Source organism: Saccharothrix tamanrassetensis, from assembly GCF_014203665.1.
GTDB lineage: Bacteria > Actinomycetota > Actinomycetes > Mycobacteriales > Pseudonocardiaceae > Actinosynnema > Actinosynnema tamanrassetense.
Genome location: NZ_JACHJN010000003.1, coordinates 1 through 55,075 on the forward strand (window position 1 = coordinate 1; position 55,075 = coordinate 55,075).

Annotated in this window: 60 protein-coding genes; 41 read left to right on the forward strand and 19 right to left on the reverse strand. The window is 70.8% G+C overall.

All coding sequences use genetic code 11. The features are described from left to right. Nucleotides 1-450: 450 nt before the first annotated feature. Nucleotides 451-858 (reverse strand): hypothetical protein, encoded by a 408-nt coding sequence (locus FHS29_RS09080; RefSeq protein WP_184690123.1) that lies wholly within the window; start codon nucleotides 856-858, stop codon nucleotides 451-453. Between the two features lie 248 nt (nucleotides 859-1,106). Here FHS29_RS09080 and rpmE point away from each other — a divergent pair, with 248 nt between their 5' ends. The 15 genes from rpmE to atpD all read left to right on the forward strand — a co-directional run bounded on the left by rpmE (nucleotide 1,107) and on the right by atpD (nucleotide 15,652). Beyond that, entirely contained in the window at nucleotides 1,107-1,322 is a 216-nt protein-coding gene (rpmE, locus tag FHS29_RS09085) for a 50S ribosomal protein L31 (RefSeq protein ID WP_184690124.1), read from the forward strand. A gap of 92 nt (nucleotides 1,323-1,414) precedes the next feature. Next, the gene (gene prfA / locus FHS29_RS09090) at nucleotides 1,415-2,470 is read left to right on the forward strand and encodes a peptide chain release factor 1 (RefSeq protein WP_184690125.1); all 1,056 of its coding nucleotides are present in this window, start codon (nucleotides 1,415-1,417) and stop codon (nucleotides 2,468-2,470) included. Nucleotides 2,471-2,489: 19 nt separating this feature from the next. Further along, entirely contained in the window at nucleotides 2,490-3,689 is a 1,200-nt protein-coding gene (locus tag FHS29_RS09095; RefSeq protein WP_184690126.1) for an acyl-CoA thioester hydrolase/BAAT C-terminal domain-containing protein, read from the forward strand. 10 nt (nucleotides 3,690-3,699) lie between these two features. Continuing rightward, complete coding sequence (lpdA, locus tag FHS29_RS09100) at nucleotides 3,700-5,085, forward strand: dihydrolipoyl dehydrogenase (protein WP_184690127.1); 1,386 nt, start codon at nucleotides 3,700-3,702, stop codon at nucleotides 5,083-5,085. Nucleotides 5,086-5,101: 16 nt separating this feature from the next. Then, a complete protein-coding gene (gene prmC / locus FHS29_RS09105) occupies nucleotides 5,102-5,959 on the forward strand; it encodes a peptide chain release factor N(5)-glutamine methyltransferase (RefSeq protein ID WP_184690128.1) in 858 nt (285 codons plus the stop codon). A 463-nt stretch (nucleotides 5,960-6,422) separates the two neighbouring features. Further along, nucleotides 6,423-7,073, forward strand: coding sequence for an L-threonylcarbamoyladenylate synthase (locus tag FHS29_RS09110; RefSeq protein WP_184690129.1), 651 nt, complete (start codon nucleotides 6,423-6,425; stop codon nucleotides 7,071-7,073). Nucleotides 7,074-7,143: 70 nt separating this feature from the next. Then, entirely contained in the window at nucleotides 7,144-8,325 is a 1,182-nt protein-coding gene (locus FHS29_RS09115; protein ID WP_184690130.1) for a glycosyltransferase family 4 protein, read from the forward strand. Between the two features lie 173 nt (nucleotides 8,326-8,498). Next, entirely contained in the window at nucleotides 8,499-8,936 is a 438-nt protein-coding gene (locus tag FHS29_RS09120; protein WP_184690131.1) for a Cg1360 family ATP-synthase-associated protein, read from the forward strand. A gap of 152 nt (nucleotides 8,937-9,088) precedes the next feature. Further along, nucleotides 9,089-9,868, forward strand: coding sequence for a F0F1 ATP synthase subunit A (gene atpB, locus FHS29_RS09125; RefSeq protein ID WP_184690132.1), 780 nt, complete (start codon nucleotides 9,089-9,091; stop codon nucleotides 9,866-9,868). Nucleotides 9,869-9,929: 61 nt separating this feature from the next. Next, nucleotides 9,930-10,175 carry an ATP synthase subunit C-like protein gene (locus FHS29_RS09130; protein ID WP_184690133.1) on the forward strand — a complete coding sequence of 82 codons (246 nt, stop codon included), beginning with the start codon at nucleotides 9,930-9,932 and terminating at the stop codon, nucleotides 10,173-10,175. Between the two features lie 26 nt (nucleotides 10,176-10,201). Further along, nucleotides 10,202-10,750 (forward strand): F0F1 ATP synthase subunit B, encoded by a 549-nt coding sequence (locus FHS29_RS09135; RefSeq protein WP_184690134.1) that lies wholly within the window; start codon nucleotides 10,202-10,204, stop codon nucleotides 10,748-10,750. 10 nt (nucleotides 10,751-10,760) lie between these two features. Then, the gene (locus FHS29_RS09140) at nucleotides 10,761-11,597 is read left to right on the forward strand and encodes a F0F1 ATP synthase subunit delta (RefSeq protein WP_184690135.1); all 837 of its coding nucleotides are present in this window, start codon (nucleotides 10,761-10,763) and stop codon (nucleotides 11,595-11,597) included. Nucleotides 11,598-11,657: 60 nt separating this feature from the next. Next, nucleotides 11,658-13,304, forward strand: coding sequence for a F0F1 ATP synthase subunit alpha (gene atpA, locus FHS29_RS09145; protein ID WP_184690136.1), 1,647 nt, complete (start codon nucleotides 11,658-11,660; stop codon nucleotides 13,302-13,304). Nucleotides 13,305-13,311: 7 nt separating this feature from the next. Further along, on the forward strand, nucleotides 13,312-14,223 hold the full coding sequence (locus FHS29_RS09150; protein WP_184690137.1) for a F0F1 ATP synthase subunit gamma: 912 nt from the start codon (nucleotides 13,312-13,314) through the stop codon (nucleotides 14,221-14,223). Further along, nucleotides 14,216-15,652, forward strand: a complete 1,437-nt coding sequence (gene atpD / locus FHS29_RS09155; RefSeq protein WP_221455723.1) for a F0F1 ATP synthase subunit beta — start codon at nucleotides 14,216-14,218, stop codon at nucleotides 15,650-15,652. Before FHS29_RS09150 ends, atpD begins: the two co-directional genes overlap by 8 nt. 187 nt (nucleotides 15,653-15,839) lie before the next feature. Here the strand turns inward: atpD and FHS29_RS09160 are convergent, their stop codons facing one another. Beyond that, a complete protein-coding gene (locus FHS29_RS09160; RefSeq protein WP_184690139.1) occupies nucleotides 15,840-16,598 on the reverse strand; it encodes an IclR family transcriptional regulator in 759 nt (252 codons plus the stop codon). Nucleotides 16,599-16,733: 135 nt separating this feature from the next. On the opposite strand from FHS29_RS09160, the gene FHS29_RS09165 reads away from it, so the two are divergent. The 6 genes from FHS29_RS09165 (at nucleotide 16,734) to FHS29_RS09190 (ending at nucleotide 20,341) form a co-directional block, all read left to right on the forward strand. Beyond that, nucleotides 16,734-16,907, forward strand: a complete 174-nt coding sequence (locus tag FHS29_RS09165) for a hypothetical protein (protein WP_184690140.1) — start codon at nucleotides 16,734-16,736, stop codon at nucleotides 16,905-16,907. A gap of 376 nt (nucleotides 16,908-17,283) precedes the next feature. Beyond that, on the forward strand, nucleotides 17,284-17,649 hold the full coding sequence (locus FHS29_RS09170) for a F0F1 ATP synthase subunit epsilon (protein WP_184690141.1): 366 nt from the start codon (nucleotides 17,284-17,286) through the stop codon (nucleotides 17,647-17,649). 22 nt (nucleotides 17,650-17,671) lie between these two features. After that, nucleotides 17,672-18,106 (forward strand): DUF2550 domain-containing protein, encoded by a 435-nt coding sequence (locus FHS29_RS09175; RefSeq protein WP_184690142.1) that lies wholly within the window; start codon nucleotides 17,672-17,674, stop codon nucleotides 18,104-18,106. 319 nt (nucleotides 18,107-18,425) lie between these two features. After that, complete coding sequence (locus FHS29_RS09180) at nucleotides 18,426-19,334, forward strand: ATP-binding cassette domain-containing protein (RefSeq protein WP_184690143.1); 909 nt, start codon at nucleotides 18,426-18,428, stop codon at nucleotides 19,332-19,334. A gap of 33 nt (nucleotides 19,335-19,367) precedes the next feature. After that, nucleotides 19,368-20,120, forward strand: a complete 753-nt coding sequence (locus FHS29_RS09185; protein WP_221455725.1) for an ABC transporter permease — start codon at nucleotides 19,368-19,370, stop codon at nucleotides 20,118-20,120. Nucleotides 20,121-20,143: 23 nt separating this feature from the next. Further along, nucleotides 20,144-20,341, forward strand: a complete 198-nt coding sequence (locus FHS29_RS09190; protein ID WP_184690145.1) for a hypothetical protein — start codon at nucleotides 20,144-20,146, stop codon at nucleotides 20,339-20,341. 9 nt (nucleotides 20,342-20,350) lie between these two features. Here FHS29_RS09190 and FHS29_RS09195 read toward each other — a convergent pair whose 3' ends face one another. Continuing rightward, nucleotides 20,351-20,923 carry a cob(I)yrinic acid a,c-diamide adenosyltransferase gene (locus FHS29_RS09195; protein ID WP_184690146.1) on the reverse strand — a complete coding sequence of 191 codons (573 nt, stop codon included), beginning with the start codon at nucleotides 20,921-20,923 and terminating at the stop codon, nucleotides 20,351-20,353. A gap of 87 nt (nucleotides 20,924-21,010) precedes the next feature. Here FHS29_RS09195 and murA point away from each other — a divergent pair, with 87 nt between their 5' ends. The 3 genes from murA (at nucleotide 21,011) to FHS29_RS09210 (ending at nucleotide 23,113) form a co-directional block, all read left to right on the forward strand. Then, nucleotides 21,011-22,270, forward strand: coding sequence for a UDP-N-acetylglucosamine 1-carboxyvinyltransferase (murA, locus tag FHS29_RS09200; RefSeq protein WP_184690147.1), 1,260 nt, complete (start codon nucleotides 21,011-21,013; stop codon nucleotides 22,268-22,270). A 157-nt stretch (nucleotides 22,271-22,427) separates the two neighbouring features. Next, entirely contained in the window at nucleotides 22,428-22,907 is a 480-nt protein-coding gene (locus tag FHS29_RS09205) for a DUF2975 domain-containing protein (protein ID WP_184690148.1), read from the forward strand. Next, a complete protein-coding gene (locus tag FHS29_RS09210) occupies nucleotides 22,907-23,113 on the forward strand; it encodes a helix-turn-helix domain-containing protein (protein ID WP_184690149.1) in 207 nt (68 codons plus the stop codon). The genes FHS29_RS09205 and FHS29_RS09210 overlap by 1 nt, the downstream gene beginning before the upstream one ends. Nucleotides 23,114-23,197: 84 nt before the next feature. Here the strand turns inward: FHS29_RS09210 and FHS29_RS09215 are convergent, their stop codons facing one another. Then, nucleotides 23,198-23,791 (reverse strand): DinB family protein, encoded by a 594-nt coding sequence (locus FHS29_RS09215; RefSeq protein WP_184690150.1) that lies wholly within the window; start codon nucleotides 23,789-23,791, stop codon nucleotides 23,198-23,200. 36 nt (nucleotides 23,792-23,827) lie between these two features. After that, nucleotides 23,828-24,124 carry a hypothetical protein gene (locus FHS29_RS09220; protein WP_184690151.1) on the reverse strand — a complete coding sequence of 99 codons (297 nt, stop codon included), beginning with the start codon at nucleotides 24,122-24,124 and terminating at the stop codon, nucleotides 23,828-23,830. Nucleotides 24,125-24,216: 92 nt separating this feature from the next. On the opposite strand from FHS29_RS09220, the gene FHS29_RS09225 reads away from it, so the two are divergent. Further along, nucleotides 24,217-26,208, forward strand: coding sequence for an ethylmalonyl-CoA mutase (locus FHS29_RS09225; RefSeq protein ID WP_184690152.1), 1,992 nt, complete (start codon nucleotides 24,217-24,219; stop codon nucleotides 26,206-26,208). On the opposite strand, the gene FHS29_RS09230 is transcribed toward FHS29_RS09225, so the two are convergent. Next, nucleotides 26,177-26,722, reverse strand: a complete 546-nt coding sequence (locus FHS29_RS09230; RefSeq protein ID WP_184690153.1) for a cysteine hydrolase family protein — start codon at nucleotides 26,720-26,722, stop codon at nucleotides 26,177-26,179. The two genes, FHS29_RS09225 and FHS29_RS09230, sit on opposite strands and share 32 nt — an antisense overlap. Nucleotides 26,723-26,794: 72 nt before the next feature. Here FHS29_RS09230 and FHS29_RS09235 point away from each other — a divergent pair, with 72 nt between their 5' ends. Then, complete coding sequence (locus FHS29_RS09235; RefSeq protein WP_184690154.1) at nucleotides 26,795-27,745, forward strand: GlxA family transcriptional regulator; 951 nt, start codon at nucleotides 26,795-26,797, stop codon at nucleotides 27,743-27,745. Here FHS29_RS09235 and FHS29_RS09240 read toward each other — a convergent pair. Next, a complete protein-coding gene (locus tag FHS29_RS09240; protein ID WP_184690155.1) occupies nucleotides 27,732-28,604 on the reverse strand; it encodes a hypothetical protein in 873 nt (290 codons plus the stop codon). The two genes, FHS29_RS09235 and FHS29_RS09240, sit on opposite strands and share 14 nt — an antisense overlap. 56 nt (nucleotides 28,605-28,660) lie before the next feature. Here FHS29_RS09240 and FHS29_RS09245 point away from each other — a divergent pair, with 56 nt between their 5' ends. Beyond that, nucleotides 28,661-29,434, forward strand: a complete 774-nt coding sequence (locus FHS29_RS09245; protein WP_184690156.1) for an enoyl-CoA hydratase-related protein — start codon at nucleotides 28,661-28,663, stop codon at nucleotides 29,432-29,434. A gap of 130 nt (nucleotides 29,435-29,564) precedes the next feature. Here FHS29_RS09245 and FHS29_RS09250 read toward each other — a convergent pair whose 3' ends face one another. The 3 genes from FHS29_RS09250 to FHS29_RS09260 are packed head-to-tail and all read right to left on the reverse strand — an operon-like array spanning nucleotide 29,565 to nucleotide 31,986. Then, complete coding sequence (locus tag FHS29_RS09250) at nucleotides 29,565-30,080, reverse strand: GNAT family N-acetyltransferase (RefSeq protein ID WP_184690157.1); 516 nt, start codon at nucleotides 30,078-30,080, stop codon at nucleotides 29,565-29,567. Then, nucleotides 30,077-30,613: an NUDIX domain-containing protein gene (locus FHS29_RS09255; RefSeq protein WP_184690158.1), complete on the reverse strand. Its 537-nt coding sequence runs from the start codon at nucleotides 30,611-30,613 to the stop codon at nucleotides 30,077-30,079. Before FHS29_RS09255 ends, FHS29_RS09250 begins: the two co-directional genes overlap by 4 nt. A gap of 2 nt (nucleotides 30,614-30,615) precedes the next feature. Then, nucleotides 30,616-31,986, reverse strand: a complete 1,371-nt coding sequence (locus FHS29_RS09260; RefSeq protein WP_312864837.1) for an amino acid permease — start codon at nucleotides 31,984-31,986, stop codon at nucleotides 30,616-30,618. 56 nt (nucleotides 31,987-32,042) lie between these two features. On the opposite strand from FHS29_RS09260, the gene nucS reads away from it, so the two are divergent. Next, nucleotides 32,043-32,702, forward strand: coding sequence for an endonuclease NucS (gene nucS, locus FHS29_RS09265; protein ID WP_184690160.1), 660 nt, complete (start codon nucleotides 32,043-32,045; stop codon nucleotides 32,700-32,702). Here nucS and FHS29_RS09270 read toward each other — a convergent pair. From FHS29_RS09270 to FHS29_RS09280, 3 genes are all read right to left on the reverse strand, one after another. Next, nucleotides 32,699-32,971, reverse strand: coding sequence for a hypothetical protein (locus tag FHS29_RS09270; protein ID WP_184690161.1), 273 nt, complete (start codon nucleotides 32,969-32,971; stop codon nucleotides 32,699-32,701). The genes nucS and FHS29_RS09270 overlap by 4 nt on opposite strands. Nucleotides 32,972-32,984: 13 nt before the next feature. Then, on the reverse strand, nucleotides 32,985-34,646 hold the full coding sequence (locus FHS29_RS09275; RefSeq protein WP_184690162.1) for a hypothetical protein: 1,662 nt from the start codon (nucleotides 34,644-34,646) through the stop codon (nucleotides 32,985-32,987). 446 nt (nucleotides 34,647-35,092) lie between these two features. Continuing rightward, entirely contained in the window at nucleotides 35,093-35,947 is an 855-nt protein-coding gene (locus tag FHS29_RS09280) for a hypothetical protein (protein ID WP_184690163.1), read from the reverse strand. 142 nt (nucleotides 35,948-36,089) lie between these two features. Here FHS29_RS09280 and FHS29_RS09285 point away from each other — a divergent pair, with 142 nt between their 5' ends. The 10 genes from FHS29_RS09285 (at nucleotide 36,090) to FHS29_RS09330 (ending at nucleotide 46,566) form a co-directional block, all read left to right on the forward strand. Then, nucleotides 36,090-36,491: a hypothetical protein gene (locus FHS29_RS09285; protein ID WP_184690164.1), complete on the forward strand. Its 402-nt coding sequence runs from the start codon at nucleotides 36,090-36,092 to the stop codon at nucleotides 36,489-36,491. Nucleotides 36,492-36,798: 307 nt separating this feature from the next. Further along, complete coding sequence (locus tag FHS29_RS09290; protein WP_184690165.1) at nucleotides 36,799-38,484, forward strand: sodium:solute symporter family protein; 1,686 nt, start codon at nucleotides 36,799-36,801, stop codon at nucleotides 38,482-38,484. An 11-nt stretch (nucleotides 38,485-38,495) separates the two neighbouring features. After that, the gene (locus FHS29_RS09295; RefSeq protein ID WP_184690166.1) at nucleotides 38,496-38,744 is read left to right on the forward strand and encodes a hypothetical protein; all 249 of its coding nucleotides are present in this window, start codon (nucleotides 38,496-38,498) and stop codon (nucleotides 38,742-38,744) included. 291 nt (nucleotides 38,745-39,035) lie between these two features. Further along, on the forward strand, nucleotides 39,036-40,031 hold the full coding sequence (locus FHS29_RS09300) for a DUF3558 domain-containing protein (protein WP_184690167.1): 996 nt from the start codon (nucleotides 39,036-39,038) through the stop codon (nucleotides 40,029-40,031). Nucleotides 40,032-40,099: 68 nt separating this feature from the next. Beyond that, nucleotides 40,100-41,605 carry an aldehyde dehydrogenase family protein gene (locus FHS29_RS09305; protein WP_184690168.1) on the forward strand — a complete coding sequence of 502 codons (1,506 nt, stop codon included), beginning with the start codon at nucleotides 40,100-40,102 and terminating at the stop codon, nucleotides 41,603-41,605. A 56-nt stretch (nucleotides 41,606-41,661) separates the two neighbouring features. Further along, the gene (dhaK, locus tag FHS29_RS09310) at nucleotides 41,662-42,663 is read left to right on the forward strand and encodes a dihydroxyacetone kinase subunit DhaK (RefSeq protein WP_184690827.1); all 1,002 of its coding nucleotides are present in this window, start codon (nucleotides 41,662-41,664) and stop codon (nucleotides 42,661-42,663) included. Continuing rightward, nucleotides 42,663-43,292 (forward strand): dihydroxyacetone kinase subunit DhaL, encoded by a 630-nt coding sequence (gene dhaL, locus FHS29_RS09315; RefSeq protein ID WP_184690169.1) that lies wholly within the window; start codon nucleotides 42,663-42,665, stop codon nucleotides 43,290-43,292. The genes dhaK and dhaL overlap by 1 nt, the downstream gene beginning before the upstream one ends. Continuing rightward, nucleotides 43,289-43,996, forward strand: a complete 708-nt coding sequence (gene dhaM, locus FHS29_RS09320) for a dihydroxyacetone kinase phosphoryl donor subunit DhaM (RefSeq protein ID WP_184690170.1) — start codon at nucleotides 43,289-43,291, stop codon at nucleotides 43,994-43,996. The genes dhaL and dhaM overlap by 4 nt, the downstream gene beginning before the upstream one ends. A 136-nt stretch (nucleotides 43,997-44,132) precedes the next feature. After that, nucleotides 44,133-45,908: a 3-hydroxyacyl-CoA dehydrogenase family protein gene (locus FHS29_RS09325; protein ID WP_184690171.1), complete on the forward strand. Its 1,776-nt coding sequence runs from the start codon at nucleotides 44,133-44,135 to the stop codon at nucleotides 45,906-45,908. A gap of 82 nt (nucleotides 45,909-45,990) precedes the next feature. Further along, complete coding sequence (locus FHS29_RS09330; RefSeq protein WP_184690172.1) at nucleotides 45,991-46,566, forward strand: DUF3558 family protein; 576 nt, start codon at nucleotides 45,991-45,993, stop codon at nucleotides 46,564-46,566. A 35-nt stretch (nucleotides 46,567-46,601) separates the two neighbouring features. Here the strand turns inward: FHS29_RS09330 and FHS29_RS09335 are convergent, their stop codons facing one another. Together FHS29_RS09335 and FHS29_RS09340 are read right to left on the reverse strand one after the other, a co-directional pair. Then, nucleotides 46,602-46,817, reverse strand: a complete 216-nt coding sequence (locus FHS29_RS09335) for an FmdB family zinc ribbon protein (protein ID WP_184690173.1) — start codon at nucleotides 46,815-46,817, stop codon at nucleotides 46,602-46,604. A 4-nt stretch (nucleotides 46,818-46,821) separates the two neighbouring features. Continuing rightward, on the reverse strand, nucleotides 46,822-47,181 hold the full coding sequence (locus tag FHS29_RS09340; protein WP_184690174.1) for a hypothetical protein: 360 nt from the start codon (nucleotides 47,179-47,181) through the stop codon (nucleotides 46,822-46,824). A 51-nt stretch (nucleotides 47,182-47,232) separates the two neighbouring features. On the opposite strand from FHS29_RS09340, the gene FHS29_RS09345 reads away from it, so the two are divergent. Continuing rightward, a complete protein-coding gene (locus tag FHS29_RS09345; protein WP_184690175.1) occupies nucleotides 47,233-47,526 on the forward strand; it encodes an Rv1322 family protein in 294 nt (97 codons plus the stop codon). Here FHS29_RS09345 and FHS29_RS09350 read toward each other — a convergent pair. Then, nucleotides 47,488-49,530, reverse strand: coding sequence for an NACHT domain-containing protein (locus FHS29_RS09350; RefSeq protein WP_184690176.1), 2,043 nt, complete (start codon nucleotides 49,528-49,530; stop codon nucleotides 47,488-47,490). The genes FHS29_RS09345 and FHS29_RS09350 overlap by 39 nt on opposite strands. Nucleotides 49,531-50,052: 522 nt before the next feature. Here FHS29_RS09350 and FHS29_RS09355 point away from each other — a divergent pair. Then, nucleotides 50,053-50,802, forward strand: coding sequence for an alpha/beta hydrolase (locus FHS29_RS09355; protein ID WP_312864838.1), 750 nt, complete (start codon nucleotides 50,053-50,055; stop codon nucleotides 50,800-50,802). Here the strand turns inward: FHS29_RS09355 and FHS29_RS09360 are convergent. Then, a complete protein-coding gene (locus tag FHS29_RS09360) occupies nucleotides 50,778-51,308 on the reverse strand; it encodes a GNAT family N-acetyltransferase (RefSeq protein ID WP_184690177.1) in 531 nt (176 codons plus the stop codon). The two genes, FHS29_RS09355 and FHS29_RS09360, sit on opposite strands and share 25 nt — an antisense overlap. 38 nt (nucleotides 51,309-51,346) lie before the next feature. Here FHS29_RS09360 and FHS29_RS09365 point away from each other — a divergent pair, with 38 nt between their 5' ends. Beyond that, nucleotides 51,347-52,057, forward strand: a complete 711-nt coding sequence (locus FHS29_RS09365) for an alpha/beta fold hydrolase (protein ID WP_184690178.1) — start codon at nucleotides 51,347-51,349, stop codon at nucleotides 52,055-52,057. 126 nt (nucleotides 52,058-52,183) lie between these two features. On the opposite strand, the gene FHS29_RS09370 is transcribed toward FHS29_RS09365, so the two are convergent. Together FHS29_RS09370 and ccrA are read right to left on the reverse strand one after the other, a co-directional pair. Further along, nucleotides 52,184-53,614 (reverse strand): chromosome segregation protein, encoded by a 1,431-nt coding sequence (locus FHS29_RS09370; protein WP_184690179.1) that lies wholly within the window; start codon nucleotides 53,612-53,614, stop codon nucleotides 52,184-52,186. 68 nt (nucleotides 53,615-53,682) lie between these two features. Next, complete coding sequence (ccrA, locus tag FHS29_RS09375) at nucleotides 53,683-55,014, reverse strand: crotonyl-CoA carboxylase/reductase (RefSeq protein ID WP_184690180.1); 1,332 nt, start codon at nucleotides 55,012-55,014, stop codon at nucleotides 53,683-53,685. Nucleotides 55,015-55,075: the final 61 nt, after the last annotated feature.

A 55,075-nucleotide genomic window follows, 5' to 3' on the forward strand; every position in this document is an offset into this window, starting at 1 on the left:
GCGCTTGTCTTGGGGGTGCAAGCACGCTTTTCGCTTGCACCCCCAAGACAAGGGTGGTTGTCTTTTGACCAGGCCGTACGGGGATGACACACAGCCACGCCCGCAAAGCTCGAAGAGCTTTGCCCTCATCCTTGGCGGTCTGCCCGTCCGGCGAGGACTCTTTCCTTTTTTAGCGCGAGCGGTCGGCGACTTGGACTTCGATCGCTTTAGTTCTCAGACTAAAAACCAAAAGCGACGCTCGCCGCTTGGCAGACCTCCGGGGAGGAAAAGCGGAAGGGCGTCGTGTTCTCCCCGCATGGCCTGTCAAAGACGACCACCCTTGTCCAGGGAGGTCAAGCGAAAAGCGTGCTTGACCTCCCTGGACAAGCGCGGTAGCCCTCCGGGCAGGCCATACGGGGAGAACACGAGGCGACGGGTCTGTGCGGCGCGCACGAAGGGGATCTGATCGGGTCAGCAGTTGCTTGTCGGGGCTGCGCCCTGTTTGGCCAACGCGGCGGTTCGTCGTCGTTCGACCACGTACTGGGTTAACAAGAGCACCACTACCGGCATCCCGACCAGTACGACACCGACAACGGGCAAGCGCAGGCCGTCGATGGCGATGCCGGTCACCAGCCAAGCCGCGAGGTACACCCACCGGAGCCAAGCGCGTTGCCACTCGTGCCGCCACTGGACCATCCCGCTCGCCGCGAAGCCGACCGCTGCCGCCGCGCCGAACAAGGGGCTGGGCAGGGCGATGTCGTGAGGAGCGCCGACGAGCAGGCCCGCGAGCCCGGTCAGGCCCAGCACGGCGCTGCCGAACAGGAACGGCACGGCCAGCCACGTGGTCAACCGCAGCGGGCGTCCGGAGGCACACAACACGGTGCTATTTTCCCGATCGACGGCCCCGTGGCGCTGCTCTGAGTAGTCCAGCGGTTACCTCGTGCGCCAAATGGTCGACCACGGTCGGCAAGCGGTAGTGAGCCCGGCCACGGGAACATCGCAGGTCCGGAAGGCGTTGTCACCAGTGCTGACGGCATCTGGCAGACTGTCAGGTCGAGTCCGGCTCCGGTTCACCTCCGCAGATCAACCGCGAGGACCCGGCGGCCACCGAAGAGAGGGACAAGACGTTGAAGACCGGCATCCACCCCGAGTACGTGTCGACCGAGGTCACCTGCGGCTGTGGGAACACCTTCACCACCCGCAGCACCAAGTCCTCCGGTTCCATCCACGTCGAGGTCTGCTCGAACTGCCACCCGTTCTACACCGGCAAGCAGAAGATCCTCGACACCGGTGGCCGGGTCGCGCGCTTCGAGGCCCGCTACGGCAAGCGCAAGGGCAAGTAGCTGCACCGACGGCGTCCACCCGGTCCACCCGGGTGGACGCCGTTGTCGTCTCCCGAGAACTTTCTTGAAAGACCGAGACCGGAGCGCCGACCGTGACCCTGGAAGCACTGCTCGCTGAGCACGCCGAGCTGGAGGCCAAGCTCGCCGACCCCTCGGTGCACGCCGACCAGGCAGGCGCCCGGAAGCTCGGCAAGCGCTACGCCGAGCTGACCCCGATCGTCCGCACCGCCCGCGAGCTGGAAGAAGCGCGCAACGACCTGCAGGCCGCGAGGGAGCTCGCCGCCGAGGACCACGCGTTCCAGACCGAGGCCGAGGAACTCGCCGAGCGCATCCCGAAGATCGAGGAGCGGCTCACCGAACTCCTGCTGCCCCGCGACCCGCACGACTCCGCCGACGTGGTCCTGGAGATCAAGTCCGGTGAAGGCGGCGAGGAGTCCGCGCTGTTCGCGGGCGACCTGCTGCGGATGTACCTGCGGTACGCCGAGCGCCACGGCTGGAAGGCGGAGGTGCTCGACGGCACCGACTCCGACCTGGGCGGCTACAAGGACGTCACGGTCGCCATCAAGGCGAAGGCCTTCTCCCCGGACGGCGTGTGGTCGCGGCTGAAGTACGAGGGCGGCGTGCACCGCGTGCAGCGCGTCCCGGTGACCGAGTCCCAGGGCCGCATCCACACCAGCGCCGCCGGCGTGCTCGTCTTCCCGGAGACCGAGGACGTCGAGACCGAGATCGACGAGAACGACCTGCGCGTGGACGTGTTCCGCTCGTCCGGCAAGGGCGGCCAGAGCGTCAACACCACCGACAGTGCGGTCCGCATCACGCACCTGCCGACCGGCATCGTCGTGTCGTGCCAGAACGAGCGCAGCCAGCTCCAGAACAAGGCCCGCGCGATGCAGGTCCTCCAGGCCCGCCTGCAGGCGCTGGCCGAGGAGAAGGCGCAGCAGGAGGCGTCCGACGCCCGCCGCACCCAGATCCGCACCGTGGACCGCTCGGAGCGGGTCCGGACGTACAACTTCCCGGAATCCCGCATCTCCGATCACCGTGTCGGGTACAAAGCGCATAACCTGGATCAAGTGCTGGACGGCGACCTGGACGCGGTGCTCGACGCGCTCGCGGCCGCCGACCGCGCGGAACGACTTGCCGGCGGGTGACTGACGGGGGGCGCGCACGATGGCGGAAATCCTGGTGAACCCGCAGCGCGCCCCGCTCGACACCACGCTGGACGTCCTGGTCGTCGGCCTGGAACCGGACACCGAGGTCACCGTCCGGGCCACCACCGGCGACCGCGCCGCACAAGCCGTCTTCCGCTCCGACAGCCGGGGCGTGGTCGACCTGACCAGGCACGCCCCCGTCGCGGGCAGCTACGCGTGCGTGGACCCGATGGGCCTGTTCTGGTCCATGACCCCGACCGGCGAGCAGCCCGGCCGGACCTTCATCGAGGCCACCGGCGCCGGCAAGGTCGAGATCGAGCGCCTCACCGTCCCCGAGCACGTCGAGCGCACCGAGGTCCCGCACCTCTCGGCCGTCCTGTTCGAACCGGACGGCGGCGACACCCACCCCGGCGTGATCGTCCTGGGCGGCTCCGAAGGCGGGCGGCACGAACTCGACGCCGCCCTGCTGGCCGGCCACGGCTTCGCCACGCTCGCACTGGCCTACTTCGGCGCCGAGAACGTCCCGGACGACCTGGTCGACATCCCGCTCGAACACGTCGGCAAGGCGGTCGACTTCCTCAAGGAGCGGGCCGGCGAGGTGGGCCTGCTCGGCGGCTCACGAGGCGGTGAACTGGCGCTGTTGGCCGCTGCCTCGTTCCCCGAGGTGCGGGCGGTGGTGAGCGTCGTGGGCAGCGGCGTGGTCACGCAGTGCATCGGCCCCGGCAAGCGGCTCCTCCAGAAGCTCGACCTGGAAGCCGCCTCCTGGACGTGGCAGGGCCGTCCCGTCCCGTACCTGCCCTACGCGATCCCGGACGAGCTGCGCCGCAGGATCGTCGACGGTGAACCCGTGCCCCTGCGCCTCGCGTTCGACCTGTCCGACGGCATCCCGGAGGACACCGAGATCCCGGTGGAGCGGATCGTCGGCGGTGTGTTGCTCCTCTCATCCGGCCGTGACGGCGGGTGGCCGAGCACCGAGCTGAGCGAGGTCGCGGAACGCCGCCTGACCGCGCACGACCACCCGTTCCGGCACGAGCACGTGGTGTACCCGGAGGCAGGGCACCTGATCGCCGGCCCGCCGCACCGCCCCACGACCGACCTGGTCGTCCCCGGTCCCGGCGTCCGGTTCGCCATGGGCGGCACCCCGGCGGCCACGGCCGCGGCGCGCGCGGACGCGTGGCGTCGCGTCGTCGAGTTCTTGTCGGACCAACTGGGCACCTAATGTGTCGTTCATGAGCGCACACTTTGACGTCGTGGTCCTCGGTGCGGGGCCAGGCGGGTACGTCGCAGCGATCCGCGCGGCCCAGCTCGGGCTGAAGACGGCGGTCATCGAGGAGCGTTACTGGGGCGGGGTGTGCCTGAACGTGGGCTGCATCCCGTCGAAGGCGCTGCTGCGCAACGCCGAGCTGGTCCACCTGTTCACGCACGAGCAGAAGACCTACGGCATCCAGGTCGACGGCGCGGTGAAGTTCGACTACGGCGTGGCCTTCGAGCGCAGCCGCAAGGTGGCGGACGGGCGCGTCAAGGGCGTGCACTTCCTGATGAAGAAGAACGGCATCACGGAGTACAACGGCCAGGGGACCTTCGTCGACGCCAACACCATCCAGGTGGGTGACGAGCGGGTCACGTTCGAGCACGCCATCATCGCCGCCGGCGCGACCACCCGCCTGCTGCCCGGCACGAAGCTCTCCGAGCGCGTGGTGACCTACGAGGAGCAGATCCTCTCCTCCGACCTCCCGGAGAGCATGGTCATCGCCGGTGCCGGCGCGATCGGCGTCGAGTTCGCCTACGTGCTGCACAACTACGGCGTCAAGGTCACGATCGTGGAGTTCCTCGACCGGATGGTGCCGCTGGAGGACGTGGAGGTCTCCACGGAACTCGCGAAGCGCTACAAGCGCCTGGGCATCGACGTCCGGACCGGAACGCGCGTGGAGTCCATCGACGACACCGGCGCGAAGGTCCGCGTCACCGTCTCCAAGGACGGCAAGGAAGAGGTCCTGGAAGCCGACAAGGTCATGCAGGCCATCGGTTTCCAGCCGCGCGTCGAGGGCTACGGCCTGGAGAACACCGGCGTGCGGCTCACCGAGCGCAAGGCGATCGCGGTGGACGGCCGCGGCCGCACCAACGTGCCCAACATCTACGCGATCGGTGACGTGACCGCGAAGCTGATGCTGGCGCACGCGGCCGAGTCCATGGGGATCATCGCCGCGGAGACCATCGCCGGCGCGGAGACCATGGAACTCGACTTCGCGATGATCCCGCGCGCGACGTTCTGCCAGCCGCAGATCGCGAGCTTCGGCTACACGGAGGCGCAGGCCCGCGAGAAGGGCTACGACGTCCAGGTGGCCAAGTTCCCCTTCACCGCCAACGGCAAGGCCCACGGCATCGCCGACCCGACCGGCTTCGTGAAGCTGATCAGCGACAAGAAGCACGGCGAGCTCCTCGGCGGCCACCTCATCGGCCCCGACGTGACGGAACTGCTGCCCGAACTCACCCTCGCCCAGCAGTGGGACCTCACCGTCCACGAGGTGGCCCGCAACGTCCACGCGCACCCGACGTTGAGCGAAGCGGTCAAGGAAGCCGTCCACGGCCTGGCCGGCCACATGATCAACTTCTAGGCTCTAGGCTCTCCCCATGACCCGACACCCGCTGCGGCTGGCCGTGCTGGAAGCCGAACGACTGCTGGCCGCAGCGGGCGTCGACAGCCCCAGGGCCGACGCGGAACAACTCGCCGCGCACGTTTTGGGCGTGGAGCGCTCGCGCCTGCCCCTGATCCCGCTCGTGGACCCGCCGGTCCTCGAAGCCCTGCACCAGTTGGTGCGCAAGCGGATGACGCGCGTACCGCTGCAACACATCACCGGCTGGGCGCACCTCGGCGGCATCGACCTGGACGTGGGCCCGGGCGTCTTCATCCCCCGTCCGGAAACCGAACTGCTGCTGGAGTGGGCACTGTCCACAGTGGGCGGGAAGCCCCTGGTGGTCGACCTCTGCACAGGCACCGGCGCGCTGGCCCTGGCGGTAGCCCACAGGATCCCCGACGCAGTGGTGCACGCGGTGGAACGCGACCCGGTGGCCCTTTCCTGGGCCCGCCGCAACGCCGACGCCCGGACCGCGGCCGGCGACACCCCGATCCACCTGCACTCGGGCGACGTCACGGTTCCGGGCCTACTGTCCGATCTGGACGGATCGGTGGACCTGGTCCTCTGCAACCCGCCCTACGTCCCGGAGGGCACCCCGGTACAACCCGAGGTAGCCGACCACGACCCGCACGCAGCGGTCTTCGGCGGCAAGGACGGCCTCGACGTGATCCGCCACGTGGTAACCCTCGCCGCCCGCCTGCTGAAACCAGGCGGCCACGTGGCGATCGAGCACGACGACACCCACGGCGACTCGGTACCCGCCCTCCTCGCCGCCCGCCGAGTCCTGACGGACGTCAAAGACCACCCCGACCTGGCAGGCCGCCCCCGCTTCGCCACAGCCCGCCGAACCTGACCACACCCCTCCGCCTCGCCGCCCAACACCCCCGCGCTCTTCTACGGGCTGCCGCGCCCCGCGCACACCTCTGCCTCTGCGTGTCATCCCCGTATGGCCTGCCCGCAGGGAACCGCATGTGTCAAGGGCAGATCGGTCGCGCGACCACCGCACCCGCTTCACGATCTGCCCTTGACGCATGTGGTTGTCTTTGACCTGGCCATACGGGGATGACACGCAGACCCCCACCTCACCGCACCTCAAAGCTCGAAGAGCTTTGCAAGGGATCCTTGGCGGTCTGCCCGTCCGGCGAGGACGCTTTTACGCCCGTAGACCCCAAGCCACTGAATCCACCCGAGGCCACACTCCGCAGGCGTCCCCCTCGAAGTGAACGCCCCCAAAAACCACTCCCAACACCCTCCAACACCCTCACACCTGTGACCTCCACCGCTCCCCGCCAACCACCTGTGCCAGGATCCACACCGTGAGCACGCTCTACGACTGCAGCGTCCAGTCCGACCGCGCAGCCGGCCTAGCCGCCGCTGCCGGAGCGGTGCGGTCCGGGCGGCTGGTCGTCCTGCCGACCGACACCGTCTACGGCATCGGCTGCGACGCCTTCGACGCCAAAGCCGTCCGCTACCTCCTCGAAGCCAAGGGCCGAGGCCCGGACATGCCGGTCCCCGTCCTGGTCGGCTCCTGGACCACCATCGACGGCCTGGTCATCTCCGTCCCCCGCCAAGCCCGAGCCCTGATCGAGGCGTTCTGGCCGGGCGGCCTCTCCCTGGTGCTGCACCACGCCCCGAGCCTCGCCTGGGACCTCGGGCACACCCGGGGCACGTGCATGCTCCGCATGCCCCTGCACCCCGTCGCCCTGGAACTCCTCCGGGACGTCGGCCCGATGGCCGTCTCCAGCGCCAACAAGTCCGGCTTCCCCCCGGCGGGCACCGCCCAGGAGGCCTGGGACCAACTCGGCGAGGACGTGGGCGTCTACCTCGACGGCGGCCCGGCCGAGGAGAACATCGCGTCCACCATCGTCGACCTCACCGGCCCCGATCCGGTGGTCCTGCGGGAAGGCGCGGTCCCGCTCGCCGACGTGCGCGAGGTGCTCGGGATCGAAGTCGAGGTCGCCCGCTAGTGGATCTTCACGATCGGAGTAGCGTGGTGCCCGCAGTGTCCGAAACCCCACCCCCGAGGGGCTAGCTCCAGTGGGCCCGTTGCCCGACACCTCGAACGTCCTCCCCGTCCGGGAGTACCTGCTCGTCGCGCTGACCGCCGCCGTCGTCACGTTCCTGCTGGTCGGTCTGGTCCGCGTGCTCGCGTTCCGGATCGGTGCGGTGGCCTACCCGCGCAAGCGGGACGTGCACGTCGAGCCCATGCCGCGGATGGGTGGGCTCGCCATGTACGGCGGCGTGCTCGGCGGGATGCTGCTCGCACACCAGCTGCCGGTGCTGCGCGCCGCGTTCGACTTCTCCGACGACCCGTGGGCGGTCATCGTCGGCGGTGGGGTGATCGTCCTCGTCGGCGTCCTGGACGACCGGTTCGAGCTGGACTCCCTGACGAAACTCGCCGGGCAGGTCACGTCGGCGGGCATCCTGGTGCTGTTCGGGCTCCAGTGGCTGCTGTTCTGGGTGCCGTGGGGCGACGACGGCAAGGACACCGGTTCGCTGCTCGTCCTCGACCAGAACCAGGGCGCGCTGCTGACCGTGCTGCTCGCGGTCACCATGGTCAACGCGATGAACTTCGTGGACGGCCTGGACGGGCTGGCCGCCGGCATCGGGCTGATCGCCGCCGTCGCGACGTGCGCGTTCTGCATCGGTGTGCTGGCCAAGAACGGCGGCGACGTGGGCTCCTACCCGCCCGCGCTGATCGCCGCCACGCTGGCCGGCGCGTGCCTGGGGTTCCTGCCGCACAACTTCAACCCCGCCCGCATCTTCATGGGCGACTCCGGGTCGATGCTGATCGGCCTGATGCTGGCCGCCGCCGTCACCTCCGCCTCCGGCAAGCTGAACTACCGCTTCATCGAGGGCTCCGGCACCGCCATCCAGACCACCGACCTGCTCGGCCTGCTGTCCCCGCTGCTGGTGGTCGCGGCGGTGCTGTTCGTGCCGATGCTCGACCTGCTGATGGCCGTGGTGCGGCGCACCCGGCGCGGCGAGAGCCCGTTCTCCGCGGACAAGATGCACCTGCACCACCGCCTGCTGGAGATCGGCCACTCCCAGCGCCGCGCGGTGCTGCTGATCTACCTGTGGGCCGGGGTGCTGGCGTTCGGCACGGTGGCGCTGACCCTGTTCGACGCGGCCGTGGTCGGCTGGTGCCTGGCCATCGGGCTGCTGCTCGCGCTGGTCGTCTCGGCCATCCCCAAGCTCCGCGAGGCTGGGCGCTCCTGACCACCCGGTCTCCGCGAGGCCGGGCGCTCCAGCTCCAGCCCCGCCCCCGACCTCCGCGAGGCTGGGCGCTCCCGACCCCCCGACCTCCGCGAGGTGGGGTGCTCCCGACCCCCCGACCGTCGGGTGACGCAAGACCCCCTTTTACACTGGTAGTGACAGTGGGAAGGGGTGACATGAGCCAGGAGTGGACTCACGAGAAAGTCGTCCAGCGGCTCGCGGGCGAGATGTTCCGCGGTCTGATCTGGGCGGCGCTCGCGACCGTCGCCGTCGGTGCGGTGGTCTGGACCGTGCTGGCCGGCGTGCCCGGCCTGGTCGCGGCGCTGATCGGCGGCGGGCTCGCCATCGTGTGCTCGCTGATCACGCTCTGGCTGATGCACCGCACGGCCGCGCTGCCGGTGCAGTTCATCATGATCGCCGCGTTCGGCGGCTTCCTCGGCAAGCTCATCCTGCTCGTCGTGGTGATGGTGCTGCTGCGCAAGTTCCCCGTGCTGCACGTGAACGCGCTCGCGCTGACCATGGCCGCGACCATCGTGGTGGCCACCTTCATGGAGGTCCGCGCTTCCAAGCGCAGTCGCAGTCAAGTGATCATCCCCACCCCGAGCAACACCTGATCTACCGGCTGGTACGGTGCGCGCAGACGGGACGCCCCTGCTAGGTGGGGGTGCCTCTCGCGGGCGCGTGCGGTGCGTAAGGTACGTTTGTCCCGATCGTGACGATTCCCCCGGCGGAGTGAACGCCGGCCGGGAGAACCGGAAGGAACACAGTGACCACGTTGGTGCTGGCCTCGGGTGGCGAGTTCGTCGCACCCGGTGTGAAGGACTTCTTCCCCCCGGCGATCTTCGGGTCCGTCGACAAGCCCATGGTCCTGCTGGTGCTGTCGGTGCTCATCATCGGGACCTTCTTCATCGCGGCTACCCGCAGGCTGAAGCTCGTCCCGGGCAAGTTCCAGTTCGCCGCCGAGTCGGTCTACGACCTGGGCCGCAACTCCATCGCGCGTGAGCAGATCGGCGGCAAGGACTTCAAGCCCTTCGTGCCGCTCATCCTCACCGTCTTCACGTTCGTCCTGGTGAACAACCTGTTCGGGCTCATCCCGTTCATCCAGTTCCCGACGCTGGCCCACATCGGATTCCCGCTGGCCGTCTCGGTGCTGGTCATCTACCCGGTCTACCACTACGTCGGGTTCAAGCGCCACGGTTTCGTCGGCTACCTGAAGCACGCCACCATGCCGCCCGGTGCGCCCTGGTTCGTGCTCATCCTGCTGATCCCGATCGAGTTCTTCCAGAAGTTCGTGCTGAACCCGCTGACGCTCGCCATCCGAGTCTTCGCGGCGATGTTCGCGGGCCACCTGCTGCTGATGGTGTTCACCCTCGCCGGTGAGGCTCTGCTGTTCAGCGGCGGCATCACCGTCGTGGTGGCGCCGATCGCCTTCCTCTTCGCCATCGCGCTGACGTTCCTCGAAGCGCTGATCATGGTGCTCCAGGCCTACATTTTCGCTCTTCTGTCCGCCAACTACATCGGCGCGGCGATGTCGGAAGAGCACTGAGAAACAACAAGCCTCCGATCCGCGAGTGTTCGCGGACCGAGTTGGAAAGGGAACAGCACAAGTGAGCGCTATCACTCTTGCTCAGGATTTCTCCAGCCTCAACCAGGGTCTCGCCGCGATCGGCTACGGCCTCGCCGCGATCGGCCCCGGCATCGGCGTGGGTCTGATCTTCTCCTCGGTCATCAACGGCACCGCCCGTCAGCCCGAGGCCCGTGGCGTGCTGCTGAGCCTCGCCTGGACGACGTTCGCCATCGTCGAGGTGCTCGCACTGCTCGGCTTCGTCGTGTACTTCCTCGCGACCGCCTGATCCGTTCATCGCATTAGGAGTTGGTGATGAATACCCTCATCCTGGCGGCAGCGGAAGAGCCGATCAACCCGGTGCTCCCGCACACGTCCGAGATCATCGTCGGCCTGATCGCGTTCCTGCTGCTGTTCTTCGTCATCAAGAAGTTCGTGTCGCCGCGCTTCGAGACGTTGTACGCGGAACGTGCCGCCAAGATCGAGGGCGGGATCGAGAAGGCCGAGCAGGCGCAGGCCGCGGCCCAGCGGACGCTCGAGGAGTACAAGGCGCAGCTCGCCGAGGCGCGGGCCGAGGCGGCCCGCATCCGGGACGACGCCCGCATCGAGGGCGAGCAGATCATCAGCGAGCTGCGCGCCAAGGCGCAGGAGGAGTCCGCGCGGATCGTCGCGCAGGGCCAGACGCAGCTGGAGACCCAGCGCGCGCAGATCGTCGCGGAACTGCGCGGCGAGCTGGGCAGGCTGGCCATCGACCTGGCCGACCGGGTCGTGGGCGAGTCGCTGGAGGACGAGGTGCGCCGCCGGGGCACCGTCGACCGGTTCCTCTCGGAGCTCGACGACACCGCGGCTCCGGCCGTCAAGTGAAGGAACGCCGATGACGCTGCACGCCGCCAGCCGCGACGCGCTGGCCGCCGCCGAGCTGCGGCTGCTGGAGATCCTCGACAGCGCCGCCGGGACCGGGGACAACGCGGTCCTGGGCAAGCTCGGCGAGGAACTGTTCGCGGTGGTCGGTCTGCTCTCCGGGCAGCCCTCGCTGCGCCGGGCGCTGGCCGACGCCTCGACCGAGCCCGCCGCCCGCGAGCAGCTGCTGCGCGGCCTGCTCGACGGGAAGGTCTCCGGCGAGACCCTCCAGGTGATGGCCACGGTCGTCACCGTGCGCTGGTCCAGCCCGCGTGAGCTGGTCGACGGCGTCGAGTCGCTGGCCCGCACCACGCTGCTGGTGCGGGCCGAACGGGACGGCAGGCTCGACACCGTCGAGGACGAGCTGTTCCGACTCGGCCGGATCATCGCCGGCAACTACCGGCTGGAGCTCGCGCTGACCGACCCGACGGCGGACGCCGGGGGCAAGGTCTCGCTGGTGGACAGCCTCGTCGCGGGCAAGGTCGACGACACCACCAAGGTGCTGGTCGACCAACTGGTGCGCAACCCGCGCGGCCAGGGCGTCGTCGGTGGGCTGGCCGACCTCGCCGCGCTCGCGGCCAAGCGCCGGGAACGTTCCGTCGCCCACGTCCGTTCCGCCGTCGAGCTGGACGCGGCACAGCAGGACCGCCTCGAAGCCACGCTGACCCGGATCTACTCCAGGCCGATCGCGCTGCACGTGGAGGTCGACCCCACGCTGCGCGGCGGACTGCTGATCAAGATCGGCGACGAGGTCATCGACGGCAGCGTGGCCGGTCGGCTGGCGGCACTGCGCCGCGACCTCGCCGGCTGACCGAACCGGAACCGCGGCCCACAAGCCCCTTTCCTTTAACGAAGTGAGAGCAGGAACGACATGGCGGAGCTGACGATCTCGTCGGACGAGATCCGCAGTGCGATCGAGAAGTACGTCTCGACCTACTCCCCGGAAGTCAGCCGGGAAGAGGTCGGCGTCGTCGCGGAGACCTACGACGGCATCGCCATCGTCGAGGGTCTGCCCGGCACCATGACCAACGAGCTGCTGGAGTTCCCCGGCGGCGTGCTCGGCGTGGCCCTGAACCTGGAAGTGCGCGAGATCGGCGCGGTCATCCTGGGTGACTTCGACAAGATCGAAGAGGGCCAGGAGGTCAAGCGGACCGGCCAGGTGCTCTCCGTGCCCGTCGGCGACGGCTTCCTCGGCCGCGTGGTCAACCCCCTCGGCCAGCCGATCGACGGCCTCGGCGACGTCGTCGCCGACGACAACCGCGCCCTGGAGCTCCAGGCGGCGTCGGTGCTGCAGCGCCAGCCGGTGGGCGAGCCGATGCAGACCGGCATCAAGGCCATCGACTCGATGACCCCGATCGGCCGCGGCCAGCGCCAGCTGATCATCGGCGACCGCAAGACCGGCAAGACCGCGGTCTGCATCGACACGATCATCAACCAGAAGAAGGCCTGGGAGTCGGGCGACCCGAAGCAGCAGGTCCGCTGCGTCTACGTCGCCATCGGCCAGAAGGGCTCCACCATCGCGGGCGTCAAGACCGCGCTGGAGGAGGCGGGCGCGCTGGAGTACACCACCATCGTCGCCGCCCCCGCGTCCGACTCGGCCGGCTTCAAGTGGCTCGCGCCCTACACCGGCTCCGCCATCGGCCAGCACTGGATGTACCAGGGCAAGCACGTCCTGATCATCTTCGACGACCTGACCAAGCAGGCCGAGGCGTACCGCGCGATCTCGCTGCTGCTGCGCCGCCCGCCGGGTCGCGAGGCCTACCCGGGCGACGTCTTCTACTTGCACTCGCGCCTGCTGGAGCGCTGCGCGAAGCTGTCCGACGACATGGGCGGCGGCTCGATGACCGGTCTGCCGATCATCGAGACCAAGGCCAACGACGTCTCGGCGTACATCCCGACCAACGTCATCTCCATCACCGACGGCCAGTGCTTCCTGGAGTCGGACCTGTTCAACGCCGGTGTGCGGCCGGCCGTCAACGTGGGCATCTCGGTGTCCCGCGTCGGTGGCGCCGCGCAGACCAAGGCGATGAAGACGGTCGCCGGCTCGCTGCGCCTGGACCTGTCGCAGTTCCGCGAGCTGGAGGCGTTCTCCGCCTTCGCCTCGGACCTCGACGCCGCCTCGCGCGCCCAGCTGGACCGCGGTGCCCGCCTGGTGGAGCTGCTCAAGCAGGGCCAGTACTCGCCGGTCCCGATGGAGGAGCAGGTCGTCTCCATCTACCTCGGCACCAACGGCCACTACGACTCGATCCCGGTCGCCGACGTGCGCCGCTTCGAGTCGGAGTTCCTGGACCACGTGCGGCGCAGCCACGAGGTGATCCTGTCGGACATCCGCGAGTCCAAGAAGTTGTCGGACGACACCGAAAAGGGCATCGTGGACGCCGTCAACGCGTTCAAGCAGCAGTTCACCGCTTCCAACGGCGCCACGGTTGTGAACGAGGCCCCGGCGGACGCGATGGACGCCGACAAGGTCGGACACGAGTCGGTCAAGGTCAACCGACCCGCTCCGACCGAGAAGTGACGTAGGCATGGCGGCACAGATTCGCGAGCTGCGCCAACGGATCCGAACGGTCAACTCGACCAAGAAGATCACCAAGGCGTACGAGCTCATCGCCACTTCGCGCCTGGCCAAGGCGCAGGCCCGGGTCGCGGCGTCGAAGCCGTACTCGGAGGAGATCACCGGGGTGCTCTCCGCGCTGGCGAGCGCCTCGGCCAACCTCGACCACCCGCTGCTGACCGAGCGCAAGGCCCCGAAGCGGGCCGGCGTGCTGGTCGTGACCAGCGACAAGGGCATGTGCGGCGGCTACAACGCCAACGTGCTCAAGGCCGCCGAGGAGCTGTTCTCGCTGCTGCGGTCGGAGGGCAAGGAGCCGGTCCTCTACGTCATCGGCCGCAAGGGCGCGGGCTACTACCGGTTCCGCCGGCGCGAGATCGCGGGCGAGTGGAGCGGGTTCTCCCAGCTCCCGCACTACGTCAACGCGGCGGAGGCGGGCGACCTGCTGGTGCCGGCGTTCGTCGAGGGCACCGAGGACGGTGGCCAGGGCGTGGACGAGCTGCACGTCGTGTACACCGAGTTCAAGTCGATGCTCAGCCAGCAGCCGACGGCCAAGCGCATCGCCCCGATGCAGGTCGAGTACCAGCCGGAGCAGGCCAAGCTCCAGTCGGTGTACTCGTTCGAACCGAACGCCGAGACGCTGCTGGGGGCGTTGCTGCCCAAGTACGTCAAGACCCGGCTGTTCTCGGCACTGCTGGACGCGGCGGCGTCGGAGTCGGCGGCCCGGCGGACCGCGATGAAGGCGGCGACGGACAACGCCACCGAACTGGTCCGCAACCTCAGCCGTCAGGCGAACGCGGCCCGCCAGGCCCAGATCACCCAGGAGATCAGCGAGATCGTCGGTGGCGCCTCCGCGCTTACCGGGGGCGCAGGAAGTGATGAGTGACATGAGTGCTACTGCCACCACCACCCGCACCGGCCGTGTGGTCCGGGTGATCGGTGCCGTCGTCGACGTGGAGTTCCCGCGCGACGCGGTGCCCGAGCTGTTCAACGCCTTGCACGTCGAGATCACCTACGAAGCGGTGGCCAAGACGCTGACCCTGGAGGTCGCCCAGCACCTGGGTGACAACCTGGTCCGCACCATCTCCATGCAGCCGACCGACGGCCTGATCCGCGGCGCGACCGTCTCCGACACCGGCAACGCCATCCAGGTGCCGGTCGGCGACGTCGTCAAGGGCCACGTGTTCAACGCGCTGGGCGACTGCCTGGACGCGCCGGGCCTGGGCCGGGACGGCGAGCAGTGGGGCATCCACCGCAAGGCCCCGCCGTTCGACCAGCTGGAGGGCAAGACCGAGATCCTGGAAACGGGCATCAAGGTCATCGACCTGCTGACCCCGTACGTCAAGGGCGGCAAGATCGGCCTGTTCGGCGGCGCGGGCGTGGGCAAGACGGTGCTCATCCAGGAGATGATCACCCGTATCGCCCGCGAGTTCTCCGGCACGTCGGTGTTCGCCGGCGTCGGCGAGCGCACCCGTGAGGGCACCGACCTCCTGCTGGAGATGGAGGAGATGGGCGTCCTCGGCGACACCGCGCTCGTCTTCGGCCAGATGGACGAGCCGCCCGGCACGCGCATGCGGGTCGCGCTGTCCGCGCTGACCATGGCGGAGTACTTCCGCGACGTCCAGAACCAGGACGTGCTGCTGTTCATCGACAACATCTTCCGGTTCACCCAGGCCGGTTCCGAGGTGTCGACCCTGCTGGGCCGGATGCCCTCGGCCGTGGGCTACCAGCCGACGCTGGCCGACGAGATGGGTGAGCTCCAGGAGCGCATCACGTCGACCCGGGGCAAGTCGATCACCTCGCTGCAGGCCATCTACGTGCCCGCGGACGACTACACCGACCCCGCCCCGGCGACCACCTTCGCCCACCTGGACGCGACGACGGAGCTCTCCCGTCCGATCTCCCAGAAGGGCATCTACCCGGCGGTGGACCCGCTGTCCTCCTCGTCCCGGATCCTGGAGCCCTCCGTCGTGGGCGAGGAGCACTACCGGGTCGCGCAGGAGGTCAAGCGGATCCTCCAGAAGTACAAGGAACTGCAGGACATCATCGCCATCCTCGGCATGGACGAGCTGTCCGAGGAGGACAAGGTCCTCGTCGGTCGCGCCCGTCGGCTGGAGCGCTTCCTCGGCCAGAACTTCATCGTGGCCGAGAAGTTCACCGGTCAGCCGGGTTCGTTCGTCCCGATCAAGGACACCATCGAGGCGTTCGACCGGGTCTGCAAGGGCGAGTTCGACCACTTCCCGGAGCAGGCGTTCTTCAGCTGCGGCGGGCTCGACGACGTCGAGGCCAACGCCAAGAAGCTGGCCGGCAAGTAGGGTTCCCGGTTCGCGAGAGGCCCGCTCGACCGTTGCGGTCGGGCGGGCCTTCTTCGTTCGCCGGACCGGGGTGCGGCCGGCCATGAGGTGTGCGGGTGGCCATGAGGTGTGGGTGGCCGTGAGGACCCCGTGGAGGTCGCCGGCTCGGCGGAGCGGGCGCGGCAGCTTGAGCCGGGGCCCATGCCGGTCAGACCCTGCGCCAGCCCAAGGCACGGGAGATGGCCCTCCCGCAGGCGCGTACGGCCGGCAGGACGGTGTCGGTGCGGGTCTGGGTGGGGACCACCACGGAGACGGCCGCCGCCACGTCGCCGCCCGGACCTCTCACCGGGGCCGCGACGGAGTACGTGATGGTCTCGATCTGCCGGTCGGAGATGGCGTAGCCGTCGCGGCGGACGGTGGCCAGCGCGGACCTGAGGGCGTTCGGCGTGGTGATGGTGTGCTTGGTGAACTGCTTCAGCTCGGTGTCGAGCGCCCGTTCCTGGACCTCCGGCGGGGCGTAGGCGAGCAGCACCAGGCCCACGCCGGTGGCGTGCAGGGGCAGCCGCGAACCCATCCGCGTGACGACGTTGACGGCGTCCTTGGCGGAGATCCGTTCCACGTAGACGACCTCCAGGTCGTCCCGGATGGCCAGCTGCACGTTGTGGTGGGTCACCTCGAAGAGGTCCTCCAGGTAGGGCAGGGCCCGTTCCCGGAGGTCCAGTGCGCCGGGGGACAGCGCGCCCAGTTCCCACAGCCGCAGGCCGATGGTGAAGCGGCCGGACCCGTCCTTGTCCAGGGCCCGGTGGGCGATCAGCTCCTGGACCAGGCGGTGCGTGGTGCTGAGCGGGAGGCCGGAATGGCGGCTCAGCTCGGAGAGGGTGGCCGAGGGGCGGTCCGCGGTGAAGACGGAGAGCAGGGTGAACGCGCGGCCCAGGAGGGATCGCGGGACTGGTTCGCTCGTCGGCACGTGCCCACTCTTCCACTGGATGGAAAGTGTCCGCCCGGTGGGTCGGTGACGACCCACCCCCCGCGCGCCGGGGTCGGGTGGCTGTCCACTTCGGACACGAGAGAGGTGTCGTGGCCGGGGCGCTGGGTGCTGCCGGTGAGCTGGGCGGCGGTGTTGTTGGACGGTTTCGGCCTGGTGGCGCTCGGGACCGTGCTGCCGGTTCTGTTGCAGGACAAGGAATGGCGGCTCACACCGGCATCTGCGAGCGGAGCTGTGGTTCGTCGGGTCGGCGGTGGGGTCGGCGTTGCCGAGCGTCCGGTTGTCGGGTGACGGTGTCACGCGGCGGTGCCGGCGGCGGCTTGCTGTTCGACGCGCAGGTGCTGGTGCACCCGTACGCGGGACGTGTTCACGAAGATCGGAACCGGGCTACCGTGCTGGGTGGTCGGCAAGGGATTGGCCGCATCGGGGCCATCTGTGGTCCACTGATGGGGGCGCCATGCTCACTGCGGGTATCGCCTACCCGTGGGGCTTCTACGCGTTCGCCGTGGTAGCGGCGTCGAGTGCGGCGGCTTCGACCACCGTTGGAGCGACCGCCGGGCGAGTGGTACCGCACGTCGGCCGCGGCTGAGGGTGGCTGGGGCGGCGTGGGCTTCGGGCGACCGTTTAGACTGCACAGGACTCCAGCGCCAGACATAGGGAGATGCGCGTGGCCGAGATGACCGTCCAGCTGGTCGCCGTGGAACGCCGCCTGTGGTCCGGCACGGCCACCTCGGTGGTCGCGCAGACGACCGAGGGCGAGATCGGCATCCTGCCCGGCCACGAGCCCGTGCTGGGGCAGTTGGTCGAGGGTGGCGTGGTCCGCATCCGGACCGTGGAGAACGAACTCGTGACCGCGGCCGTGCACGGCGGGTTCCTGTCCGTCACGGGTGACGGCGTGAGCGTCCTCGCCGAGGCCGCCGAACTGGCCGACGAGATCGACGTGGAGGAAGCCCGGTCGTCCCTGCGGGACTCGGACGACGTGGAACGGGCCAGGGCAATCGCGCGGCTCCGCGCCGCCGGCCACTCGGCCTGACGCGGACGAGCGGACAAGCGCCGTGGGGATCGCCGAAGTCGTCGGGGTGGTCCTGTTCGTCGCGGTGGTGGTCCTCGCGTACGTCACGTGGCGCCGGATCCGCCTGCTGAGAGCCGGAGGGGTGCACGTGGCCCTGCGGTCCAGGCTCGACGTCAGCGGTCGCGGGTGGCACCTGGGCGTCGGGCACTACCGCGGGGATTCGTTCGTGTGGTCGCGGGTGCTGAGCCTGCGAGCCGGACCTGACCGCGTGATCCACCGCGACGGCTTCGAGATCGACGACCGGCGCGAGCCGACGGCTTCCGAGACCTACGCGATGCCCGCCGGTGCGGTGGTGCTGCGGTGTCGTGGGGTGGACGGCGAAGTCGTCGAGATCGCCATGGGCCCGGATGCGTTGACCGGCTTCTTGTCCTGGCTGGAGTCCGCGCCTCCGGGCCGTTCCATTCCCTGGGCTTCGTAGTCCCTGCTGACGTGCTGCCGGGGTCGTGCGCGGCGGTGGCCGGCGAACCGGCTCCTGATTCCGTGGTGCGCTGAGCGTCCGCAGTCGCGGCGGCGGCCGTGTGCGCTGATCCGGTCCAGCGCTGGGGTGATCGCAGCCCCACGGCTGGGGTGACCGCAGCCGGACGACGCCTGCCCTGCGCATCGCTCGATCGCCACGTGCCGAGTGGGAAGTGGTACTCGATTCGGCCCGTGCCCGACGGCCGGGACTTGTAGCATCGGGCCGGTCGATCGGTGAGCGTGCCGAGTGCAGCCCGTCGGACGCCACGAGCGGGGGCATCATGATCGAGGCTACCGGCCTCAGCAAGGTTTACGGCACGAGGACCGCTGTCGATGATCTGAGCTTTCGGGTGCGCCCTGGTTTGATCACCGGTTTTCTCGGCCCGAATGGCGCAGGGAAGTCGACCACCATGCGTTTGGTGTTGGGGCTGGACCGGCCGACCTCGGGAACGGCCACGGTCAATGGTCGGCGATACCACGAACTCGACCACCCGTTGCGGGAGGTGGGTGCTCTCCTCGACGTCCGGTCCGCACACCCCGGGCGGAGCGCGCGTAGTCATCTGCGGATCCTTGCCGCGTCGAACGGAATACCGTTCCGGCGGGTGGACGAAGTCCTCGGCCGCACCGGCCTGGAGGACGTGGCGGACAAGCGGGTCAAGACGTTCTCGCTCGGCATGAGCCAGCGGTTCGGTCTCGCGACCGCTCTGCTCGGCGATCCGCACACGTTGCTGCTGGACGAACCGTTGAACGGACTCGACGTCACGGGCATCCACTGGGTCAGGAACCTGCTGCGGACCTTGGCGGACGAAGGGCGCACGGTCCTGGTCTCCTCGCACCTGATGGTGGAGGTGGAGGGGACCGCCGACCGCTTGGTGGTAATAGGCCGGGGCCGGTTGATCGCGGACACCGAGACGCGGCGTTTCATCGACGGCGCGCAGGAGAACCGGGTTCGAGTGGAGACGCCGCACGCGGACGCGCTCACCACGGTGCTGGAAATGGCCGGAGGGAACGTCGAAAGACGCTCGCCGGACGTGCTCGTCGTCACCCGGCTGAAGCGGAGCGAGGTGGGTGAGCTGGCGGCTCAGAATGCGCTTTCCCTGCACGGCCTCGGTGACGAGAGCGGTTCGCTGGAGGAAGCGTTCATGAAGATCACCGGCGCGAGCGTCGAGTATGACGGAAAGGCCTACTGAGACGTGCCTCCATTACTCGTCGAGTTGCCCCGCGTGGTGCACGCGGAATGGATCAAAATTCGCACGCAGCGTGCGGTGTGGTGGACGTTGGTCGGTTGCACGGTGCCGACGATGGCGCTGGTGGTCGGATTGGCGCTCGCGGGCGGGCCGGCGACAGCTTCGGCCACCGGCGGTCCGGTGGGCGCATTGCTCGCCCCGGTGGCGACGGCGCTGGTGCTGACGCAGATCGGCGTCGCGGTGATCGGCGCGTTGTTCGCGTCGAACGAGTTCAGCCACGGGATGATCCGCAGCTCGCTGCTGATGGCCCCGCGCAGGCTGCGCTTCCTCGCTGCGAAACTGGCGGTGATCGGCGGCTTCGGGTTCGTCCTCGGTGTGGTGCTCGCCTCGACGGCCGTCGTCCTGACGGCCGGTTTCCACCGGGACGCCGAACTGTTCGGCCTGCTGCCGGATGCCGCGGTGGTGCGCGCGGTGCTCGGTTCGGGCCTCTACCTGGGCACCCTTGGCGTCTTCGGGACGGCTGTCGCGGTGCTCATGCGTCACACCGCCGGTGTGGTGCTCACGATGGTGGCCGTCGTCTACGTCCTACCGTTGATCGTCTTTCCGCTCGTCTCCGGGCCGGCGTCGACGTTGGGCGAGTACTGGCCCACGGTCATCGGACTCAGCGTCGTCCTCCCTGAAGGGGTGTCGGACGTCGATCCCTGGCTCGGCTGGGCGGTCTTCGCGGTACAGACCGCCGTCGTCGTCGTCGTGTCGGCCGCTGTGTTCAACCGGCGCGATGCCCGGTGAGCACGCGCGAGGAATGAGGTCGCATGTCTTCGGACAGCTCTGCACGCCTGCCCATCGCGGTCTGGTTGATCGGGTTCGCGGTGCTGTTCCTGGCGCGGATCGGGCTGCGTGCCGCCTTGCCCGACGCGCCCTGGTACGTCCCGACGATCGGCGCTCTGCTCGTGTACGCCTTGGTGGTGGTCGCCTGGCTGTGGCACAAGCGGAAGCTGCGGAAGCGGTAGGGTCGGTGGTCAGGCGTTGCCGGCCGGCTGCCAGAGGACGTCGCCGTCGGGGTTGGCCACCCGGGCGAGGATGAACAGCAGGTCCGACAGGCGGTTGAGGTACTTGGCGGTCAGGGTGCCGGTCCGGTCCGGCTCGGCCTCGATGAGGGCCCAGGTGCTGCGTTCCGCCCGACGCGTGATGGTGCGGGCCTGGTGGAGCAGGGCGGCACCGGGGGTACCGCCGTTGAGGATGAACGAGTCGAGCTTGCCGACCCGCGTGTTGTACTCGTCACACCAGCCCTCCAGGCGGTCCACATAGGCCTGGGTCACCCGCAGCGGCGGGTACTTCGGGTTCTCCACGACGGGGGTGCAGAGGTCCGCGCCCACGTCGAACAGGTCGTTCTGGACCTTGCGGACGACTTCGGTCACGTCGTCGTCCAACCGGCCGAGGGCGAGGGCCACGCCGAGGGCGGCGTTGGTCTCGTCGACGTCGGCGTACGCGGTGATCCGGGGCGAGGTCTTGGGAACCCGGCTGAAGTCGCCGAGGCCGGTGGTGCCGTCGTCGCCGACCCGGGTGTAGATCTTGGTGAGGTGAACCGCCATGCCAGCACTGTAAGGGGCTCCGGGCACTGGCTTGATTCAGTCCGTCCGTACGATTGCGCACAGAACCGACTTGAGGAGTTTCCCTTGGTGAGCGAGCACTTCCGGGTTCAGGGCGGTGCGCGGCTGGTCGGCGAGGTCGAGGTCGTCGGCGCGAAGAACAGCGTGTTGAAGCTGATGGCCGCCGCGCTGCTGGCGGAGGGCACGACCACCATCACCAACTGCCCGGAGATCCTGGACGTGCCGCTGATGGCCGACGTCCTGCGCAGCCTGGGCTGTTCGGTGACGCTGGACGGGGGCGTGGTGACCATCACGACGCCGGCCGAGCTCAACCACCGGGCCGACTCGGAGGCGATGGGCAAGCTGCGGGCTTCGGTGTGCGTGCTCGGGCCGTTGGTCGGGCGGTGCAAGCGGGCCGTGGTGGCGTTGCCCGGCGGGGACGCGATCGGCTCGCGGCCGTTGGACATGCACCAGAACGGGCTGCGGAAGCTCGGTGCGCACAGCGAGATCGAGCACGGGTGCGTGGTGGCCGAGGCCGAGGGCCTGCACGGGGCTCAGATCTGGCTGGACTTCCCGAGCGTCGGGGCCACCGAGAACATCCTGATGGCCGCGGTGCTGGCCAAGGGCACGACGGTGATCGACAACGCGGCGCGCGAGCCGGAGATCGTGGACATCTGCGTGATGCTCCAGGAGATGGGCGCGCGGATCGAGGGCGCGGGGACGTCGACGCTCACCGTGCACGGCGTGGAGTCGTTGTCGCCCACGGAGCACCGGGTCATCGGCGACCGGATCGTCGGGGCCACCTGGGCGTTCGCCGCGGCGATGACGCGGGGGGACATCACGGTGCGCGGCGTGGACCCGCACCACCTGGACCTGGTGCTGGAGAAGCTGCGGATGGCGGGGGCCGAGGTCACCACGTTCGGCGGGGACGGGTTCCGGGTGGTGCAGGACGGCCGCCCGCAGTCGGTGGACTTCGTGACGCTGCCGTACCCCGGCTTCGCGACCGACCTCCAGCCGTTCGCCATCGCGCTGTCCAGCGTCTCCGAGGGCACGTCGATGATCACCGAGAACCTGTTCGAGGCGCGGTTCCGGTTCATCGAGGAGATGGTTCGGCTCGGGGCGGACGCCCGGACCGACGGCCACCACGCGGTGGTGCGCGGGGTCGAGCGGCTGTCGAGTGCGCCGGTGTGGGCCTCGGACATCCGTGCTGGCGCCGGGCTGGTGCTGGCCGGGCTGTGCGCGGACGGGGCCACCGAGGTCTACGAGATCTTCCACATCGAGCGCGGGTACCCGGGGTTCGTGGAGAACCTGCGCAAGCTCGGGGCGACGGTCGACCGGGTCACCGGCTGACGACTCGCCCGGGCGGCCGTTCCGCCGATCGGCGGGTGCTCGCTCCGGTGCTGGTGAGGCGCTCTGGTGACGCGTGGGTGAGGAGCCGCTCGGGTGAAGCATCGAGAGGCGCTGGCTACCGATTGACTTTCGATAGGTAGCTAGCGATACTCGATGCATGTTCGCAGAGCGTCGAGTGGTGGTCCCACTCCGGGTTTTCCTCGTGGTGCTGTTCGGGGTGCTGGTCCTGCTCCAGGTCATGTCGCTGCCGGGGCAGTTCGCGCACATGGCGCGGGAAGCCCCGGAGATGGCGTACCTGAGGTGGCCCATGACCGCGGTGTCGGTGTTCTGGGTGCTGTGCGCCCAGGTGGTGGTCGTGGCCACCTGGAAGTTGCTCACCCTGGTGAAGAAGGACCGGATCTTCAGCCAGGCGTCCCTGGTGTGGGTGGACGCGATCGTGTGGGCCGTCGCCGCCGGGTGGGTGGTGCTGGCGGGGGTGTTCCTCTACGTCGGCTTCAACGCCAGTGACCCCGGCCTGCCGATCCAGCTGTTCCTGATGACGGTGGGGGTCGCCGTGGTGGGGCTGTTGATGGTGGTGATGCGTGCGCTGCTGCGGCAGGCCACCACGTTGCGGTCCGACCTGGAAGCGGTCATCTGATGCCGATCGTGGTGCGCATCGACGTCGAGCTGGCCAAGCGCAAGATGAGCGTGGGGGAGTTCGCCGAGCGGGTCGGGCTCACGCCGGCGAACGTGGCGGTGCTGAAGAACGGTCGGGCCAAGGCCGTCCGGTTCAGCACCCTGGAAGCCATGTGCCGGGTGCTCGAATGCCAGCCCGGCGACCTGCTCGAGTGGGTCGAGGAATAGCGGGACGCGGCACGGGAGCGGGGAGCACGCCCTGATCCGCCGAGGCGCTCGCCGCGGTCGTGCTCCGCGCCGCCGGTCAAGGGGTCACGCCCGGTCGCCGACCTCCCTGGCGGTCCGCTCCAGGCGGTCGCGGTAGTCCTCCCACCAGGGCTCGTCGCCCCCGGCCAGGTTGTCGTTGTCGGCTCGCAGGCCGGCGGTGCCGTCGATCAGCTCGCGCACGATGTCGGCGTGGCCGGCGTGGCGGTTCGTCTCGGCGATCAGGTGGACCAGGACGCGGTGCAGGGTCACCCGGCGGCGGTCCTCCGGCCACCACGGGACGCTGCCGGGGGCGTCCAGGTCCAGTTCGTCGATGGTGCGGTCCGCGTGGGACCGGACTCGGCGGTAGAGGGCGAGGACGTCCTCGCGGGACTCGTCGGCGGTCGCCCACATGTCGGCGTTGGGCTCGGCGTCCTCCGACATCCAGGGCAGGTCCTCGGGGAACGGGCGGCCGAACGTGTCGCCGAAGTAGCCCGCCTCGACCCCGGCCAGGTGCTTGACCAGGCCCAGCAGGTTGGTGCCGGTGGGGGTGAGGGGTCGGCGGACGTGGTACTCGGACAGGCCGTCGAGCTTCCACAGCAGGGCGTCGCGGGCGGTGTCCAGGTAGTGCTGGAGGTCCGCCTTGGCTTCCGGTCCGGTCATGGGGGCAGCATCCCAGGCGGGTACGACAGTCCGGGGTCAGTGGAGCAGGAGCTTGGCGTCGGCCGCGTCCGCGGGCCACACGAGCAGGCGGTGGATGTCGCCGCGGCGCACGACCGTGGTCCTGATGCCCGCCTCGCGCAGGCGTCCGGCGAGGACGTCCGCGGCCTCGCCGGTGGGTACCGCGGCCACTTCACTGAGCAGGCCGAAGTCCTCTCCGGTGTAATCGGGGACGGCACGTCGGTCGTTGCCGAACGCCCAGCGCAGCACGAGCGCCAGGGCGGTCAGGACCACGACCAGGAGCAGGGTCTGGGTGAGCGCGGTCACGGCGTCCATGCTCCTCCGGCACCGATTCAGTGAGCAACGGCACGCCGGCGGCTGTGTTACTCGTCAGTACGCTACGGGGGACGAACTCGTAGGAGGTTGCCGTGCCGTACCCGGCCGACGGTGAGCGCGACCGCCCGTGGGTGATGCGCACCTACGCGGGCCACTCCAGCGCCACCGCGTCCAACGAGCTCTACCGCCGCAACCTCGCCAAGGGGCAGACCGGGCTGTCCGTGGCGTTCGACCTGCCGACGCAGACCGGCTACGACCCCGACGACGAGCTGGCCAAGGGCGAGGTGGGCAAGGTCGGCGTGCCGATCGGCCACATCGGCGACATGCGGCAGCTGTTCGACCGGATCCCGCTGGCCGAGGCCAACACGTCCATGACGATCAACGCGACCGCCATGTGGCTGCTCGCGCTGTACGTCAGCGTCGCGGAGGAGCAGGGCGCGGACCGCGCCGCGCTGTCCGGCACGACGCAGAACGACATCATCAAGGAGTACCTGTCCCGGGGCACTTACGTGTTCCCGCCCGGCCCGAGCCTGCGGCTGATCACCGACATGGTGGCGTGGACCGTGTCGAACGTGCCGAAGTGGAACCCGATCAACATCTGCTCGTACCACCTCCAGGAGGTGGGCGCGACGCCGGCGCAGGAGATCGCCTACTCGATGTCCACCGCGATCGCCGTGCTGGACTCGGTGTTCGACTCCGGGCAGGTGCCCGAGGAGCGGCGCGGCGAGGTGGTCGCGCGCATCTCGTTCTTCGTGAACGCCGGGGTGCGGTTCGTCGAGGAGATGTGCAAGATGCGGGCGTTCGTCCGGTTGTGGGACGAGATCACCCGCGACCGGTACGGCATCGAGAACCCGAAGCACCGGCGGTTCCGGTACGGCGTGCAGGTCAACTCGCTGGGGCTGACCGAGGCCCAGCCGGAGAACAACGTCCAGCGGATCGTGCTGGAGATGCTCGCGGTGTCGCTGTCCCGCGACGCCCGCGCCCGCGCGATCCAGCTGCCCGCGTGGAACGAGGCCCTGGGCCTGCCCCGGCCGTGGGACCAGCAGTGGGCGCTGCGGATGCAGCAGGTGCTGGCCTACGAGACGGACCTGCTGGAGTACGAGGACATCTTCGACGGTTCCCGGGTCGTCGAGGCCAAGGTCGACGAGATCCTGGCCGGTGCGCGGGCCGAGATCGACCGCGTGCAGGCGATGGGCGGCGCGGTGGCGGCCGTCGAGTCCGGGTACATGAAGTCGGCGTTGGTGTCGTCGCTGGCCGAACGGCGGCGGCGGGTCGAGTCCGGCGAGGACGTCGTGGTGGGCGTGAACAAGTTCACCACCACCGCCCCGTCGCCGTTGCAGGTCGAGGGCGCCCAGGCGATCGAGACCATCGACCCGGTCGTGGAGCAGCGCGCGGTGGACGCCATCCGGGAGTGGCGCGAGTCCCGCGACACCGCCCTGGTCGAGTCCACTTTGGACGCTTTGCGGGCGGCGGCCGAGACCGACCGGAACCTGGTCGAGGCCACCATCGCGTGTGCCCGGGCCGGGGTGACGACCGGCGAGTGGGCGTCCGCGCTGCGCGGGGCGTTCGGCGAGTACCGCGCGCCCACCGGGGTTTCCGCCGCATCGGCGTCGGGTGAGTCGGGCGCGGAGATCGCCCGGGTGCGGGAACGGGTCCGGGCGACCGGCGAGGAGCTGGGCGAGCGGTTGCGGATCCTGGTGGGCAAGCCGGGGTTGGACGGGCACTCGAACGGCGCGGAGCAGGTCGCCGTCCGGGCGCGCGACGTCGGTTTCGAGGTCGTGTACCAGGGGATCCGGCTGACGCCGGCGCAGATCGTCGCAGCGGCGGTGCAGGAGGACGTGCACGTGGTCGGCCTGTCCATCCTGTCCGGCTCGCACCTGGAGGTCGTGCCGGCGGTGGTCGACGGGCTGCGGGCGGCGGGGGCCGGTGACGTGCCGGTCATCGTCGGGGGCATCGTGCCGCCCGACGACGCCGACAAGCTCCGCGAACGCGGCATCGCCCGGGTGTTCACGCCCAAGGACTACGAGCTGACCCAGATCATGGACGAGATCGTCACCGTGGTGCGCGAAGCCAACGGTCTGTGACGTCCTTCGTGGACACGATCTCGGCGAAGCCGCCGCCGCGCAGGTTCGTGGCGGTGGCTCGGGCGAGCTGGTCGGCGGTGAGGTCCTCCAGGTCGAACGTGAACGTGGCGTCCACGACCACTTCCACGCGGTAGCCCAGGTTTCCGCCGACGCGGGCGGTGGTCTCGACGCACATGTTCGTCTGGATGCCCGCGAGCACGATGTGGGTGATGCCGCGATCGGTCAGCCACGCGTGCAGGTCCGCTTCGCCGTGGAACGCCGAGTTGACCTTCTTCGCGAAGACGAGGTCGGGCACGGCGTCGTCGAGCTCGGGCTTGAACCGGTTGCCGTCCTGGCCGCGGTGCAGCGGTGAGCCGGGCTCGGTGGAGTCGTGCCGTACCAGCACGAGCGGGCCGTGCCAGGCGTCGACCAGAGCGGCGATGTTGCCCTCGGCATCCGGGTTGTTGCGGTTGCCGAACGCCGGATCGTCGAAGCCGCGCTGCACGTCGATGATGACCAGTGCCGTGTTCGTCATGACGTCGATGGTGGTGCGCGCGGGACCGTTCCGGGGAGTGGCAGAAGCGGCGCGATCCGATACATTCCTGCCATGCGCACGGTGGGTGTCCTGGTGTTGCCCGGCAGTCGGGTGTTCGACATCTCGGTGGTCGGCGAGGTGTGGGCGGTGGACCGGGCCGATTCCGGGGTCGGGCCGTTCGAGCTGCGGCTGTGCGCGCCGGGACGGGTGGCCACTCCGGTGCAACCGCTCGGCGTCGTCCCGGCCACGCACGGGCTCTCCGGGTTGCGCGGGTGCGATCTGGTCGTCGTGCCGGGGCGGGCGGACCCGCTCGCGGACGTGCCGCGGAGCGTGGTGAAGGCGTTGCGGGCGTTCGACGGCACGGTCGCGGCGTTGTGCTCCGGTGCGTTCACGTTGGCCGAGGCGGGAATGCTGGACGGCCGGGAGGCGACCACGCACTGGCGGCTGCTGGATGCGCTGGAGGGCAGGGCTCCGCGCGCGAAGGTGTTGCGGGACGTGCTGTTCGCCGACCAGGGCGACGTGCTGACCTCCGCCGGGGTCGTCGGGGGACTCGACCTCTGCCTGCACCTGGTGCGTCGGGCGCACGGCGCGGACGTGGCCGCGGCCCTGGCCCGCCGGCTGGTGATGCCGCCGACGCGGGAAGGCGGCCAACGCCAGTACGTCGAGCCGCCGTTGCCGCGCAAGGCGCACCGGGGAGGCGTTTCGTCCACTGTGGACTGGGCGGTGGACCGGCTGGCCGAACCCATCGGCGTCCCGGACCTCGCCGGGCACGCCGGGCTGAGCGAGCGGACGTTCCACCGGGTGTTCCTGGCCGCCACCGGCAGCACGCCGGGGCGGTGGCTCCAGGCCCAGCGGGTGCTGCTCGCGCAACGACTGCTGGAGACCACGGACCTGCCGGTGCACCGGGTCGCCGAACGATCCGGTCTCGGCACGGCCGCGAACCTGCGGCGGCGGCTGCGGGCCGAGCTCGGGGTCGCGCCGGATGCCTACCGCCGCACTTTCCGCGTGCCTACGGCGTCGTGACGGCGATGACGCCGCCGTCGCCGTCCACGAGCAGCCGGTTGCCCAGCGGCTCGGCCAACTTCACCTGGTAGGGCTGGGTTTTCAGCACCAGGGTGCGCGGGCAGTCGCCCACCGTGCCGATCGTGCGCAGCGAGACCGCCACGGCCGTGCGGGTCTCGGCGACCACCGGCTCGTTGCGCGCGGGCGCGTCACCTGGGCACGGGTCGGGTGCCGACGCCATGGGCACGGTCAGGTCCGCGCCGGTGCCGCTCGCCGGGCCCGCGACGATCGCCGGGCGGACCTCGCCGGGCTTCCAGAACGCGTCCGGCCGCAACGCGGGCCACGCGACGACACTGCCCGCCTCGGTGGTGAACCGCCACGCGGGCAGCGCCCGGCGGCCCCGGTCGGTGGGGAACTCGGCGCTGCCGAACTCGACGGCGACCAGCTTCACCGGCGGCGCGGGCGCGGTGGTCGTCCCGGCACCCGGCGTCGTGGTCGGCGGCGTGGCGCTGGGCGGACCGGCCGCAGGCACCTCCGCCTGCCGGGCCATCGCCCCCAGCGCGTCGGCCACCGGGATGAACGGCAGCGTCGCCGGCCCGTCCGGCAGGGTGACCCGCGCGGGCTCCGGCGTGGCGGGGTGCGGTCCGGCGAACTCGAACGCGCCGCTGTGCGACCCGAGCTTCTCGTCACCGCTCGCGAACCCGTCCACGACCGCCAGGACCGGACCGACCAGCACGATCGGCCTCGGCGACGCCGCCACCGGGAAGTCGGCCGGCGGCGGGGCGGCCGGTCGCACCTGCCCGCCGGGCGTACCGTCGCCGTGGGTGGCGGTCCCGCAGCCGGTGAGCAGCACGGCCAACGCGAGCACTCGCAGTCTCATACCGCCAGGACGGAGTGCCCCGAGCGCGCGGTTGCACCGCCCACTACGGTCGGCACATGGCCGAATACCAGCACATTCGCGTCGAACGGGCGGACGACGTCGTCCGCGTCACGATGGACCGGGCGCAGAAGCGCAACTCGCTGTCCGCCGACCACCTCGCCGAACTGCTGGCGGCGTTCCGCTCGATCGCCGCCACCGACGCCGCGGGCGTGGTCCTGGCCGGTGAGGGCCCGGTGTTCTCCGCCGGCCACGACTTCGCCGACGTCGCCGCCCGCGACCTGGAAGGCGTCCGTGACCTGCTCACCCTGTGCACCGACCTCATGCGCACCATCGAGTCCGTACCGCAGGTGGTGATCGCGCGGGTGCACGGCCTGGCCACCGCCGCGGGCTGCCAACTGGTCGCCTCGTGCGACCTGGCGGTGGCGTCCGAGGACGCGGGGTTCGCGCTGCCCGGCGGCAAAGCCGGTTGGTTCTGCCACACCCCGGCGGTACCGGTGGCGCGGGCCGTGGGGCGCAAGCGGCTGATGGAGCTGGCGCTGACCGGCGACGCGATCGACGCGCGCACCGCCGAGCAGTGGGGGCTGGTGAACCGGGTGGTGCCGGCCGACGAACTGGACGAGGCCGTGGACGACCTGATGCGCCGCGCCACCAGGGGCAGCCGAGCCAGCAAGGCGTTGGGCAAGCAGACCCTGTACGCCCAACTGGACCGACCGGAGGCGGACGCCTACGCCATCGCGCTGGAGGTGATGGCCGCCGCCTCGCAGACCCCGGCCGCGAAGGAGAGCATGGCGTCGTTCCTGGAGAAGCGCTCAGCGGAGTGGGCCGACTAGACCCCGGATCCGATCTCCCGGCCCCTGGTGTGTCGTTTCGGGGCCGGGAGCCGCGGTGTCGTTCGGGGGCCTCTGCGCCGGCACGGCGAGCGCCGAGTCGGGCACGATGGTGCGGTCGGACCGGGTGGGCTCAGATCCTCCTGTAGAACAACGTCGTCGGGCGCAGGGTGCCGTCCGGGTCGGCCGCGTAGTCCGGGATCACGCCGACCTCCGTCCAGCCCGCCGACCGGTACAGCGACTCGGCGGCGGAGCCGGTCCGGGTGTCCAGGGTGAGCAGGGTCGCACCGCGGTCCGCCGCGCCCTTCTCGGCAGCGGCCAGCAGTTCCCGGCCGAGGCCGCAGCCCCTCATCCGGCGCAGCACGACGAGCTTGGCGATCTCGGCGCGGTGCGTGCCGTTGAGCGCGGAGGCGAACCGGACCTGCACGGTGCCGACGACCCGGCCGCCGGTGCGGGCGACCCACACCGCCGGCACGCCGTTCGCCACGGCCGCCGCCCGCGCCCGCCACCACGACACGGCGTGCGGGCGTGGCAGCGGGTCGAGGAAGCCGATGGACGCACCGTCCGCCACGGCGTCGCCGAGCACTTCGGCCGGCTCTTCGGCGTCCGCCGGCACGTCGGCGGACAGCAGCTCCACGATCTCGGTCACGGCTGGGCGTGCTCGTGCAGCAGGAGCAGGGTGTAGGCGGCGATCGACTGGGCGTCGGTGATCTCGCCGCGCGCGATCATCGCCTCGAACTCCGCGCGCGGGAACCACGCCGAGCGCATGTCCTGCTCCTCGTGCTCCCGCTCGTGGAAGCCCTCGGTGAGCCCGGTGGCCAGGAAGACCCGGCCGCGCTGGCTGGTCATGCCGGGCGCGACGTCGAGCAGGCCCAGTTCCACCAGCTTCCCGGCGCGCAGACCGGTCTCCTCCCGCAGCTCGCGCTCGGCCAGTGCGAACGGGTCCTCCTCGGCCCGTTCCGGGGCGGTGCCCTGGGGGAACTCCCAGCGCCTCATGCCCAGCGGGTACCGGAACTGCTCGACCAGCCGCAGCCGCTCCCCGTCCAGCGGGATGACCAGCGCGTAGTCGGGCTTGTCCACCACGCCGTAGATCCCGGTCGTGCCGTCCGCCCGCCGGATGGGGTCCTCGCGGACCGTCATCCACGGGTTCGCGTACACCTCACGCGATCCAAGGGTCTCCACGATCACTCTCCTTGTGCCAACGCCGAGTGGCGCCGTCCGTACCCGAAGTACACCACCAAGCCCACCACGGACCAGATGCCGAAGGCCGACCACGTGGCGGGCGCGAGCCCGGCCACCAGCAGCGCGCACATGCCCAGTCCGAGCAGCGGAACCACCGGCACCCACGGCGTGCGGAACCCGCGTGGCAGGTCCGGCCGGGTCCGGCGCAGCACGATCACCCCGATGTTGACCAGCCCGAACGCCACCAGCGTGCCGATGCTGGTGGCTTCCGCGAGTTGGCCGAGGGGCACCAGCGCGGCGAGCACCGCGACCACGACGCCGACGATCAGCGTGTTCGCCGTGGGCACCCGCCGGCGGCCGACGCGGGCGAACACCCTGGGCACCAGGCCGTCGCGGGACATCGCGACCAGCACCCGCGTCTGTCCGTACAGGACGGTCAGCACCACGGAGGCGATGGCGACCACCGCACCCGCCGAGAGGACCGTCGCGGGCCAGCTCTGGTTCGTGAGCTGCTGGAGCACGGTCGCCAGCGAGGCGTCCGATCCGGTGAGCACGTCCACCCCGGCCGCGCCCACGGCGGTCAGCGCCACCAGCACGTACACGACGGTCACGATCGCCAGGGAGATCACGATGGCGCGCGGCAGGTCCCGTTGCGGGTTCTTCGCCTCCTCGCCGGCCGTGGACGCGGCGTCGAAGCCGATGAAGGAGAAGAACACCAACGACGCCGCCCCGGTGATGCCGGCGATCCCGGCGGGCGCGAACGGCGTCAGGTTCTGCGTCCGGAACCCGAACACCGCGACCACCACGAAGAACACCAGCACGGCGACCTTGAGGGCCGTCGTCACGGTGGTGACCGCGGCGCTCTCCCTGACCCCGCCGAGCAGCACGCCCATCGCCAGCAGCACGACGACCGCGGCGGGCAGGTTGACCACGCCGCCCGACAGCGCCTCCGGCAGCCGCACGCCCAGCGTGGCGTCCAGGAAGGCGTTGAGGTACCCGCTCCACCCGACCGCGACCGCCGCCACCGACACGCCGTACTCCAGCAGCAGGCACCACCCGCAGACCCACGCGACCAGCTCGCCGAGCGTGGCGTAGGTGTAGGAGTAGGCCGACCCGGACACCGGCACCGCGCCGGCGAGCTCGGCGTAGGACAGCGCGGAGAACAGCGCGGCGAGGCCGGCGACCACGAACGACACCGCGACGGCCGGCCCGGCGACCGGCGCGGCCTGGCCGAGCACCACGAAGATCCCGGTGCCCAGCGTCGCGCCGACGGAGAGGGCGATCAGCGGCACCAGGCCGAGCGAGCGCCGCAACGACGTGTGCGCGCCCTCGTCGGCGATCCGTTCCACGGGCTTGGTGCGCAGGAGTGACACGACGCCCGACGGTACCTGCCGGTGGTTCGGCGCTCGCACCCCGTAGCCTGTCGGCCGTGCGCCTAGTCATCGCTCGCTGCCAGGTCGACTACGTCGGACGCCTCACGGCCCATCTGCCGATGGCCCAGCGCCTGCTGCTGATCAAGTCGGACGGCTCGGTCTCCATCCACTCCGACGACCGCGCGTACAAGCCGCTGAACTGGATGAGCCCGCCGTGCTGGCTCATCGAGGACCCGGACCTGTGGGTGGTGCAGAACAAGGCGGGCGAGAAGCTCATCATCACGCTGGCCGAGGTGCTGCACGACTCGAAGCACGAACTGGGCCCGGAGCCCGGCCTGGTCAAGGACGGCGTCGAAGCCGACCTGCAGAAGCTGCTGGCCGAACACGTGACGACGCTGGGCGAGGGCTGGACCCTGGTCCGCCGCGAGTTCCCCACCCCGATCGGCCCGGTCGACCTGATGTGCCGCGACGCGGCCGGCGGGTCCGTGGCGGTCGAGATCAAGCGCCGCGGCGAGATCGACGGCGTCGAACAGCTCACCCGCTACCTGGAACTGCTCAACCGCGACCCGCGGTTGGCGCCCGTGCAGGGCGTGTTCGCCGCCCAGCAGATCAAGCCGCAGGCGCGGACCCTGGCCGAGGACCGCGGCATCCGCTGCGTGGTCCTGGACTACGACGCCCTGCGCGGCATCGAGTCCGACGAGTTCCGGCTGTTCTAGTCCGCCTCGGGCTTCCCGGTGTCCCGCAGACCTCTCATGGCCACCTCGTAGACGTCGTCGAACAGGTCGAGCACGTCGTAGACCTGCTCGGTGGTGAGCTCGTCCCGCGTCACCTCGGTCGGCCAGTCCCCGGGCATCACGTAGTAGCCCGGAGCACGCTTGGGTAAGTGCGCGACGGCGGCGTCGAGCGGAGGTTGCGGCGCGGTGCCCTCGGCCCCGAACGCGAGCAGCCGGGACGTACGGGGGATGGTGACCGGGTAGTTGACCATTTCGGTGTTCCTTTCAGGACGTCCAGCTGCGGGAAATGTTGTTCTGCTCCTGTGGCCGGCTCGACAGGTGGCAATAGCGCCAGGTCTCGACGACGTACCGGTAGCAGACGACCACCGCGTTCGCGAGGGCCACGGCGACCAGCGCGACCCACGTGACGTCGGAGAGCCACAGGAACGTGAAGTCCTTCGGCAGCTGGTGCCAGGTGAAGTCGTTCGGCGCGACCCGGTGCAGCATGAAGACCGCCGCTGCGGCTATCGAGACGAAAGCGGTCGTCAGCAGCCCCATGCGGGCCAGGAAGGTGCCTTCCACCAGTCGGCTGCCGCGTCGTTCGAAACCGAGCCAGGTGGCCGCGAGCGCGGGGAAGGCGAGCAGGACCGCCGGGGCGTCGGTGGGCTCGTCGAACCCCGGTCGGCCGAGGTTCTTGGTGGCGACGCCGATCACCCACACCAGGAAGAAGCTCGCCACGGCGGTCACCGCGGCGCGCAGCAGCGAGCCGGGCGGGACCTCGAAGTACTGGAAGCGGACCTGGGGCCGTTCGGTGCCGGCCGGCTCGGGGAAGTAGCGCACGTAGAAGTGGCCGTAGGGCTGCCCCAGCCGCTGCCGGAACCTCGCGTGCGGCCTGCCGGGCGCATCTCGTGCGGTCGTCTTCAGCGTCTCCTCGATCTCGACCACTTCCTGGCGACCGAGGTAGGAGCCTTCGGATCCTTCGACGATCAGGTGGTACGTGTCGCACGTGCTGGCGTTCTCGATGCCCACCGTGAGGTTCATCGGGCGCGCACCCAGGGCGACCGACTTGCTGCCGACCAGCGAGCTGATCCACTTGCGCTCGTGGGCCAGTTCGAGGTCGGGGATCAGCGTCTGCTCGTACTTGGCGATGAACCGGCCGTCCCGGTCTGGGCTGAGCACGGCGACCACCAGGTAGCGGCCCCCGATCTTCTCCACCAGCTTCGCGGCGAGTTCCCGGGCCTGCCCGGCCTTTTCGGCGTTCCCGTTCCGGGGAGCGGTGAGTCGTCGGATGCTGTTCGCCGCCGTCAGCACTGACGACGGGTCGAGCGGCTCGTTCTTCGTGTGCCTGCGGAGCAGTGTCCGGACCACTTCGTGCTCGACGCGTTCGGCTTCCGGGGTGAGCCCGCTCGGGGTGTTCTGCGCACCGCCACAGGCGCTCACCAGGAGGAGCCTGAGCACCCGGACCGCGATCAGCAGGTATTCGCGGTAGTTGAGGCTGGGCAGTTCCTCGCCGGCTCCGTCGTAGATCTGCCAGTTGTCCAGCAGCTTCCCCTTTTGCGGAGCGAACAGGGGAAAGTAGAAGAAATCCTCGCCGGCGTCCTTCTCCGAGGCGCGGAACTGCGATGGGACCTGGACCTCGATCGTCACGGTCTGCCGGACGGTGCGTTCGTCGAGCCGGTACCTCTCCACGATCCGCTTGCGGACCTCGGCGGGCGACGCGATGACCAGAGCGAAGAACTTGGCCTGGACCGCGGTCGGCGAATCGGCCTTGCCGGCTTTTCTCAGCAGTTTCCGCACCTGGTCTTCTTCGACCTGCGGTGCCGAGCCGAACGGTGTGGCCGGCGCGTCGACGCTCGCCTGGTCGAGCGGCTTCAGCTTCCAGAACGCCACGGCCGCGGCCATCGCCCCGACCAGGACGTGCACCACCGTCGAAGTCGTGGAGTTCATGGTCGACCCGTATCCGAGCAGGAGAACGGGCAGGAGTACGGCCAGTAAGCCGACAGCCCCTCGGCGTCCCATCGCCACACCACTCCCCTTGCCGTCGGGCCGGACCGACTGCGCTCATCCGGCTTGCGGTGGTGGAATCGTCGGGCCGGCGGCCAATTGATACACGTCACCTCCGGTCGGGGTCGGGTCGTTATTCTAACGTGACGCACAGGCGAAGTTCGCCGCAGTAATCGGGCACCGTGGCCCGGTAATCGCCGAGAGCTGCTCGGAATCGCTTCGGATCGACGCCGTATTCCGTCGGCGCGCCGAATACATGGATGGGCTATGTACTCCGAGTGCTGCCGCCGGTCCGGTGCGATTCTCTATTGATCGGCCCGGTCCGGCTGTCGCTGTATGCCCCGACCGGGTACGAGCGCCGGTGCGGGTCGGGTGTCGCCTCGTGCCGGCTACCCGCGCCGGCCGATCGACAGCACGGTCAGCGCGCCGTCGAGACAAGCGTGGATGGCGTCCAGCGCGTCCTGCCACACCGGGGGCACGCTCTGGCGGGCGACGCGGCCGGTGCCGCCGGTCAGCTGCCGTTCCAGCGTCGCGATGTGGTGCTCCCGGTTGCGGCGGTCCTCCTCGGCGATGATCACCGCGTCGAGCCGGGCGACCTTCGCGCAGGCTTCGCGCAGTTGCCCGGCGACGTCCGCGACCACCGACCCGGTGCCGGCCAGTTCGGCGGCCCTCGCCGCCACCAGCGGGCTCAGCTCGTCGTACCGCGCCGATTCCCGCAGCAGGGCGTGCTCGTCCACGGTGTCCAGCAGCAACAGGGCGGTCTGCCACACCGCCGAGTGCGCGTCGTGGAGCTTGCCGACGGCCAGCCAGCCGGCGCGGGCGGCGCGGCTGTCCCACATGCCGTCGAGACTGCGCACCATCTCGTCCACCAGTCGGGTGAGGCTCTCCGGCAGGTCGCGGAAGTGGGCGGCGAAGACCTCGGTCGTCCGCCAGTGCGGTCCCAGTGCGCGCGCCGCCTGGCGCTTCGAGTGCTGGTGGAGGACCACCGGGGTGAGGATCCCCAGCGTCAGCGTCAGCAGGGTGCCGTAAGGCCCCAGGAGGACGGCGAACGGCAGGTAGAGGATCATGCAGAACGCGCCCGCGGGCACCAGCAGGCCGGGCTCCATCCGGGCTGTCCGGAGCTTCCACGACCGGATCCGGGCGTGGCGCGGCTCGACCAGCGCCCAGCCGCCGGGGTGCCGTGTGGTGTGCACGGGTCGCCACGCGTCCAACGATGCCTCCGGATCGGCCTGCCGAATGGTCACTCGGACGCACGTGAATGGTACACGAGTGATTATCCGAGAAATCCTCGCGACAGTCCACCGGGCGATCCCGTTGTACGCCATTCGGCCGCGTGGCAGGGCGGAATCGGCGATATACGCTGACGGCCCGGCAAATGGAGGCGTTGTGCCCGATCGAAGACCCGGCTCGGTGGTCGCCCTGGTCATTGTTCCGTTCGCCTTGCTCACGGGCTGTGCGGGGAAGTCCGGGGTGTCGCCGGTGCCGGTGGTGGCCGGTTCCACGGTCGCCTCGCCGTCCGCCGCGCAGTTGGCCGCCGAACCGAAGGCGGGCAAGGCCGGTGGCGAGGTCCGGCTCAGCGGGGACGGGTACCCGGCCGGCAGCCGGGTCGTCTTCACCTTCCACGGGGAGCGGGTCGGGGACGCCACCACCGACGGCGCCGGGCGGTTCGCCGGGGTGCTGGTGAAGGTGCCCGATTCGTTCCAGGATTCGCCGCCCGGCACGCAATTCGTGATCGGGGCGACCTCCGGGCCGTTCTACGCGGACACCCCGTTCGTGCTCACGCGCTGACGCGCTGATCGGCCATTCGTGCGACCTGCCGATCGACGGGCACCTACCGGCCGGCTGTAGCCGCCGGTCCGGGTCGGCCGGCCGGTTTCCGCGCACGTTTCACGAGCCGTGCAATCGACGTCGCGCGCGATGGCGGCGAGCGTCGACCATCTCGCAATGGGGTCCGGCAGCACGCGCGACACCAAGGGGTTCCACCACGGGTGGCTCAGATCGGCGAAGTCGCGCCGCGTGCACTACGGTCGGCTTGATCGGCTGTGCGGTAGTGTCCGCTGTTGTTGGACCTTGTTTAATAGGGAGGTGGGCGACGGTGCCCGTACTCGCCGAAGCGGATCTCCGGCTGGACGCCGGTCCGCTCGACTACGCGCTCCTCGCGATCTACTTCGCGTTCGTCCTGGGAATCGGCTTCCTGGCCCGGCGTTCGGTGTCGTCGAGCCTGGACTTCCTGCTCTCCGGCCGTTCCCTGCCCGCCTGGGTCACCGGCCTCGCGTTCATCTCCGCCAACCTCGGCGCCATCGAGCTGCTGGGCATGGCCGCCAACGGCGCGCAGTACGGCATGGCGACCGTGCACTACTACTGGATCGGCGCGATCCCGGCCATGGTCTTCCTCGGCCTGGTGATGATGCCGTTCTACTACGGCTCCAAGGTCCGCAGCGTCCCCGAGTTCCTGCGCCGCCGGTTCGGCAAGGGCGCGCACCTGGTCAACGCCATCAGCTTCGCGGTCGCCCAGGTGCTGATCGCGGGCGTCAACCTGTACGCGCTGGCGTTCCTGCTCAACCTCATGCTCGGCTGGCCGATCCCGCTGTCGGTGGTCATCGCCGCGTTCATCGTGCTCACCTACACCACGCTCGGCGGCCTCTCCGCGGCCATCTACAACGAGGTGTTGCAGTTCTTCGTGATCGTCGCCGCGCTGCTTCCGCTGACCATCGTCGGCCTGCACAAGGTCGGCGGCTGGCAGGGCCTGGTGGACAAGGTGACGGCCGGTCCCGGCGGCTCCGAGCAGCTGTCCGCGTGGCCCGCGACCGAGCTCACCGGCATCCAGAACCCGGTGCTCAGCGTGATCGGCATCGTGTTCGGCCTGGGTTTCGTGCTGTCGTTCGGCTACTGGACGACGAACTTCGCCGAGGTGCAGCGCGCGCTGTCGGCCAAGAGCATGTCCGCCGCCCGGCGCACGCCGATCATCGGCGCGTACCCCAAGGCGCTGATCCCGTTCGTGGTCATCATCCCCGGCATCATCGCGGCGCTGGTCGTGCCCGAGATGGCGGCGCTCAAGGCCGGTGACGACAGCTCCGGCATCGCCTACAACAACGCCCTGCCCGCGCTGATCGGCGAACTGCTGCCCAACGGCATGCTGGGCATCGCGATCACGGGTCTGCTGGCGTCGTTCATGGCCGGTGTCGCGGCGAACGTGTCCTCGTTCAACACGGTCTTCACCTACGACCTGTGGCAGGACTACATCCGCAAGGACCGCCCGGACGAGTACTACCTGCGGATCGGCCGGCTGGCCACCATCGGCGGCACGGTGGTCGCGATCGGCACCGCGTTCCTCGCCGCCGGCTACGGCAACATCATGGACTACATCCAGGCGCTGTTCTCGTTCTTCAACGCGCCGCTGTTCGCCACGTTCATCCTGGCCATGTTCTGGAAGCGGATGTCGGCGGCGGCGGGCTGGATCGGCCTGGTCGCCGGCACGCTCGCGGCGGTGCTGGTGTTCGTGCTGGCCGAGACCGGCGTGGTGGACCTGCCCGGCCAGGGCGCGAGCTTCGTCGGCGCGGGCGCGGCGTTCGCGGTGGACATCCTGGTCAGCGTCGCGGTCACCATGGTCACCCGGCCGGTGCCGGAGGAGCGGCTGGTGGGGCTGGTCTACAGCCTGACGCCGAAGGAGTCCCGCCGGCACTCCGCGACCGGTGAGGACGCCGGCTGGTACCGCTCGCCCGTGCTGCTGGGGATCGGCGTGCTGGCGCTGACCCTGGTGCTCAACATCGTCTTCGGCTGAGGGAGGTCGTCATGGCGCACAAGGCCGGTCTGTTCGACCTGCGACTGGTGATCGCGGTGCTCTTCGGGGTGTACGGGGTGGTGCTGGCGGTGGTCGGGCTCGGCTTCACCGACGAGACCGACCTGGCCAAGTCCGACGGGCTCAACATCAACCTGTGGTCCGGCGTCGGGATGGCGGCGCTGGCGGCGCTGTTCGCCACCTGGGCGATCCTGCGCCCGATCGTGGTGCCGGACGCGTCGGACGCCCGCGAGGACGCCTGACGGCACGCACCCGTGAGGGTGCCCGACGGCGCGGTTGCCTGGGAGGGCGCCTGACGGAGCGGGCGCCCGAAGGGTGTCTAACGGCGCGGGTAGACGGGGTTGAAGGCTTCGACGGTCCAGGCGTCGAGCCAGCGGACAGTGCGGCGGAAGCGCTCGCGCACTCGGTGCTCCTCTCGATGGGGTTCACCCGGTACAGCGCGTCGATCTTCTGAATCGTTCCCGATGGCTGTGGTGAGGTCGAACACAGGGTTCCTGCCACGAATGGCGCAGGCGATCGCTACCGTGCTTCCCGTGCCCCGCCTCGTCGCCGTCCTCTGCGCGCTCCTCGTCGTGTCCGGCTGCGCCGGCGCGGATCTCGCCAAGCACAAGCCGTACCCGCGCAGCACGATCCAGGCGCAGGCGGAGAACGTCACCGAGACCACCGGGCCCGCGCCGACGAACGTGCCGGACGGGCAGCCGGTCGACCCGGCCTTCGCCGCCGAGAAGCTGCGCCTGGTGGACCCGTGCAAGCTGCTCGACCGCAAGGTCCTCGAACAGCTCGGCACGCCCGGCGAGACCTCGTCCACCGGGTACAGCCGGTGCTCCAACTTCATGGAGGACAAGAACGGCAAGGACCTCGCGGTCAGCATCGAGATCGGCCAGACCATGACCACCGAGCTGAAGAACGCCGACAAGCAGCTCGCGGGGCTCAAGAGCTACGAGCAGACGCTGGACACCAGCGCGTGCTTCGTCTCGGTGATCACGCAGGAGAAGCCCGCGCTGGGGCTGACCGTGCAGATCGGCTACAAGGACGGCGACGCGTGCGCGCCCGGCCGCAAGGTGGCCGAGTCCGTGGTGAAGGCGCTCAAGGACCGGGTGGGCGTGAAGTCGCCGCCGAAGGACTCCCTGGTCACGCTCGACCCGTGCGTGCTGGTGGACCCGGCCGTGGTGGACGCGGCGGTGGGCGCGGGCAGCCGGATGTTCCCGTACGGGCTGCACAACTGCTCCTGGGTGGGCAGCGACAAGGAGATCACGCTCGACCTGCGGGCCACCTACATCCCGAACGACCGCAAGTTCGACGCCAAGCAGACCGATGTGGACCTCGGTGGCGGGGTCACCGGCTACCAGCTGGCGAACACCGGCGCCTACCCGTCGTGCTCGGTGAAGTGGGTGCAGCGGATGAACACCGGCGAGGAGGGCGAGCTGGTCGAGGTGAAGTCGGCCGGCCCGAAGAAGTCCGAGTTCGACCGGTGCGCGGTGGCGGTGGCGTTCGCGAAGGGGCTGCTGCCCAAGATCCCCCGGGCTTGACGGGGCTGACATCCCGCGCGATTACCCGTTACTGTTCAGTAACACCTTCGTGCGCCTTGGAGGGCCCCATGACGCAGACCGCTCCCACCAAGCCCCTGCGGCCCGATGACGAGCAGGAGCGGTTCGCCTCGCTCGACCCCCGCACGGGCGAGGTCGTCGCGCACCACCCGGTGCACGGCGAGGCCGAGGTGCGCGCGGCGGTCGAGTCGGGGCGCGTGGCGGCGGCGTTCTGGGCGGACCTCGGGTTCGACGGCCGCAAGGCCCGGCTGGACGCGTGGCGCAAGCTGCTGGTCCGCCGGCTGGCCGAGTTCCAGGCCCTGATCAGCGCGGAGACCGGCAAGTCCGCCGACGACGCGCGCACCGAGCTGGCCCTGGTCGTCGACCACCTGCACTGGGCGGCCAGGCAGGCGCCGAAGACGCTGGGCAGGCGCAAGGTCAAACCCGGGATGCTGATGTACAACCACGCGGCGACGCTGGAGTACCGGCCGCTGGGCGTGGTGGGCGTGATCGGGCCGTGGAACTACCCGGCGTTCACCCCGATGGGGTCGATCGCGTACGCGCTGGCCGCCGGCAACGCCGTGGTGTTCAAGCCGAGCGAGTACACGCCGGGCGTCGGGGTGTTCCTGGCCGACACGTTCGCCGAGGCGGTGCCGGAGTACCCGGTGTTCCAGGTGGTGACCGGGTTCGGCGAGACCGGCGCGGCGCTGTGCACCTCCGGGGTGGACAAGCTGGCGTTCACCGGGTCCACCTCGACCGGCAGGAAGGTCATGGCGGCCTGTGCCGCGACGTTGACGCCCGTGTTGGTCGAGTGCGGCGGCAAGGACCCGTTGATCGTCGCCGAGGACGCGGACGTCGCCGCGGCGGCCGACGGCGCGGTGTGGGGCGGGCTGTTCAACGCCGGCCAGACGTGCGCGGGCGTGGAGCGGGTGTACGTCGCGGACGCGGTGTACGACGAGTTCGTCAGGATCGTGGTGGAGAAGGCCGGGAAGCTGAAGCCGGGCGGCGAGCCGGGTGCCGACTTCGGCCCGATCACCATGCCCCGCCAGGTGGAGGTCATCCGGTCGCACGTGGCCGACGCCCTGGAACGGGGCGGTCGCGCGGTGGTCGGCGGTCTGGAGTCGATCCGGCCGCCGTACGTCGGGCCGGTGGTGCTGGTGGACGTGCCGGAGGACTCCACGGCGGTCACCGAGGAGACGTTCGGGCCGACCCTGGTGGTGAGCCGGGTGGCCGACGCGGACGAGGCCGTGCGGCGGGCCAACTCGCTGCCCTACGGCCTGGGGGCGACGGTGTTCTCGCGCAACCGGGGCGAGGAGCTGGCGGCCGGGCTGCGCTGCGGCATGGTGTCGGTGAACTCCGTGCTGGCGTACGCGTCCGTGCCGGGCCTGCCGTTCGGCGGGGTGGGCGACTCCGGGTTCGGGCGGATCCACGGCGAGGACGGGCTGCGCGAGTTCGCCTACGCCCACGCCGTGACCCGGAAGCGCTTCGCGGCGGCGCTGGACCCGATGACCTACGACCGCGGTCCGCGCACCATCAAGCACGTCTTGCGGCTGGTGAAGGTGCTCTACGGGCGCTGAGCGTGCCCCCACCGGTTGGGGTAGGAAGGTGGTGACCATCGGCGATGGAGGTCACCGTGAAGAAGATCATCAACGATCCGGCGACCGTGGTGGCGGACGCGCTGCGCGGCATGGAACTCGCGCACGCCGACCTGCTGGACGTCCAGTACGACCCGGCGGTGGTGGTGCGGGTCGACGCGCCCGTGCCGCGCAAGGTCGCGGTGGTCTCCGGCGGCGGATCGGGCCACGAGCCGCTGCACGCCGGGTTCGTCGGACGGGGGATGCTCGACGCGGCGTGCCCCGGCGCGGTGTTCACCTCGCCGACGCCCGACCAGGTGCTGGCGGCGGTGCAGCGCACCAACGGCGGCGCGGGCGCGCTGCTGATCGTGAAGAACTACACCGGCGACGTGCTGAACTTCGAGACCGCCGCCGAACTGGCCGCCGCCGAGGGCATCGAGGTCCGGTCGGTGGTGGTCGACGACGACGTGGCGGTGAAGGACTCGCTCCACACGGCGGGCCGCCGCGGCGTGGGCGGGACCGTGCTGCTGGAGAAGATCGTCGGGGCCGCCGCCGAGCGCGGGGTGGACCTGGACGGCTGCGAGGCGTTGGCGCGCAAGGTGGCCGGTCAGGTCCGGTCGATGGGGCTGGCGCTGGCGCCGTGCACCGTGCCGCACGCCGGCGAGCCCAGCTTCACGCTGGCCGACGACGAGATGGAACTCGGCATCGGCATCCACGGCGAGCCGGGACGGCAGCGGGTGCCGGTCCGGCCGGCCGACTCGTTGGTGCCCGCGCTGCTCGACCCGATCCTGGGGGACCTGCCGTTCGGCGCGGGGGACCGGGTGTTGCTGTTCACCAACGGCATGGGCGGCACACCGCTGCTGGAGCTGTACCTGGCGCACGGGATCGCCGAACGGCTGCTCGCCGAGCGCGGGATCACCGTGCGGCGGCGGCTGGTCGGTCCGTACATCACCAGTCTGGAGATGCAGGGCATGAGCCTGACGTTGCTCAAGCTGGACGACGAACTGGTCGAGCTGTGGGACGCGCCGGTGCGCACGGCCGCGCTGCGGTGGGGCCTCTGATGGGGTGCACGGCGGAGCGGGTCGCGGAGGCGTTGCGGGCGGTGGCCCGGGTCGTCGCCGAGCACCGGGAGGAGCTGGTGCGGCTCGACCGGGAGATCGGCGACGGCGACCACGGCGAGAACCTGAACCGGGGGTTCACCGCCTTGGTGTCCAAGTTGGACGGTGACGTGCCGGGGACTCCCGGTGCGGTGCTGAAGTCGGCGGCCACCACGTTGATCTCGGTGGTGGGCGGGGCGGCCGGCCCGTTGTACGGGACGGCGTTCCTGCGGGCGGCCACCTCGGTCGGCGACGCGGCGGAGTTGGACGCGGGCGCGGTGGCCGGGGCTTTGCGGGCGGCGCTGGAGGGCGTGGTGGCGCGCGGCAAGGCGGCCGTCGGGGACAAGACGATGGTGGACGCCTTGACGCCCGCGGTGGCGGCTGCCTCGTCCGTTGCCGCTACGGGCGGGGACGTCGCCGGGGTGCTCGCGGCGGCGGCCGAGGCCGCCGAACAAGGGGCCGAGTCGACCGTGCCGCTGGTGGCCCGCAAGGGACGGGCCTCCTACCTGGGCGAACGCAGTGCCGGACACCTCGATCCGGGTGCCCGGTCGACGGCGTTGCTGCTGCGCACGCTGGCCGGGAGTGCGCGGTGATCGGGCTCGTGGTGGTGTCGCACAGCGGGACGCTGGCCGACGGCGTGGCCGAGTTGGCCGGTCAGATGGCGCCGGACGTCCGGATCGTGCCCTCCGGCGGTGACGGTTCCGGAGGTCTGGGCACGGACTACCTCGCGGTCGCGGAGGCCATCTCGCAGGCCGACACCGGGGACGGCGTCGTGGTCCTGTTCGACCTGGGCAGCGCCAAGATGGTCGCGGAGATGGCGGCCGAGGAGTCCGCCGGTGAAGTGCTCGTGGTGGACGCGCCCCTGGTCGAGGGCGCGGTCGCGGCTGCGGTCGCGGCCCAGGGCGACGCGGGCCTGCCGCAGGTCGCCGCAGCCGCGTCCGGTGCCGCGTCGGTCGGTGCCGAGTCGGTCGGTTCGTCCGCCGAGCCGGAGACGGCGAGGACGCCCGAGGCGGCAGACGGGTCCACTGTGGACAGTGTGAGCGCGGAGGTCCTGCTGACCAACGAAGTCGGTCTGCACGCCCGCCCCGCGGCCTTGGTCGCGCGTTCCCTGACCGGCCTGGACGCGCGGGTCGTCGTGCGGTTCGGCGACCAGGAGGCGGACGCGACCAGCGTGCTCGCGCTGATGGGGCTGGGTGCGCCGGGTGGCGGGCGGGTCGAGGTCACGGCGACCGGGCCGGACGCCCCCGAAGCCCTGCGCCGGGTGACCGCCCTCGCCGCCCGCGACTTCGACGAATGAGCTGTTCAGGCGCCTCTTGACCGGTTCCTTGCTCGATCCGGATGGTGAAGCTCACGCGAACGACGCGTGACGGCCGTGGGATAGTCGGCCGCAAGTTACCGTTCGGTAGCCACTCCGCAGAGTGGGAGGTACTGCAGTGACGCGCCAGTTCAACACGGTCGGGGTCGTCGGTCTCGGCACCATGGGCGCCGGCATCGCGGAAGTACTCGCCCGGACCGGCCTCACTGTCATCGCGGTGGACGTGGACGACGAAGGGCTGGCGCGCGGCCGGGGCCACCTCGACCACTCCACCGGGCGGGCGGTGGCCAAGGGGAAGCTGGCGGAGACCGGTCGCGACGAGCTGCTCGGCCGGATCGGCTACGCCACCTCGCTGGACGCGCTCGCGGGCGTCGACCTGGTGATCGAGGCGGTGCCCGAGCGGATCGACCTCAAGGCGCAGGTGTTCGCCTCGCTGGACCGGATCTGCGGCCCCGACACCATCTTCGCGTCCAACACGTCGTCGCTGTCGATCACCGAGATCGGCGTGCACACCGGCCGGCCGGGCAAGGTCGTCGGCCTGCACTTCTTCAACCCCACGCCGGTGTTGAAGCTGGTGGAGGTCGTCCGCACGGTGGTCACCGAGCCGGACGTGGTGACCGACGCGGTGGCGTTCGTCGAATCGCTGGGCAAGACGCCGGTGGTGATCGGCGACCGCGCCGGGTTCATCGCCAACGCGCTGCTGTTCGGCTACCTCAACCACGCCGTGCGGATGTACGAATCCCGTTACGCGACGAGGGAAGACCTCGACGCGGCGATGCGGTACGGCTGCGGCTACCCGATGGGTCCGCTGGCGCTGCTCGACCTCATCGGCCTGGACACCGCGTACGAGATCCTGGACACGATGTACCACCAGTCGCGCAACCGGCTGCACGCCCCGGCGCCGCTGCTCAAGCAGATGATCACGGCGGGTCTGCTCGGCCGCAAGAGCGGGCGCGGCTTCTACACCTACGACGGCCCCGACTCGCCGAACGTCGTGCCGGACGTGCTGACGCCGGTGGCCGCCGCCGATCCCGTCGCCACCCGGGACGTCCAGCGGGTCGGCGTGATCGGCACGGGCACCATGGCCACCGGCATCGTGGAGGTGTTCGCCAAGCGCGGCTACGACGTCGTGCTGCGGGCCCGGTCGCTCGACAAGGCGGACGGCGCGCTGGGCAAGGTGCGCCAGTCGCTGGAGAAGTCGGTCGCCCGGGGCAGGCTGTCCGAGGCCGACCGGGACGCCGCACTGGCCCGCATCACGCCCGCCGTGGAGTTCGGGCACCTCGCCGACTGCGACCTCGTGGTGGAGGCGGTGGCCGAGGAGCTGTCGGTCAAGAAGTCCGTGTTCGAGGCGCTGGACGAGGTGTGCAAGCCGGGCGCGGTGCTGGCCACCACCACGTCCTCGCTGCCGGTGATCGAGTGCGCGGCGGCCACCTCGCGCCCCGGCGACGTGGTGGGCCTGCACTTCTTCAACCCGGCGCAGGTGATGAAGCTGGTGGAGGTCGTGCAGACCATCGCCACGTCCGCCGACGTCGTGGCCACCGCCCGCCGGGTGTGCCTGGACCTGGGCAAGCAGCCGGTGCACTGCGGCGACCGCGCCGGGTTCATCGTCAACGCGCTGCTGTTCCCGTACCTGAACGACGCGGTGAAGATGCTGGAGGCGCACTACGCGTCCGCCGACGACATCGACAACGCCATGAAGGTCGGCTGCTCGCTGCCCATGGGGCCGTTCGAACTGCTGGACGTGGTGGGCCTGGACGTGTCGCTGGCCATCGAACGCTCGCTGTACCTGGAGTTCCGCGAGGCGGGCTTCGCACCCGCGCCGCTGCTGGAGCACCTGGTCACGGCGGGCAGGCTGGGTCGCAAGACCGGCAAGGGCTTCCGCGACTACACCTGAGCACCACCGCCACCACGCGTCGAATACCACGGGGACCGCACCTGGGTACCACGGGGTTGCGCGCGTTTGGCATGGTGGACGCATGAGGCGTGCGGTTCTCTCGGTCCTGGTGGCAGCGCTCGGCCTGACGTCCGGCTGCGCGTACACGGTGAACGGCACGCCGGTCTCGGCCGGCGTGCTGGACATCGAACCGCCGTTCTCGTCGTCCACGCCGTCGTCCACCGCGGAGTCCGACCCGCCCGACGCCGGCACCGTCGGCGATGTCTGCAAGCTGCTGACGTGGACGGACCTGCCATACGACGTGCAGGACAAGTCCGCCGGCCCGACGGACACCGGCTACGACCCGCAGTTCGACCAGTCGTGCAAGTGGCAGACCGGGGTGGACAAGCTCGACGTCGGCGTGACCCTGCGGTTCCGCGCCGGGAGGCCCATCACGCTGGAGCAGACCAACGGCGAGTTCGACCTGGGCGACCGCAAGGTCAAGTACTTCGACCGGACCACGGACACCTCCGTGCAGCCGTCCTGCGTGCTGGTCATGGACTACGCGGGCGGCGGGCTCGGCATCATCGTGATCGACGGCTCGGCCCGGTTCGGCGCGATCTGCGACCAGGGCAAGAAGGTCGCCGAGGTGCTCAAGTCCAAGGAACCGACCGGCTGACCGCACCGCCGGCGGTGTCCGGCGCGCCGACCTGCCTAGCCGCCGCAGCACCCGCCGCCGCAGCAGCCGCCACCGCCACCGGGTGGCGCGGTCTGCCCGGCGCTGAGACCGCCGACCCCCACCATCGACAGCAGCTTGACCGTGTCGTCATGCCCCTCGGGGCAGCTGGCGGGGGCGGAGGCTTCGCTCATCGGTCGCTTCACGTCGAACGTCGACCCGCAGGCCTTGCAACGGAACTCGTAGGTGGGCACACCCCTATTGTGGCGGCTGCTTCGGCAGCAGCACCAGCGCGGGCACCGCGGCCGCCGCCAGCGTGGAGATCAACGTCAGCAACGGCAGCCCGTGCGCCCACCCGATTCCCGCAGCGGCGGCGTGCGAACCGGCGAACGTGGCCACCCAGGTCCGCGAGTACGGCCGCACCAGCATGGTCACCAGCCCCGTCCCGGCGGTGAACAGCAGGATCGTGCACGAGGCCAACAACATCCCCTGGTGGGGTCCGATCGGCCGGTTGACCGGCGGCACGTCCCCCATCCCGGCTCGCAACGCGGGCTGGGCCATCACCGCCATCTCGACTAACAACAGCACTCCGACCACGGTCCGCTGCCACCTGTTCACCCCGTGGACCGTATGCGATCACGAATGTCGATCGGGATACCCTGGTCCTCCGTGCCCCGCCGCAACCGCCCGCACCGCCGCGACGAGCCTCCACCCGTCGGTGGTCACGGGTGGGCCAGGGCCGAGTCCGCCCCGGACGGCGAGTGGCTGGTCCGCGACGTCTCCGGCGCCGCGACCGCCAAGACCTACCGCTGCCCGGGTTGCGACCACGAGATCAGACCGGGCACCCCGCACGTCGTGGCCTGGCCCGCCGCCGACCACGGCTCGGTCGAAGACCGCCGGCACTGGCACCGGAACTGCTGGACGTCACGCACTCGCCGAGGACCCACGACCCGCCGGTGGTGAACTCGCCAGCCGATCCTGCAGCGTCGCGTGCCGGAACTGGTAGATCGGCCCGACCGTCCGCAGCAGGTGGCGCGACCGCGCGTCCTCCAGGAACCGGACCAGCCGGATAGGCGTTCCGTATCGCACCGCCAGGTACGCCTGGGCGACCGCGGCGTGGGTGGTCGCCGACGCGGCGAACGCGGCACCCAGCCCGAAGGCGATCGCGCCCACCAGGCCGGGCAGCGACACGGTCAGCACCCAGATGACCAGACCCGCCCCGACCCCCATCCCGAACGCCGCCGAGCGCTCCCGCCGCCAGATCCGCACTGGGTCGGCGGAACCCAGGTCCGCCTCGGTCTGCTTCATCCCGCCGATGAAACCGAACAGCGCGGTGAGACCGACCGCGCACAGCGCACCGAACGCGACGCCCAGCGCGGGCCCGCTCGCCGAACCGATCACGACCCCGCCGGCGACCCCGAACCCGACCACACCGGCCCACTCCGCGCGTCCCAGTCGCGGGTGCAGCAGGTGCTTGGCGGAGAGCGTGAACCTGGTCGGCGCCTCGGGCCCGTAGAAGGGCGCGGCGATGCCGAACGCCAAACCGAACAGTGCCGTGCCGACCACCCGCTCGGTGAGGCTGAACCGGTCCGCGATCCAGAACGCCGGCGCACCGGCTCCGGCAGCCGCGATCGTGGTGAGCAGCATCCGGGGCAGGCGTGGCACCTGCGTGCCGAGCCGCCACCACGCCAGGTCGCGGGAGCCCTCGCGGTTGAGGTTCTCGGCGACCCGGGCGAGCGCGCGGCGTGCCTCGTCGGCGGTGTAGCGCGGCTCGGGCCGGCCGGGGCGCGGCGTGTACGCGGCGGTCACCACGTGGTCGAGCAGGTGGTCGGTGATGGCCTCGGCGGTCGGGAAGCGCTCCGTGTCGAGCAGTTCGTCGACCTCGCCGGTGGGCGGGTAGATGTCGTGCACCAGGCTCACCCACAGCGGGTTGGTCAGGGCGCGGGACAGCGGTCCGCCCGCCACCAGCGCCCGGGTCACCGCCTGCCAGGCCGGCGGGGCGGGCTCGGTGAGCGGTCGCAGCAGGTACTCGGCGACGGCCGCCGGCGTCAGCGGGTCGAGCTTGAGCGCCACCGCGCCGGTCAGGGTGTGCTGCCGGGCGGCGTCCGCCAGCTCGTCCACCCTGGTCAGCACGACCAGGCGGAACGTCGCCTGCTCGCTCAACGCGCGCAGCGCCGCCGGCCGCAGCGGCTCCGGGATCTCGTCCAGCCCGTCCAGGAAGACGGCCACCCGGCCGCCCGCCAGCAGCGCACGGGCGTGGCCCGCGCCGCTCTCGGAGCGCAGCAGCGGCAACTCGGCCAGCTTGCCGACCAACCAGTCCTGGACCGACGTGGTCGCCGGGTTCCAGCCGTGCAGCGTCGACATCACCGGCACCGGGATCTGCCCGCGGTCCTCCGCCGACGCCTGGTCGCGGTAGCGCAGGGCGTCGAGTTGCAGCAGCACGGCCGCCGAACTCTTGCCCGCGCCGGGGCCGCCGATGATCAGCAGCCGACCGGACGGCAGACCGCCGTACACCGCGTGCAGCGCCTTGCGGGTGCCGCCGCGCAACCGGCCGGCGGTGACCCGGCTCAGCCCCGGCAACGGGTCGAACCAGGCCCGGCCGTCCCTCGTCACCGTCGCGGCCGCCAACGGCCCGGCCACCTGCTCGGTGGCCCGGCGCCAGTTGACCGGCAGCGGAGCGGGCTGCACCAGCCCCCGTTCCACCGCGGTCGCCTCGGCCTGGTTGCGCACCGCCCGCGCGAGCAGGTCGGCCAGGCCGTCCAGGTCCGGCGCGCCGGCCGGGACGAACGTCCGCCACAGCGCCACCACGCTGATCGGCAACCCGACCGCGGCCAGCACGAACTGGCCGTAGCCGCTGGCGTTGGCCCGGTCGTCACCGGGGTCGAGCAGCGTCACCTGGACCACCCACCAGCCGAGCGCCGCCGCGAGCAGCACCAGGCCGGTGGCGAGCCACCATCGTCGGTTCACGTAGTGACCATCGCGTTCTCCGCCGCCGTGTGACCGGTGACCGGCGAGATCGTGATCCAGGTGTTCGGCCGACGCCGGTGTCCGCACCCGCCGCCGGGCACGGACCTCCCCTCCCGGTGGCACCCGGCCGGATGCCCGACTCCGCAGCCCGCGTGCGGCCTTCGTGGGCCAAGGCGCAGCGCCGGCCCAACCGACAACCGTCGCGCCGGCCGCTGGTTTGTGGCCGCTGCGGCTGCCGCCGGCCGCTGGTGGTGGTCAGCGGGCACGAGCCGAGGGCGGGTCGCCCTACGCCACGACCCTTGTGCTGCCCGGGTGGTAGCTCGCTGGTGGACGCGCGGCCCGTGGTCGGCGGGATCAAGCCGTGCGCGAGTCGTCCCCTACGCCGCGACCGTCGTGCCGGCTGGGTGGTCGGTCGCTGGTGGGTACGCGGCTGGTGGTCGGCGGGACCGAGCCGTGGGCGGGCCGCCTCCACGTGACGACCGTCGCGCCGCCGGAGCGACCGGCGGCCGGCAGGATCGAGGCGTGTCGGAAGCGCGAATCACGGCCAACACCGTGCTGCCCGCCCGGCGGGAAGCCGTCACGCTGCTCACCGCCGACGGGTTGCGGCTGGTGGGGGAGTTGGCGTTGCCGGTCGACCGGCCGGCCCGGGCGACCGTGGTGCTGCTGCACCCGTTGCCCACGCACGGCGGCATGATGGACTCCCACCTCTACCGCAAGGCGGCGTGGCGGCTGCCCGCGTTGGCGGACCTGGCGGTGTTGAGGTTCAACACCCGCGGCACGGCCAGCGAGGCCGGACGCAGTGAGGGCGCGTTCGACAACGCCGTGGGCGAGCGGTTCGACGTCGCCGCCGCCCTGGCGTTCGCCGCCGAACGGGGACTGCCCGACGTGTGGCTGGTCGGGTGGTCGTTCGGCACCGATCTCGCGTTGATGCACGGGTGCGACCCGCGGGTGGCGGGTGCGATTCTGATTTCACCTCCGTTGCGGTGGAGCAGGACCGAACACCTGGTCCGGTGGGTGGACAAGCGGGTGGTGTGCCTGGTGCCGGAGTTCGACGACCACCTGCCGCCGACCGAGGCCAGGCGGCGGTTCGGCGCGGACATCCCGACCGCGGACGTGATCGTCTTCCCCGGCGCCGGGCACCTCATGGTCGGGCAGTCCGACGAGGTGCTCGACGCGATCGTGTCCACGGTCCTGCCCGAGGTGCCCACGCCGTTGCCGCGCACCTGGTCCGGCCCCTGTGAGAAGCGTCAGGTGACCATCGTCGCCTCCTGACGCCGGTAGACCAGCACCGGACCGTCGACCGTGATGCTGTCGCCCGCGTGCGCGAAGCCCAGCTTCTCCGCGACGCGCTGGGAGGGCGCGTTGTCGGGGTCGGTGATGATCACCACCGGGCGGTCGGGTCGCGCCCGGTCCGCCCACGCGATGGCCGCGCGCGCCATCTCGGGGGCGTACCCCCGGCCCCAGTGCCGGGGCCGGAACCGGTAGAACAGGTTGAACGTCGGCTCGCCGTCCAGCCGGTGGTGCCGCAGGCCGCCGAAACCGATGACCTCGCCGGTCGACGCCAACTCGACCGCCCAGTACCCGACGCCGTCGTGCGCCCAGTGCGCCTGCCACTCGACCAGCATCGCGGCCGTCTCCTCCGGGGAGGGCGGACCGGCCGGGTTGTGGCGGTGGGTCTCCGGGTCGGACAGGACGGAGATCGCGGCACGCAGGTCACCCGGACCGACGCGCCGGAGGAGCAGGCGGTCGGTGTGGATCACATCCGGGGTCGAGGTCATGGGAGGGACGTTAGCGAGGGGGTACGACAATTCCGGGTGTGGACCTCCTGCCGCTGGTGCTGCTGCACGCGTTCCCGTTCGACTCCCGCATGTGGGACGGGGTGCGCGCGGCGCTGGACCCCGTCACGCCGGACCTGCGCGGTGGCGACCGCGAGCCAGACCTGGGGGTGTTGGCCGACGACGTGCTGCGCGGGCTGGACCGCGCCGGGCTGGACCGGGTGGTGCTCGGCGGGTGCTCGATGGGCGGGTACGTCGCCATGGCGCTGCTGAGGCGGGAGCCGTCGCGGGTGGCCGGGCTGGTGTTCGCCGACACGCGGTCCACCGCCGACGGGGACGAGGCCCGGGCGAACCGGCTGGCCATGGCGGACCGGGTGCTCGCCGAGGGCGTCGGGTGGGTGCCGGACGCCGTCCTGCCGGGGCTGGTGGGCCCGTCGCCGGCGGAGGGGGTGGTCGAACGGGCGCGCGAGGTGATCCTCGGGCAGCCGGCCGCGGAGGTGGCCTGGGCGCAGCGGGCCATGGCGGCGCGGCCGGACTCCGGGGACGTGCTGGCGGGGCTGGACGTGCCCGCGCTGGTGCTGGTCGGATCGCAGGACGCGCCGACGCCGCCGGCCGTGGCGCGCGAACTGGCCGGGGTGTTGCGGTGGGCCGAGTACGTGGAGCTGGCCGGGGTGGGGCACCTTACGCCGCTGGAGGCACCGGAAGCGTTTGCGGCCACGGTGCTCGACTGGCGGCGGCGGGTCGGCGTCTAGGCGGTGGCCGCTGCGGTCCGAGGACGATCGCAGCGGCTGCTGTGCCCGACTGCGCAGCGCACAGTTCCACCGGTCGTCCGGTGCCCTGGCGCCCGTCCCGCGGCACGTCGCGGGACGGGCTGGTGGTCAGCGCTTGCCGCTGCGTGCCTTGGACGGGTTCGGGCGGGCGATCTTCTGGGTCGGTCCGTCCGGTCCGGGCTTGGCGCCATCGGGCTGCCTGGTGCCGTCGGTCTGCTTGGCTGCGGGGTGCTGCGCCGGCTGGGCGGGGCCGGCGCCCTGCGGCTGCTGCACCGGTCGGCCCGGAGTGGCGGGTCGGCCCCGGGTGGCCGGTGACTCCGGGCCGCCGGCGGGCGTGTCGCCCTGCGCGTCCGGGCCCTGGCCGGCCACGACCTGGTCGCCCGCGTCCTGGTCGGCCGGGACGTTCGCGCCCTGACCGGTCGGGCCCTGACCGGTCGCGATCTGAACGGTCGCACCTTGGGCGTTGGCATTCTGACCGGGCGCACCCGGACCACCCGTCTGGACACCCGCACCCGGCTGCGGCTGAGCAGCCGGCGGGCGCTCCTCCTCCAGCGGGTCCAGCAGCGGGGTGACCTCGTGCAGCGCGGCGCGGACGCCGTGCAGCTGCTGGGACAGGCGGTTGCGGAGCTGCTTGAGGGCGTCGACCTTCTGGGCGGCCTGGGTGACGCGGCGGTTGGCTTCCTCGGTGGCCTCGCGGACGCGGCGGTTCGCCTCGTCGGTGGCCTCCTGGACGCGCGCGTTCGCCTCGCTGATCGAGTCGTGCCGGCGCCGGTTCGCCTCTTCCGTCGCCTCCCGGACCAGGCGCTGGGCCTCGGCGTTGGACGCCGACTGCTCCTGCGCGACCTGGGCGCGGACCCGGGCGGCTTCCTCGGCCGCCTCGCGCACCCGGCGGTCGGCTTCCGCCTTGCTCGACGCCTCCTGCTCGGCCAGCATCTTCATCGACTCGACCCGGCGCGCGGCCATCGCGATCTCGAAGTCCTCTTCGACCGTCGTGCGGCGCTGCAACGACTCCTCGTCGAGCTTCGCCGCCGCCTCGCGGGACTCGCCGACGATGCGGTCCGCCTCGGCCCGCGCGGTCTCCAGCACGCCCCGGTGTTCGGCTTCCATGTCGGTGCGGCGCTGGTCGAGCTCGGCGATCAGCTTCTCGTAGCGGGTGCGCAGCACCGCCGCGTCGGACTCCGCCTTGGCGCGGATGTGACCGCCTTCGGCCTCCGCGCGGGCCTTGATCTCGTTGGCCTCGTCCTGGGCCAGGCGCAGCATCCGCTGCAACCGCTCGCTCAGGCCTTCCAGCGTGGTGGGCGGCAGGGAGAGCCGTTCGACCTGGCCGCGCAGCTCCGCGATCTCCGACCGCGCCGCCTCCAGCTGGCGGGCCAGGTCGTTGGTCTGCGACACCGCCGCGTCCCGGTCGGCCGCGAGCAGCCGCAGGTCGGAGTCGAGGCGCTCCAGGTGGTCCTCGACCTGTGCGCGGTCGTAGCCGCGTTTGACGATGTCGAAGCCGGATCCCAGGGGGACGAGGTCACGGTCGTCGGCGAGGCCCATGGGGGTCACGCTACCCGTTCCGGTGGTGCGGGCGGCACCCTGCCACCCGCACCACCCGACGTTCTTCTTTACACGCCCCGGAAACGGTTGATTTCGGTCAGGTGCGCCGCGCGGAGGTCGTGATCGAGGACACCCAGGCCCTCCTCCGGCGCCAGGCACAGCACGCCGACCTTGCCCTGGTGCGCGTTGCGGTGCACGTCGTACGCCGCCTGGCCGGTGTCCGCCAACGAGTACACCTTGGACAGTGTGGGGTGGATCTTCCCCTTGGCGACCAAACGGTTGGCTTCCCACGCCTCGCGGTAGTTCGCGAAGTGCGAGCCGATGATCCGCTTGAGGTTCATCCACAGGTAGCGGTTGTCGTACTGGTGCATGAACCCGCTGGTGGACGCGCACGTGACGATCGTGCCGCCGCGCTTGGTCACGAACACCGACGCGCCGAACGTCTCGCGGCCGGGGTGCTCGAACACGATGTCCGGGTCGTCACCGCCGGTCAGCTCGCGGATCTTCGCGCCGAGCCGCTTCCACTCCTTGGGGTCCTGCTCGTGCTCGTCCTTCCAGAACTTGAAGCCCTCGGCGGACCGGTCGATGATCAGGTCCGCGCCCATCCGGCGGCAGATCTCCGCCTTCTCCGGCGAGGACACCACGCAGATCGGCGTCGCCCCGCCGTTCAGGGCGAACTGGGTGGCGTAGGAGCCGAGCCCGCCGGAGGCGCCCCAGATCAGCACGGTGTCGCCCTGCTTCAGGTTCGCGCCGTTGGTCGACACCAGCTGCCGGTACGCGGTGGAGTTCACCAGGCCCGGCGACGCCGCTTCCTCCCACGTGAGGTGCCTGGGCATCGGCATCAGCTGGTTCGCCTTGACCAGCGCGACCTCGGCCAGGCCGCCGAAGTTGGTCTCGAAGCCCCAGATCCGCTGCTCCGGGTCGAGCATGGTGTCGCTGTGCCCGTCCGGGTGCTCCAGCTGGACGTCCAGGCAGTGCGCGACGACCCGGTCACCGGGCTGCCACGCGTTCACGCCCGGACCGGTGCGCAGCACGACACCCGCGAGGTCGGAGCCGACCACGTGGTAGGGCAGGTCGTGCTTGGCCGATTCCGGCGAGCTCTTGCCGTACCGCTTGAGGAACCCGAACGTGGACATCGGCTCGAAGATCGACGTCCACACGGTGTTGTAGTTGATCGCGGACGCCATCACGGCGACCAGCGCCTCGCCCGGGCCGAGTTCGGGTGTCGCCACCTCGTCCAGGTGCAGCGACTTTCGCGGGTCCTTGTCCTTGGTCGCCACGCCCTGGAACAGCTCGACCTCGTCGGCGTGCACCGTGACACCCCGATAAGTCTCCGGTACGTCCAGCGATCCGATCGCGTCCAGTTCGTCGGCGAGGATCGCATCGAGGATCTTCTGCACGGCGTTCCCTCCCTCTCGGGGGTGCTCGGGCTTGTGTGGCGTTGGCGCAGGTCCACGCGGG

Excerpts from the sequence above, each read along its gene's own strand:
- FHS29_RS09180 (WP_184690143.1), top strand. The coding sequence starts at position 18,426 with ATGATCGAGGCTACCGGCCTCAGCAAGGTTTACGGCACGAGGACCGCT.
- FHS29_RS09370 (WP_184690179.1), bottom strand. The coding sequence starts at position 53,614 with ATGGGCCTCGCCGACGACCGTGACCTCGTCCCCCTGGGATCCGGCTTC.
- FHS29_RS09305 (WP_184690168.1), top strand. The coding sequence starts at position 40,100 with ATGACGCAGACCGCTCCCACCAAGCCCCTGCGGCCCGATGACGAGCAG.
- FHS29_RS09235 (WP_184690154.1), top strand. The coding sequence starts at position 26,795 with ATGCGCACGGTGGGTGTCCTGGTGTTGCCCGGCAGTCGGGTGTTCGAC.
- FHS29_RS09140 (WP_184690135.1), top strand. The coding sequence starts at position 10,761 with ATGACGCTGCACGCCGCCAGCCGCGACGCGCTGGCCGCCGCCGAGCTG.
- prmC (WP_184690128.1), top strand. The coding sequence starts at position 5,102 with ATGACCCGACACCCGCTGCGGCTGGCCGTGCTGGAAGCCGAACGACTG.
- FHS29_RS09360 (WP_184690177.1), bottom strand. The coding sequence starts at position 51,308 with ATGACCTCGACCCCGGATGTGATCCACACCGACCGCCTGCTCCTCCGG.
- dhaL (WP_184690169.1), top strand. The coding sequence starts at position 42,663 with ATGGGGTGCACGGCGGAGCGGGTCGCGGAGGCGTTGCGGGCGGTGGCC.
- FHS29_RS09195 (WP_184690146.1), bottom strand. The coding sequence starts at position 20,923 with ATGGCGGTTCACCTCACCAAGATCTACACCCGGGTCGGCGACGACGGC.
- atpA (WP_184690136.1), top strand. The coding sequence starts at position 11,658 with ATGGCGGAGCTGACGATCTCGTCGGACGAGATCCGCAGTGCGATCGAG.
- FHS29_RS09275 (WP_184690162.1), bottom strand. The coding sequence starts at position 34,646 with ATGAACTCCACGACTTCGACGGTGGTGCACGTCCTGGTCGGGGCGATG.
- FHS29_RS09230 (WP_184690153.1), bottom strand. The coding sequence starts at position 26,722 with ATGACGAACACGGCACTGGTCATCATCGACGTGCAGCGCGGCTTCGAC.
- FHS29_RS09210 (WP_184690149.1), top strand. The coding sequence starts at position 22,907 with ATGCCGATCGTGGTGCGCATCGACGTCGAGCTGGCCAAGCGCAAGATG.
- FHS29_RS09220 (WP_184690151.1), bottom strand. The coding sequence starts at position 24,124 with ATGGACGCCGTGACCGCGCTCACCCAGACCCTGCTCCTGGTCGTGGTC.
- atpD (WP_221455723.1), top strand. The coding sequence starts at position 14,216 with ATGAGTGACATGAGTGCTACTGCCACCACCACCCGCACCGGCCGTGTG.
- FHS29_RS09095 (WP_184690126.1), top strand. The coding sequence starts at position 2,490 with ATGGCGGAAATCCTGGTGAACCCGCAGCGCGCCCCGCTCGACACCACG.
- FHS29_RS09215 (WP_184690150.1), bottom strand. The coding sequence starts at position 23,791 with ATGACCGGACCGGAAGCCAAGGCGGACCTCCAGCACTACCTGGACACC.
- FHS29_RS09135 (WP_184690134.1), top strand. The coding sequence starts at position 10,202 with ATGAATACCCTCATCCTGGCGGCAGCGGAAGAGCCGATCAACCCGGTG.
- FHS29_RS09245 (WP_184690156.1), top strand. The coding sequence starts at position 28,661 with ATGGCCGAATACCAGCACATTCGCGTCGAACGGGCGGACGACGTCGTC.
- FHS29_RS09190 (WP_184690145.1), top strand. The coding sequence starts at position 20,144 with ATGTCTTCGGACAGCTCTGCACGCCTGCCCATCGCGGTCTGGTTGATC.
- FHS29_RS09240 (WP_184690155.1), bottom strand. The coding sequence starts at position 28,604 with ATGAGACTGCGAGTGCTCGCGTTGGCCGTGCTGCTCACCGGCTGCGGG.
- FHS29_RS09330 (WP_184690172.1), top strand. The coding sequence starts at position 45,991 with ATGAGGCGTGCGGTTCTCTCGGTCCTGGTGGCAGCGCTCGGCCTGACG.
- FHS29_RS09120 (WP_184690131.1), top strand. The coding sequence starts at position 8,499 with ATGAGCCAGGAGTGGACTCACGAGAAAGTCGTCCAGCGGCTCGCGGGC.
- FHS29_RS09205 (WP_184690148.1), top strand. The coding sequence starts at position 22,428 with ATGTTCGCAGAGCGTCGAGTGGTGGTCCCACTCCGGGTTTTCCTCGTG.
- FHS29_RS09295 (WP_184690166.1), top strand. The coding sequence starts at position 38,496 with ATGGCGCACAAGGCCGGTCTGTTCGACCTGCGACTGGTGATCGCGGTG.
- FHS29_RS09150 (WP_184690137.1), top strand. The coding sequence starts at position 13,312 with ATGGCGGCACAGATTCGCGAGCTGCGCCAACGGATCCGAACGGTCAAC.
- lpdA (WP_184690127.1), top strand. The coding sequence starts at position 3,700 with ATGAGCGCACACTTTGACGTCGTGGTCCTCGGTGCGGGGCCAGGCGGG.
- FHS29_RS09270 (WP_184690161.1), bottom strand. The coding sequence starts at position 32,971 with ATGGTCAACTACCCGGTCACCATCCCCCGTACGTCCCGGCTGCTCGCG.